This is a genomic window from Hasllibacter halocynthiae (assembly GCF_003003095.1).
Taxonomy (GTDB): domain Bacteria; phylum Pseudomonadota; class Alphaproteobacteria; order Rhodobacterales; family Rhodobacteraceae; genus Hasllibacter; species Hasllibacter halocynthiae.
Genome location: NZ_PVTT01000002.1, coordinates 1 through 54,258, shown reverse-complemented (window position 1 = coordinate 54,258; position 54,258 = coordinate 1). Strand labels below are relative to the sequence as shown.

Here is a 54,258-nt window from a genome sequence, read left to right as displayed (position 1 = left end):
AGCTCGTGGTGTCGGTCCGCTGGATCCGCGCCTTCGCGCGCGAGGGTTCGGGAACGGACGCGCAGGCGCCGCGGCTGCTGGCCCCGCTGGCCGCCCTGCTGCGGCAGAGGACCGGCACGCAGATCGGCGCGTCGTCGGCGCGATCGATCCTCGACTCGGTCGCCACCCGGATCGACGAGGCGCGGGACATCACGCGCTACATCGTGAACTTGCTGATCTTCCTCGGTCTTCTCGGCACGTTCTATGGCCTCGCGACTACCGTTCCCGCGGTCGTGGACACGATCCGCTCGCTCGCCCCGCAGGAGGGGGAGGCCGGGGTCGCGGTGTTCGACCGGCTGATGACCGGACTCGAGGCGCAGCTGGGGGGGATGGGTGTGGCCTTCGCGTCCTCGCTGCTCGGCCTCGCGGGGTCGCTGGTGGTCGGCCTTCTGGAGTTGTTCGCAGGGCACGGGCAGAACCGTTTCTACCGCGAGCTCGAGGAATGGCTCTCCGGGATCACCCGCCTCGGCCTGTCGGGCGAGGGGGAAGGCGACAGCAGCGCCGACGTGATGGCGCCCTTCCTCGACCACATGGCCGAGCAGATGGAGGCGATGCGCGAGATGTTCGTGCATGCCGATGTCGCGCGCTCGATCACGGACGAGCGGATCGGCGCGCTCGTCGGGGCGATGTCCGAGCTGACCGGAAAGCTCTCCGAGGGGGGAGTGGCCGATGCCGCGCTGGAGCGCGTCGCGGATGGGCAGGACGCCATCGTCGCCGCGATCCGCGACGGCGGTGCCGGCGGGCTCGACGCCGAGAGCCGGATGCGCCTTCGCTCCATGGACGTTCAGATGCTGCGCCTCCTGGAGGAGGTCGCGGCAGGCCGCCAGGAGTCGCTGGCTGCGCTGCGGCGCGAGATGCGCGAGCTGCGCGAGGCGCTGGTAACCGTGCAGCGGCCTGTGCCGCAGCGCCGCCTGCGCGCCGGACAGGACTGATCCGTGGCCCTTCGCGCCCGCTCCTCGGGACGCATGCAGACCGGCATCTGGCCCGGCTTCGTCGACGCGATGACGGCGCTTCTTCTCGTGCTGATGTTCGTCCTGTCGATCTTCATGATCGTCCAGTTCGTCCTGCGCGAGACGATCACCGGCCAGGAGGACGAGTTGGGCGCGCTGACCGCGGAGGTCGCCGGCCTCACCGACGCGCTGGGGCTGTCGGAGGCGCGCACCGCGACGCTCGAGGCCGACCTCGGCGCCGCCCGGGACAGGGCGGAAGAGCAGGCCGCGCTCGTCGATGCGCTGACGGCCAGCCTCGAAGAGCGGGAAGCGCGCATCGCGGGCTTCGAGGCGCGGGTGGCGACCCTCGCGGCGGAGCGGGACGATGCGCGCGGCGAAGGCATGCGGCTCGCTGCCGCGTTGGACAGGGCGGAGGGCGCGCGGGATGCCGCGCTCGCCGAAGGGGAGGGGATGGCAGCGCGGATCGCCGACCTGGAAGCCGCCGAGGCCCGCCTGATCGACGAGAGGGAGGCGGCGCGGCTGGCCTTGGCGCAGGCGCGCGAGGAGGTGGACGCCGGCACCGAGGCTGCCCGTCTCGCCGCTGCGCGCCGCGAGGCGCTCGAGGCGCTGATCGCGGACCTGCGATCGGATAACGCCGCACAGGCCGACGAGATCGACGCGGCCACGCTGGCGCTGGAGAGCGCGCGGCAGGATGCGGCTACGTCGCTCGCCACGTTGGAGGCCCAGCTTGCCGAGGCCGAGGATCGGGCCGCGGACACCGAGGGTCGCCTGGCTTCCCTCGCCGCCGCCCTGGCGGATGCGGAGGACAGGCTGGAGGTCGAGGCGGACGGCGCGAGGCGTCGCGCCGCCGCGCTCGAGGACGAGTTGGACGACGCCGAGGCGTCACGGCTGGAGGAGGCGGCTGCGGCAGCCATCCTGCGCGAGAGGCTTTCCGAGACGGAGGAGAGGCTTTCGCAGGAAGAGACCGCCCGCCTTTCCGAAGCCGCGGCGGCCGAGGCGTTGCGCGCGCGGCTGGATGGTCTGGAAGAATCCCTGAGCGAAGCCGAGGCGGCACGGCTCGCCGATGCGGCGGCCGCCCAGGCGCTCCGCGCGCGTCTGGAGGACGCGGACGCCGAGCTGACGGCCATGTCGCTCCAGCTGGAGGAGGCGCGTGCGGAGGCGGAGGAGACGCTGACGCTTCTCGCGGGGGCCCGTGCAGCCGAAGATGCCTTCGATGCCGAGACTGCCGAGCTTCGCGCCCGGCTGGGCGAGGCGCTCTCCGATCGTGCGGCCGCGCGGGCGGCTGAGCGGGAGGCCCTGACGGAGACTGAGCGGCGCGACGTCCTGCTGGCAGCCGCCCGGAACGCCCTCTCCGACCAGACGGCCCTGACGGAGGCCGAGCAGCGCGAGGTCGAGGTGCTGAACCGGCAGGTGGCGGAGCTGCGGTCCCAGATCGGCGTCCTGCAGGGGCTGATCGAGGTCGCCGAGGCCGCCGATGCGGAGGAGGCCGTGCGCATCGAGGCCTTGGGAAGCCGCCTGAACGCGGCCTTGGCGCGGGCTGCGGCCGAGGCCCAGCGCGCGCTGGACGCCGAGGGCGAGCTGGCCACCCTTCGGCAGGCCGAGCTTCAGCGGCTGGAGCGATCGGCCTCGACCTTCTTCGGCGCCCTGCGCGACGTGTTCGAGGACGTCGAGGGCGTGCGCATCGTCGGCGACCGCTTCGTCTTCTCCTCCGAGGTGCTCTTCGAGCCCGGCCGCGCGACCCTCTCGCCCGAGGGGCGGGCGCAACTCAGCGGGGTGTCCCGGCAGCTTCAGGAGGTGGTCGACCGGATACCCGAAGGCATCGACTGGATCATCCGCGTCGATGGGCATACGGACGACGTGCCGTTGACGGGCCGGGGCGCGTTCCGCGACAATTGGGAACTGAGCCAGGCACGAGCCCTCTCCGTGGTGCGCTACATGACGGACGAGCTTGGCGTCCCACCCTGGCGGCTCTCGGCCAACGGCTTCGGCGAGCACCGCCCGCTCGTCCCCGAGGCGACGCCCGAGGCGCGGGCGCAGAACCGCCGGATCGAGCTGAAGTTCACCGAGCGCTGAGGATCACCTCCGGCGGAGGAGGGTCGATGTGGCCTGCGTCTCGATCGTCTGGCCGTCGCGGATCAGCGCGGCCCGCCCTTCGTAACGGCCGGGCGGCCAGCCGCCCTCGGGCGGGCGCAGGCCGGAGGAACGGAAGAACTGGGCTTGATCGCGGTCGAGCATCAGCGTGCTCTCGTGGATCGTGCCGTTCGGGCCGGTTATTGCCATCGCGACCTCGTCCCCGGCGCGCCCGCCATGGAAGGCCGCCCAAAGGTGAAGCTCCCCCGCCGCGGACGGGGCCGGGTCGACGCCGCCGGCGCGGATCGCATCCCAGGACGGCATGGTGCTCGACAGGCCGGCCGCCATCGCGCCCGCCGGATCGTAGGGGACCGGGTCGCGCCAGAGGGGGTGCAGGTCGCCGTCGTCGCAGGTGGCGACGCCGGTCCGGTCGAACGGGTCGACGGGAGCGTCCCCTTCGCGGACGGTGAAGTGGAGGTGCGGGAACTCGGTAAGGCCGGACAGGCCGACCTGCCCGAGAACGTGCCCCGCGCGGATGCGTTGCCCCGACCGGACGGCGACGCTGCCGCGGCGCAGGTGGCAGTATTGGGTCGACCAGCCGCCTCCGTGATCGACGAGAACCCCGTTGCCGCAGTCCCGTCCCGCAAGGTCGGGCGCGGCCTCGTCGCGAAATGAGACGTCGGGCAGCGCGTCGCGCGTGCCCCGAACGATGCCGGGCGCTGCGGCGAGCACGTCGACGCCCCGCTCCATCGCGGCGAGCGTGGGCAGCGCGATGTCGGTTCCCTCGTGCCCGTCGTAGCTCAACGGGCCGCAGAGCAGATCGGCGACGCCCCCGGTCGGATCCCGGTCCACGTAGTTCTGCACGAAACACGTCTCGCCGGGGGTGCAGGCGACGGGGAACGCCAGGGGGATATCGCGGGCAGCTGACGCGAAAGGGGCGGCCGCGAAGGCCGCCCCGATCAGAGCCGTCCGGATCACTCCGCCGTAAGGAGGGGCGGCTTGCCCCCCGAGAGGCGCGACTTCTCGGGTGCGAGATAGTCGAGCTTCAGATCGCCGCCCGAGACGCCGACCTTCACCACGCCACCCTTGGCGAGCTTGCCGAAGAGCAGCTCCTCCGCGAGGGGCTTCTTGATGTGCTCCTGGATCACGCGGCCGAGGGGGCGGGCGCCCATCCGGTCGTCGTAGCCCTTCTCGCCCAGCCACTCGGCGGCCTTGGCACTCAGCTCGATGGTGACGCCGCGGTCGATCAGCTGCGCCTCGAGCTGAAGGACGAACTTCTCGACGACCTGCATGATCACCTCCTTCGGCAGCGGCTGGAAGGCCACCACGGCGTCGAGGCGGTTGCGGAACTCAGGCGTGAAGGTCCGCTCGATCGCCTCGGTATCCTCGCCCGTCCGGCGGTCGCGGCCGAACCCGACGGGCGCGCGGGCCATGTCGGAGGCGCCCGCGTTGGACGTCATGATGAGGATCACGTTGCGGAAGTCGGTCGCCCGTCCGTTGTGGTCGGTCAGCTTGCCGTGGTCCATCACCTGCAGGAGGATGTTGAACACGTCCGGGTGCGCCTTCTCGATCTCATCGAGGAGGAGCACGCAATGCGGGTTCTGGTCCACGCCGTCGGTCAGCATGCCGCCCTGGTCGAAGCCCACGTAGCCCGGAGGCGCGCCGATCAGGCGGGAGACGGCGTGCTTCTCCATGTACTCGGACATGTCGAAGCGCAGGAGCTCGACCCCGAGCGTGTCGGCGAGCTGCTTGGCCACCTCGGTCTTGCCGACGCCCGTGGGCCCGGCGAAGAGGTAGTTTCCGATCGGCTTCTCGGGCTCGCGCAGGCCGGCACGCGCCAGCTTGATCGCCGAGGCCAGCGCCTCGATCGCCTGATCCTGACCGAACACCACCCGCTTGAGCGAGGTCTCGAGGTCCTTCAGGACCTCCGCGTCGTCCTTGGAGACGTTCTTCGGCGGGATGCGGGCGATCTTGGCGACGACGCCCTCGATCTCCTTGGCGCCGATGGTCTTGCGCCGCTTGGACTCGGCCAGGAGGTGCTGGGCGGCGCCGGCTTCGTCGATCACGTCGATCGCCTTGTCCGGCAGCTTGCGGTCGTTGATGTAGCGCGCCGACAGCTCGACGGCCGTCTTGATGGCTTCCGCGGTGTAGCGGATGTCGTGGTGGTCCTCGAAATAGGGCTTGAGGCCCTTGAGGATCTTGATGCTGTCCTCGACCGAAGGCTCGTTCACGTCGATCTTCTGGAAGCGCCGCGACAGGGCACGGTCCTTCTCGAAGTGCTGGCGGAACTCCTTGTAAGTGGTCGAGCCCATGCACCGCAGCTTGCCGCCCGCGAGCGCGGGCTTGAGCAAGTTCGAGGCGTCCATCGCGCCGCCCGAGGTGGCGCCCGCGCCGATCACGGTGTGGATCTCGTCGATGAAGAGGACCGCGTCCGGGTGATCCTCCAGCTCGGAGACGACGGCCTTCAGCCGCTCCTCGAAGTCGCCGCGGTAGCGGGTGCCCGCCAGAAGCGCGCCCATGTCCAGCGAGTAGATCGTCGCGCCGGCGAGGATCTCGGGAACCTCGCCCTGGACGATCTTGCGCGCGAGGCCTTCGGCGATTGCGGTCTTGCCCACGCCGGGATCGCCCACGAGGAGCGGATTGTTCTTGCGGCGCCGGACGAGGATCTGGACGCAGCGCTCGACCTCGTGGTCGCGGCCGATCAGGGGATCGACGTCGCCCTTCGTGGCCTTCGCGTTGAGGTCGACGCAGTACTTCGCCAGCGCGCCCTCGTCCTTGTCGCCCTCCTCCTCGCCGTCCTCGATCTCGTCGTCGGCACCCTGGACAGGGCGCGCCTCGCCGAAGGAGGGGTCCTTGGCGACGCCGTGGGCGATGAAGTTGACCGCGTCGTAGCGGGTCATGTCCTGCTCCTGCAGGAAGTAGGCGGCATTCGACTCCCGCTCGGCGAAGATGGCGACGAGGACGTTGGCGCCCGTCACCTCCTGCCGGCCGGAGGACTGCACGTGGATCGCCGCGCGCTGGATGACGCGCTGGAAAGCGGCCGTCGGCACGGCCTCGGACCCGTCGATGTCGGTCACGAGGGTGCTGAGGTCGTCGTCGATGAACGTAACGAGGGTCTTGCGAAGCTCGTCCAGATCGACGCCGCAGGCCTTCATCACGCGGGCGGCGTCGTCCTCGTCCGTCAGGGCGAGAAGAAGATGCTCGAGGGTGGCGAGCTCGTGACGGCGCTCGTTGGCGAGGGCCAGCGCGGTGTGGATCGCGTGCTCGAGGGTGGTGGAGAATGACGGCACGGGACGTGCTCCTCTCGCTCGGGGTCCGGTCTGCACCGGACCTTGGGCCTCATAGGTTAAAGTTTGGTTGTCCCCGCGCGGCAATCAAGCGGCAAAACGCCCCGACCGGATCACGATCCATGGCGGGCGGTGAAACGCTGGGCGTCGGCGGGGGGCGTCCGGTGCCGAAAGGGGGCGAGCCCCGCCGGACGGTCAGGAGAAATCGTCCCGGCGCCGCCTGATCTCGGCGAACACTGCGACGTCGGGCTGCGACCCCATATCTAGGGAGGACTTCACCGCATCCAAGCCTGCCCGCAGGAACGGGTTGGTCGCCTTCTCGACGCCCAGCGTCTCGTGGCCCATCGGCACGTCGCGCGCGCGCCAGGAATCTATCCGGTCCGCGCGGGCGTCGAGATCGGGGTTCCGGCGCTCGATCGTCCGGGCGAAGCGCAGGTTCGTGTCGAGGTAGTCGTGGCCGTTGTAGACCACCGTGTCGTCCGGCAGCTCCATCAGGGTCGAGAGGCTCTCCCACATCTGCTCGGGCGTGCCTTCGAAGAGGCGTCCGCAGCCTAGCGCCATCAGGCTGTCGGCGCTGAAGAGCGCCTTCGCCTCCGGCACGTGGAAGGCGACGTGCCCGACCGTATGGCCCGGCACGTCGATCACCCGGCATTCGAGGCCGACCATCCTCGCCGCGGTCCCCGGCTCGAGCGCTTCGTCGAGGGGCGGAAGGCGGTGCGCGTCCTGCGCGGCCCCGTAGGTCCTGAAGTCGTGCCGCTCCTTCAGGGCGGGAACGCCGTCGACATGGTCGGGATGGTGATGGGTCAGCCAGACCTCCGAAAGGGTCCAGCCCCGCTCGTCGAGCGCCTCGAGGATCGGCGCGGCCTCCGGCGCGTCGACGAGGGCGACGCGCCCGGTGTCGCCGTTGCGCAGGAGGTATGCGAAGTTGTCCTCGAGGCAGGGGATCGCGACGATCTCGTGGGTCATGACGGGGGCTACCTTCCGGGCTAGTGTGCGACCGGGACAGGGTAGGGCGCACGGGCGCCGGACGGAAGGCATGCATCTCGACGTCACGGAGCTGAGGGCGTTCTACTACCGGACGGGGCTGGGCCGTGCGGCGCAGAGGGCCGTTCGCGACCGGGTCGCGGCGCGCTGGGGCGACGTGAAGGGGATGACCGTCGCGGGATACGGATTCGCGGTCCCCCTGCTGCGCCCTTTCCTGAGGGACGCCCGCCGGGTGCTGGCGCTCATGCCGGCGCCGCAGGGGGTGATGCCCTGGCCGACGGCAGGGCGGAACGTCAGCGCCCTCGTCGAGGAGCATTGGTGGCCGGTCGAGACGGGGCATGTCGACCGCCTCGTCATGATGCACGGGCTCGAGACGTCGGATGCGCCGGGCGCCGTCCTGGAGGAGGCATACCGCGTCCTCGGCCCAGGCGGGCGCCTGATGGTCGTCGTGCCGAACCGCGCCGGCATCTGGTCGCGGCACGAAGGAACCCCGTTCGGCTGGGGAAGGCCGTACACGGTCGGGCAGCTGGAGGCGCAGCTCCGCAGGCACGGGTTCCTGCCGGAGGGGCACTGGGCCACCCTGTTCCAGCCCCCTTCGCAGCGGCGCTTCTGGCGGAAGGTGGGCCCCCTGATGGAGCGAATAGGCGGGCGCGTCAGCAACCGCGTGGCCGGCGGCGTCCTTCTGGTCGAGGCGGCCAAGCAGGTTCCGCGGCCGGCGCGCGGCGGCAGCCCGGAATCGGCCCGCGCCGCCGCCCCGGCGATCGGTGCCGCGCAGCCGGCGGCGCGGGCGTTCTAGGGGCGGCTCCGCGGCTGCCGGTGCGCCGGTGCGCCGCATTCCGCGGCGGCGGCGGTCCGCTTGCCCGCCCGCGATCCGGGTGTTAGGTGCGCCGCAACTCGGACGGGGGCCTTCTCGGGCCCCCGTTCGCGCGCGGGGCGCAGGCCCGCGGCGGCAACATCATCGAGAGGATCAGCGGTGGCAGGCAGCTCCTATTCCGGCGGCATAGCGGAACGCTACGCGACGGCGGTCTTCGAGATAGCCAGGGAGGGGGGCGCCATCGACGCGCTGGCGGCGGACCTCGACAAGCTGCAGGCCGCCCTGAACGAGAGCGAAGACCTCCGGGCGCTGCTGAACTCGCCGATCTACACCCGCGAGGAGCAGGAGAGGGGGATCGGTGCCGTCGCGTCCGCGATCGGGCTGGGCGGGACGCTCTCGAACACGCTGCGCCTGATGGCCACGAAGCGCCGCCTCTTCGCCGCGGGCGAGCTGGTGCGCGCCCTGCGCGCCCGCATCGCCGACGAGCGCGGCGAGGTCACGGCCGAGGTCACGACGGCGAAGTCGCTGACCGCCGCGCAGCGCGGGAAGTTGGCCGAGACCCTGAGTGGCAACCTCGGCCGCGACGTGAACATCGACGAGACGGTGGACCCCGGAATCATCGGCGGCCTCATCGTCCGCGTCGGCTCGAAGATGATCGACACCTCGATCCGTTCGAAGCTGGGCGCGCTGCAGAACACCATGAAAGAGGCCGGATGATGGGTATCCAAGCCGCCGAGATCTCGGCGATCCTGAAGGAGCAGATTCAGAACTTCGGCCAGGAGGCCGAGGTCGCCGAGGTGGGCAGCGTCCTCTCCGTCGGCGACGGCATCGCGCGGGTCCACGGCCTCGACAACGTCCAGGCGGGCGAGATGGTCGAGTTCCCCGGCGGCGTCCGCGGGATGGCGCTGAACCTCGAGGTCGACAACGTCGGCGTGGTGATCTTCGGCTCCGACCGGGACATCAAGGAAGGCGACACGGTCAAGCGCACGAACTCGATCGTGGACGTGCCGGTGGGTCCGGGCCTGCTGGGGCGGGTCGTGGACGGGCTCGGCAACCCGATCGACGGCAAGGGCGACGTCGAGGCGACCGAGCGGCGCGTCGCGGACAGCAAGGCCCCGGGCATCATCCCCCGCAAGTCGGTCCACGAGCCGATGGCGACCGGCCTGAAGGCGATCGACGCCATGATCCCGATCGGCCGCGGCCAGCGCGAGCTGATCATCGGCGACCGCCAGACGGGCAAGACCGCGGTGGCGCTCGACACGATCCTGAACCAGAAGAACTACAACGACCGCGCCGGCGACGGGATGGAGAAGCTCCACTGCTTCTACGTCGCGATCGGCCAGAAGCGCTCGACCGTCGCGCAGCTCGTGAAGCGTCTCGAGGAGACGGGCGCGATCGAGTACACGACCGTGATCGCGGCGACCGCCTCGGACCCCGCGCCGATGCAGTACCTCGCGCCCTATTCGGCGACGGCCATGGCCGAGTACTTCCGCGACAACGGCATGCACGCGCTGATCATCTACGACGACCTCTCCAAGCAGGCCGTCTCCTACCGGCAGATGTCGCTGCTGCTGCGCCGTCCCCCGGGGCGGGAGGCCTATCCGGGCGACGTGTTCTACCTTCACTCCCGCCTCCTGGAGCGGTCGGCCAAGCTTAACGAGGAGAACGGCGCCGGCTCGCTGACCGCGCTGCCCATCATCGAGACGCAGGGCGGCGACGTGTCGGCGTTCATCCCGACCAACGTGATCTCGATCACCGACGGCCAGATCTTCCTGGAGACCGAGTTGTTCTACCAGGGCGTCCGTCCGGCGGTGAACACCGGCCTCTCGGTCTCGCGCGTGGGGTCCGCGGCGCAGACCAGCGCCATGAAGTCCGTCGCCGGTCCCGTGAAGCTGGAGCTCGCGCAGTACCGCGAGATGGCAGCCTTCGCGCAGTTCGGCTCCGACCTCGACGCCTCGACCCAGAAGCTGCTGAACCGCGGCGCACGCCTGACCGAGCTGATGAAGCAGCCCCAGTATTCGCCCCTGACCAACGCCGAGATCGTGTGCGTGATCTATGCCGGGACGAACGGCTTTCTCGACGAGGTGCCGGTCGGCAAGGTCGGCGATTTCGAAGACGGGCTGCTGAAGCACCTGCGCGGCAAGCACTCCGCGCTCCTCGACTGGATCACGGAGGAGGACCCGAAGGTAAAGGGCGAGGCCGAGGAGCGCATCCGCGGCGCGATCGAGGAATACGCCCGCGACTTCGCCGCCTGAGGACGTCATGCCAAGCCTCAAGGACCTCAAGAACCGGATCGAGAGCGTCAAGTCGACGCGCAAGATCACGAAGGCCATGCAGATGGTCGCGGCCGCCAAGCTGCGCCGCGCCCAGGACGCGGCCGAGGCCGCGCGCCCCTATGCCCAGCGTATGGAGGCCGTGGTTGGCCAGCTCGCGCAGGGCGTGGGCGAGAACGGCCCCCGGCTGCTGGTCGGCACTGGCGACGACAAGGTGCACCTTCTCGTCGTCATGACGGCTGAGCGGGGACTGGCGGGGGGCTTCAACTCCTCCATCGCCAAGCTCGCCCGCACGCGCATCGATCAACTGCGCGGGCAGGGGAAGACGGTGAAGGTCGTCACGGTCGGCAAGAAGGGCCGCGAGCAGTTGCGCCGCGACTACCGCGACCTTCTGATCGACCATGTCGATCTCTCGGAGGTGAAGCGGATCGGCTACGAGGACGCCGCCTCGATCGCGAAGGACGTGCTCAACCGCTTCGACGCGGGCGAGTTCGACGTCTGCACGATCTTCTACAACACGTTCGAGAGCGTGATCTCCCAGAAGCCGACGGCGCAGCGGATCATCCCGGCCGAGTTCGAGGGCGCGGACGACGCGCAGGGCGGGGCGATCTACGACTACGAACCCTCGGAGGAGGCGATCCTCGCCGATCTCCTGCCGCGCGCGGTGGCGACGCAGATCTTCGCCGCCCTCCTGGAGAACGCCGCCGGCGAACAGGGCGCGCGCATGTCCGCGATGGATAACGCGACGCGCAATGCCGGCGACATGATCGACAGGCTGACCATCCAGTACAACCGGAGCCGGCAGGCCGCCATCACCACCGAGCTCATCGAAATCATCGCGGGCGCCGAAGCGCTCTAGACGGGGAACAGACATGGCCAACGCAACCGGCAAGATCACGCAGGTCATCGGCGCTGTCGTCGACGTGCAGTTCGACGAACACCTGCCCGAGATCCTCAACGCGCTCGAGACGGACAACAACGGCAAGCGCCTCGTCCTGGAGGTCGCGCAGCACCTGGGCGAAGCGACCGTCCGCGCCATCGCGATGGACTCGACCGAGGGCCTCGTGCGGGGTCAGACCGTGACGGACACGGACGGCCCGATCATGGTTCCCGTCGGCGACGCGACCCTGGGCAGGATCATGAACGTCGTGGGCGAGCCCGTCGACGAGAAGGGCGAGATCGACGCCGAGGAGCGTCGCCCGATCCACGCCCCCGCGCCTACCTTCGCGCAGCAGTCGACCTCCTCGGACATCCTGGTCACGGGGATCAAGGTCATCGACCTGCTGGCGCCTTACTCGAAAGGCGGGAAGATCGGCCTCTTCGGCGGGGCCGGCGTCGGGAAGACCGTGCTGATCCAAGAGCTGATCAACAACATCGCGAAGGTGCACTCGGGCTACTCGGTCTTCGCGGGCGTCGGCGAGCGCACGCGCGAGGGCAACGACCTCTATTACGAGTTCATCGAGTCCGGCGTCATCAACGCCGATGACCTGACCCAGTCCAAGGTGGCCCTGGTTTACGGCCAGATGAACGAGCCGCCGGGCGCCCGCGCGCGCGTCGCCCTCTCGGGCCTGACCATGGCGGAGCAGTTTCGCGACCAGTCCGGCACGGACGTGCTGTTCTTCGTCGACAACATCTTCCGCTTCACGCAGGCGGGCTCGGAGGTGTCGGCGCTCTTGGGTCGCATCCCCTCGGCCGTGGGCTACCAGCCGACGCTGGCCACGGACATGGGCGCCCTGCAGGAGCGGATCACCTCGACCAAGGCGGGCTCGATCACCTCCGTGCAGGCGATCTACGTGCCGGCCGACGACCTCACGGACCCGGCGCCGGCCACGTCCTTCGCCCACCTCGACGCCACGACCGTGCTGTCGCGCGCCATCTCGGAGCTGGGCATCTACCCGGCGGTGGATCCGCTCGATTCGACGAGCCGGATCCTCGATCCCGGCGTCGTCGGGGAAGAGCATTACCAGGTCGCGCGGGACGTGCAGAACATCCTTCAGCGCTACAAGTCGCTGCAGGACATCATCGCGATCCTCGGGATGGACGAGCTGTCGGAGGAGGACAAGCTGACCGTGGCGCGCGCCCGGAAGATCCAGCGCTTCCTCTCGCAGCCCTTCGACGTGGCAGAAGTCTTCACCGGCTCGCCCGGCGTGCAGGTTCCGCTGGAGGACACGATCGCCTCGTTCAAGGCGGTCGTCGCGGGCGAGTACGACCACCTGCCCGAAGGCGCCTTCTACATGGTCGGCGGCATCGAAGAGGTGAAGAACAAGGCCGAGAAGATGGCCGCCGACGCCGCCTGATCTGACATGGGGCGCCCGTCGCGGCGCCCCCGACGAACGGAGGGCCGTGATGGCCGACACGATGCAGTTCGACCTCGTCTCGCCGGAGCGGCGGCTGGCCTCGGCCGAGGTGACGGAGGTCCGCATACCCGGCGCCGACGGTGACATGACGATCATGGCGTCGCACGCGCCGACGATCACCACGCTCCGGCCCGGCCTGCTGACCGTCATCGGGCCCGACGGCGAGACGCAATACGCCGTGACCGGCGGTTTCGCCGAGATCGGCGAGAGCGTCACCGTCCTGGCCGAGCGGGCGCTCCCCCGCTCGGAGTTCACGCAGGAGAGGTTCGACGCGTTCTACGACGAGGCCGAGGAGAGCGCCCGCGCGGCGAAGAACACGCCCGACACGGGGAACGCGCTCGTGGACGATGCGGTGAAGCTTCTCGCCGACATGGAGGCATTGGGAACCCATGTCGGCCTGAGTACGCGCCAGCCGAACCTCTGACCTCTTCCACACGGGGCGGCGGCCCTCGGCCGAACCGGCGCATCCCGCCGCGTCACCGCCGGGCCCGGGCGTTCCGCCGAAGGCGCCGAGCGGTTATCCCGGGGCCATGATGCGGATCGACAGGCACCGCGTAGCCGTCGCCCAAGGTAACGTGAACCTCTTCTCCGACTTCGAGGAGGGTGGCGAGATGTGGACCGGCGACGGCGTTCGCAGCCGCGACGCGGCCGTCGCCTTTGCGCTGCCCTTCTCGGGCCCGCCGGTCGTCCATGTCGGCCTGAGCATGTGGGATGCGGCGCACGACGCCAACATGCGCGTCGAAGTCCAGGCCGAGGACGTGACCGCGACCGGCTTCCGGATCGTAATGCACACCTGGGGCGACACGCGCCTCGCGCGGGCCCGCGCGGCCTGGATCGCGATCGGCGCCGCCCCGAACGAGGACGACTGGGCGCTTTACTAGATCTCGCCTTTGGCGGAGGCCTCCGGGTCCACGTCCCCCTGCCGTTCCAGGTCCGCCAGCGTCCAGGCGCAGCGATCCACGAACCAGAGCTTGAAGGCGATCGTCGCCGCCCCGCCCCCGATCGCGGCGCCGGGGTCGAGTATGGCGACCCCGGTCAGTCAAATCACCGCCGTGACGGCGGAAAGACCCGTCAGCACGGTCATGGTGCGGCGGTGATGCCCCGGCACGGCTGCCGCATGGGCAATCATGGCCTTCTCGCCCAGCACCCCCCGCTGGGGCCATCCGTCCCACGCCTTCGGTTCGGGAAAGGCGCGAGGGTTCCAGACGATCCAAGCCAGGACCACCGCTAGGGGGAGGAGGGTCCACCACGCGAGGGCGGGGCGCAGGAACAGCACCACCGTCAGCAGGGGTAGCGGCGTCAGGATGCGTGTCCAGACCGACCAGGGGTTCGCGTGACGCCGCCAAGTCGCGTCGTCCATCCGCATCGCCCCGGCTCCGCCCCTCAGCGCGGCGTCGAGGATCGGGGGAGGCCCGGGGCCGAGCATCTCACGCCGCCGAGTAGTGCCCCTCGTAGATGGGCCCTAGCGTGTCGGCATCGAAGAGCGATGAGACGGAAGTGCCGTTCCAGATGTTCAGGATCGCCTGGGTGAACATCGGCGCGGTCGGGACCCGGCGGATGCGATCGCAGGCCGCCACGGGTCCCGTGGGCGCGATCGTGTCCGTCACCACGAGCGAGCCCATGACCGAGTCCGCGATCCGTTCCACTGCCGGGCCGGAGAGGACGCCGTGCGTGATGTAGGAATGGACCTCGGTCGCGCCCTGGCCCATCAGCGTCTCGGCCGCCTTGCAGAGCGTTCCGGCCGTGTCGCAGATGTCGTCCACGATGATGGCGATCCTGTCCTTCACCTCGCCGATCACGGTCATCTCCGCGACCTCGCCGGGCTTCTCGCGCCGCTTGTCCACGATCGAGAGCGGCGCGCCGATGCGCTTGGCCAGTTCGCGCGCGCGGGCCACGCCGCCCACGTCGGGCGAGACCACGGTGATCTGGTCCATCCGCCCGGCGAACTGCCGCTCGATGTCCAGGGCGAAGATCGGCGCGGCGTAGAGGTTGTCGACCGGGATGTCGAAGAAGCCCTGTATCTGCGCGGCATGAAGGTCCATCGTCAGCACCCGCTCGATGCCGGCGGTGACCATCATGTTCGCCACGAGCTTGGCGCTGATGGGCGTGCGGGCCTTCGTGCGGCGATCCTGCCGCGCATAGCCGAAATAGGGGATGACGGCCGTGATGCGCCGGGCCGAGGATCGGCGCAGCGCGTCCGAGATGATGAGCAGCTCCATCAGGTTGTCGTTGGCGGGGTTGGAGGTCGACTGGACGACGAACATGTCCTCGCCCCGAACGTTCTCGAAGACCTCGACGAAGATCTCGCCGTCGTTGAAGCGCTCGACCCGCGCATCGCAGAGATCGATCTTCGCGCCTCGGTGCATCGACATCCGCTTGGCGATGGCCTCGGCCAGCGGCCGGTTGGCATTTCCCGAGATCAGCTTGGGTTCCTGCGTGACCGGCATCCGGCATACTCCCCTGGCCGCGAGACCCCGACTCGCGTTGCCTGCGCCGTAGCACGGGGTTAGGCCGTTTCGAAACCGCCGGAGGGACGCATGCCGACGCTCGATTATTATTTCGCCACCGTCAGCCCCTACACCTATCTCGCAGGCACCCGGCTGGAGGAGATCGCCGCGCGGCATGGGCTGCGGATCGTCTACAAGCCGCTCGACGTGGTCGCGCTCTTCGGGCGGACGGGCGGCGTGAAGCCCGCGGATCGCCATGAGAGCCGCAAGGAATACCGCCTGCAGGAGCTGCGCCGCCAGTCGGCGAAGGCGGGCCTGCCGCTGAATCTACGACCGGCGCATTGGCCGACGAACCCCGCCCCGTCCTCCTACGCGATCATCGCGGCGCAGAACGAAGGGGGCGGCGACCTCGGCGGCCTCGTCCATGGCTTCACCCGCGCCTGCTGGGCCGAGGAGCGCGACATCGCGGAGGATGCGGTGATCCGCGATGTGCTTCAGGCCAACGGGTTCGATCCCGCGCTCGCCGGCAGGGGGCTGTTGGCCGGCGCGGATCAGTACGGCCGCAACCTCGAGGATGCCGTCGCCGCCGGTGCGTTCGGCGCGCCCTTCTACATCACCGAGGGCGACGAGCGGTTCTGGGGACAGGACCGCCTCGACGACCTGGCGCTGCATCTGGACGGCAAGCTCTGAGGCGGGTGCTCGTCCACTGCTCCCTCGCCCATGCGGGCGCTTGGGACGGGCTCGTACGTGCGGCGGGCTGGGACGACGTCCTCCGGGTCGAGCTGCCGGGTCACGGGCGGGCGCCCGATTGGGACGGCGGGCCTTATCTCGCGCAGGCGCGGGGGCTGGTCCTGAAGGCGCTTCGGGACGGCCCCGCGCATCTTGTCGGGCACAGCTTCGGCGGGGTCGCCGCGCTGGCCGCCGCGCTGGAACTCCCGGGGGTCGTCTCGCGCCTCTCGCTGATCGAGCCGGTCCTCTTCGCGGCCGCCGCGCCGGAGCAACGCGCCGCGGGGGATGCCGCCTTCGCGCCCTTCGCGGAGGCATGGCGCGCGGGTGACCGGGAGAGTGCGGCGCGGGCCTTTCTGTCGGTCTGGGGCGGCGGGATGCCTTGGGATGCGATGCCCGAGCCGGTCCGACGCTACGCCGTGGACCGCATCCACTTGATCCCGGCCGCCGACGCCGACCTGAACGCGGACCGGGAGGGGCTGATCCCGCGTCTCGGATCGCTCGCGGTGCCGGTGGACCTGATCGGTGGGTCGCGGAGTCCGGCGGTGGCGGGAATCATCCTCGATGAGCTGGCGGAGCGGTTGCCAGACGCGCGGCGGGCGGTGGTGGAGGGGGCCGGGCACATGGCGCCGATAAGCCACTCCCAGGAGGTCGCAGGATTCCTGTAGGGCGGTGCCCACTCCCCGATGGCGGAACGGATCCTGCCCTACAGAAGTCCCAGAAGCCCCTCGATCTCCTCCTCGGTCGTCGTCCACCCGCACACCATCCGGCAAAGCACCGTCTCTTCCGGACGGTCCTCCGAGGGCTCGCCCTCCCAAGGGTAGAATCTCACACCCGCATCCCACAGGCGCAGCACCTCGCCGGCCGGTAGGCGCGGAAAGAGAAGGTTCGCCTCGACCGCATGGGCGATCTCGATCCCCTTGCCCTGCAGGCCGTCGACCAGCGCGGTGGCCATCGCGTTGGCGTGGCGCGCGTTTCGTTCCCAGACATCCAGATAGCCGGCCATCTGCGCCGAAAGGTAGCGATGCTTGGAGAAGAGATGCGCGCCGCGCTTGCGACGAAGCTGGAACTCCCAGTCGTGGGATGGGTCTTGGAAGACGACCGCTTCGACCCCCATCGCGCCGTTCTTCGTCGCGCCGAAGGTCACGGCGTCGAAGTCCCGAACCATTTCGTCCGGGCCGCAGCCCAGCGAGACGAGAGCGTTGGCGAAGCGGGCGCCGTCCATGTGGAGGGGCAGCTTGCCGGCCGCGCCGCGCAGCGCCGCCAGATGGTCCAGCGAATGCACCGTGCCCAGCTCGGTCGCCTGGGTCACCGTCACCGGGCCGCGTTGGGGGCCGTGAACGCCACGCGCCTCCTCCCGCGCGATCGCCGCCGCCAGGTCCCCGGGCGCCATCCGCCCGTCCGGCGAGGGCACCAGCGTCAGCTTCGCGCCGCCGGTGAAGAACTCCGGCGCGTTGCACTCGTCCTTGTGGACGTGCGCGTCTTCCGAGCAGAAGATCGCCGACCAGGGCTTCGCAAGGCAGGCCAGCGCCAGGCTGTTGCCCGCCGTTCCCGTCGCCACCAGCCGCACCGACGCATCCGGCCAGCCGAGCAGTTCCCTCAGCCGCTCGCCCACGGCCTCCATTTCAAGTTCGGCCCCATAGGCGCCCGCGTGACCCTCGTCGGCGGCGCGCAGCGCCTCCCAGACCTTCGGGTGGACCGGGCCCGTGTTGTCGGATGCGAAGTTCACGTCGGCTCCTCCACCAGCATCTCCTCCCAGTCCTCCTCGTCCACCTCGGTCTCCGGAACGGTCCAGCCCTGCGCGGAGACGCCCGCCACGTGCACGGAAGCCGGATCGCCCGTCAGCAGCGGGTGCCAGCCGGGAAGGTCGTTCCCTTCGTGAAGCCGCTTGTAGGCGCAGGTCTCGGGTAGCCAGTAGGCATGCCGTCCGACCGTCCGGGGCGTCAGCACCACGCATTCGGGCACGTGCCGCGTCCGGTTCGGGTAGTCCATGCAGCGGCAGCTGTCCCCGTCGAACAGCCGGCAGGCCACGCGCGTCAGGTGGACCTTCCCGGTGTCGGCATCCTCCAGCTTGTTCAGGCAGCACTTGCCGCAGCCGTCGCAGAGCGCCTCCCACTCCTCCCGCGACAGGTCGCAGAGGCGGTGCCGTTCCCAGAACCGGTCCCTCATGCGAGGCACTTCCGTGCCTCGGCGACGTCCTCGCGCATCCGGGCGAGGAAGGCCTCCTGGGTGGGGAAGACCCCTTCCGGGCGGATGAAGCGGGCGAGCCCGACCGACAGGGTCTCGCCGTAGAGGTCGCCGTCGAAGTCCAGGATGAACGTCTCCAGGTTCGGCGTCCCGCCACCGTACTGGGGCCGCACGCCCAGCGAGGCGGCGCCGTCGTAGCGGCCGGCATGGGGTCCCGACAGCACGTCGGCGCGGACGGCATAGACCCCGAAGCGCGGCCTGTGCAGCCCTCCGAGCGAAAGGTTCGCTGTCGGAAAGCCCAAGGTGCGGCCCCGCTTCTCGCCGTGCTCGACCGGGCCGACGATGCGGTGCAGATGGCCGAGCATCCGCGCCGCCTCCTCCGGGCGGCCCTCGCTCAGCGCCGCGCGGATCGCGGTCGAGGACACCTCCGCCCCCTGGAGGTCGACGACGGGCAGCGCCGTGGTCCCGATACCCCGGGCCCCGCATAGCGCCGCCAGCGCCTCGGCATCCCCCTCGCGATCCTTGCCGAATCGGAAGTCCGCGCCCGTCACGACGTGCGACAGCCCGAGGCCTCGATGGATCACCTCGTCGACGAACCCCTCCGCGCCCAGCGCGGCGAGCCGATCGTCGAACGGCACCTCGAACACGACGTCCACGCCGAGCTGGGCGAGGCGCTCGGCCCGGGCGGCGGGGGACATCAGCCGGAACGGTCCGCTCTGGGGGGCGAAATGCTCGCGCGGGTGCGGCTCGAAGGTGAGCACCGCGAGCGGGGCGCCGCGCCGTTCGGCCTCGACGCGGGCAGCTTCGATGACCGCGCGATGGCCGAGATGCACGCCGTCGAAATTGCCCATGGCCGCCACGCAGCCGGCCGGTGCCTCGCCGCGGTCGCGGCCCCTGATGACGAGCGTCTCCATCGCCGCGCGGGCTAGCGGCGGGCGGGGCGGGGGGCAAGCGGGGCACGAGGGTGCCGGGACGGCCGCATGCCGGTGGACCTGCCCTCAGCGAAGGCGGCCCATGACGTAATCTGGCGTGACGCCTTCCGCTTCGAGGTAGCCGAGCAGGCGCCGCTCGTCGGGGCCGCCGGTCGGTCCGGTTCCGGTGTCCCGCGCGGCGAGGCCGCCGGCCAGGAAGAGGCTGTCCAACCCTTCGCCCTGCGCGCCGAGAATGTCGGTTCCCACCCCGTCGCCGATGCAAAGGATCTCCTCGTCCGGGATGTCCGCGATTCGGGCCAGCCGCCGCCGGGCGAGGTCGTAGATCGGCGGGTGCGGCTTGCCGAAGTAGAGGCTCTCGCCGCCCATCTCGGTGTAGAGGGCGGCCAGCGCCCCCGCGCACCATTCGCGCCGCTCGCCCCGGTCGACGACGATGTCGGGGTTCGCGCAGAGCAGCTTGAGGCCCCGCTGCTTGGCGGCGAGGAATTGCGGCCGGTAGACGGCGGGGTCGGCGAATGGATCCTCGGGCCCGAGGGCGACGATGCCCTCCGCCTGGTCGAGGGGCACCCGCTCGATGGGAAGGGGATCCGCGACGATGGCGGGCGCCTCGAAGAAGTCGAAATCGCCGAACTCGCCGATGGACCAGACCTTCCGGCCCACCATCCCTCGGAACATGGCCGCCCGCGCGCTGTCGCCGGAGGTGGCGATCGCGTCCCAGCAGTCCTCCGGCACGCCGAGCTGCTCGAGCTGCGCCATCACGCCCGTGCGCGGACGGGGCGAGTTGGTGAGGAGCACGACGATGCCACCCGCATCCGCGAAGGCGCGAAGGGCCGCCACCGCCTCGGGGAAGGCGCGCACGCCATCATGGACGCAGCCCCAGAGATCCACGAACGCGGCGCGGTAGCTCGGGGCGATCTCGGCGAGGGAGGAGATGATCCGGGTCATGCCCCGCGACCTACCTTGCCCCCCAACGGGGGCAAGGCCGTCATCCGAGGAAACGGTCGACCTCGTCGGCGGGGGGCGCATGACGCAGCGCCGTGATCCGCCCCTCCCCGAGGAGCGGCGCCGCGGCGTCGAGGAGCGTGCGCTGCACAAGACGCATCGGCGTCGAACCCAGCGAGACCCGAGCGACGCCGAGCGCTGCGTAATGTGCCAGGTCGCTTCCCAAGGCATCGCCGGCCGCGAGGACGTTGACCGGCGGGCCGATCGCCACGATGCGCCGGATCGCGTCGTCGTCCGGCAGCGCGGGCGCGTAGAGGCAGTCCGCCCCGGCCCCCGCGAAGGCCGTCAGCCGTCGCACCGCCTCGGCCACGTCGTAGGCGCCGTGCATCACCCCGTCGGCGCGGGCCGTCAGGTGCAGCCCCTGGGCCCGGCAAGCCGCGGCGGCGGCCCCGACCCGGGCAACGGCTTCCTCGAGCGGATAGGGCGCGGCATCGCGGCGATGATCCTCGACGCTGATCCCGGCGGCCCCTGTCGCCGCGGCGCGTGCGACGATCCCGACGAAATCCTCCGGCACCCTCGCGAACCCGTCCTCGAAGTCGATGGCCAGCGGCACGTCCACCGCCCCCGCAAGCGCCGCGGCTTGTCCCAGCGCCTCGTCCAAGGTCACGGCCCCGTCGGTCCGCCCGAGGGTGAAGGCATGGGCCACCGACGAGGTGGCGACGGCCTTGGCCCCCAGGCCTTCGAACAGTCGGGCGGTACCGCGGTCCCAGGCGTTGGCGAGAACGAAGGAGTCACCGGGGACATGAAGGTCGCGAAGATTCATGGCGAGCCTCCAGAGGATGGATCGCTGCCCCCTGAAATGCGCCGGCCCGTCCAGGCGACCCGGAACCGGCGTGATGCTACGCCTTCAGCGCCGGGATGATCTGCTTTTTGCGGCTCATGACCCCCGGCAGCACGACGACGTCGCCCTCCGCCTTCGCGCCGAAGCTCTTCTCGGCGACCCCGCGGGAGAGGTCGGAGGACAGGAGGAGATGTGCCTCCTCCCGCAGGATGTCGACGACGAAGAGCAGCACCTCGTTCAGGCCGTCCTCGACGGCGACCTTCGGCATCGCGTCGAGGAGGGCGTCCTTCCGCCCGAGGATCTGCTCGGGGGAGGTCGTCTCGAGCACGGAGACGCGGAACCGCAGAGAGCCGACCTCGACCTCCTTGGAGTCCATGCGGATAAGCTCGGCCTCCGAGAAGGCCGAGACGTCGGACTTCGCGGCGAACATCTCGGCCGCATAGTCGGGGATCGAGACGCCGAGACCTTCCGCCAGCCTCTCGGCCAAGTCGCGGTCGCGGGGTGTGGTGGTCGGCGAGCGGAACTCGAGCGTGTCGGACAGGATCGCGGAGAGGGCCGCGCCGCGCACGCCTTCGGGGGCGGACATCACGCGCTCGTCGCCCATCATCTCGGCCATGACGGTGACGGTGCAGGCCAGCGGCCGGATGGTGACGTCGATGGGCCCCGCGGTCTCGATGCCGCCGACGAGGCGGTGATGGTCGATGATCCCGATCACATCGGCATCCGCGAGGTCGGGCAACTCGGCGGGGTTGTTCGTGTCCACGACCACCACGTCGCCCGTCGCCGCCTCGATCACCTCGGGCCTCTCCAGCGACCAGCGGTCCAGGACGAAGAGGGCTTCGGTGTTTGGCTCGCCGAGGAGGGCAGGGCGCGCCTCGCGGCCGGATCCGTTCAGATGCCAGGCCCAGAGGATGGGTGCGGCGGTGGAGTCGGTGTCGGGGGACTTGTGACCGAATACTCGGATCATGGGGGCCTCTCGCGGATCGGATATGCCGGGGCCTTAGCGCCGCCCGATCGAGGTGTCACCTGGTCGGGAATCCCTGCGCCTCGCGGCTCTGCCGCCTGAGCCAGTCGACCTGCGCCTGCCGCACGATGCCCTGCGAAGGCATGGTCTCGTAGCTGACGCCGGCCTCGGTTGCGACAGTGCGGATCTGAAACGCCTCCGCGCCTTCGGCGTCTCCGTCCATGAAGATCATCACGCTCGGATCACGGCCGGTCAACTCGGCGGCGAACAAGGCCTGATGGATGCTGTCGAACGAACTCCGCCCTTCGATCCCGAACTCCCAGATCTCGTCCTCGGTCAAGCAGTCGGCGACGACGAAGTGGCGGATGCCTTCAACGTCGTAGTACAACCGTACCTGATCCTCGCCTCCGAGGATGACGGTGCACACGAACGCGCCCATCTGGAGCTCTTCCCACATCTCCTGCAACATGGACAGGATCTATGGTGCATGGCGAGGATTCCTAGCCGCAGCACGGAAGAATTAAGATCTGGTTAACGCCATGCCATCCACCGTCGAATTATCCGCCCCTCGGACCTGTTGACGCCCGCGCGCCGCTCTCCTAACTCGCCAGCGTTGGCACTCTCCTCTGGTGAGTGCCAGAGGTAGACAACAGGTAGAGGAGCCGATCATGGCCTTCACTCCGCTGCACGACCGCGTGCTCGTCAAGCGCGTCGAGTCCGACGAGAAGACCAAGGGCGGTCTGATCATCCCCGACACCGCCAAGGAGAAGCCCGCCGAGGGCGAGGTGGTCTCCGTCGGGGAAGGCGCGCGCAAGGATTCCGGCGAGCTGATCGCCCCCGCCGTCAAGGCCGGCGACAAGGTGCTGTTTGGCAAGTGGTCCGGCACCGAGGTCACCCTCGACGGCGAGGAGATGCTGATCATGAAGGAGAGCGACATCATGGGGATCATCGCCTGAAGGCGATCTGCCGCTAGTCGCTTCCTTCGGAACGAAATACCCAGTTAGGAGAAGAACATGGCCAAGGACGTCAAGTTCGACACCGATGCCCGCAGCCGGATGCTGCGCGGCGTGAACATCCTCGCCGACGCGGTGAAGGTCACGCTCGGCCCCAAGGGCCGCAACGTCGTCCTCGAGAAGTCGTTCGGCGCCCCGCGGATCACCAAGGACGGCGTCTCCGTCGCCAAGGAGATCGAGCTGGAGGACAAGTTCGAGAACATGGGCGCGCAGATGGTCAAGGAAGTGGCCCAGCGCACCAATGACGAGGCGGGCGACGGCACCACGACCGCGACCGTGCTGGCCCAGGCCATCGTCAAGGAGGGCATGAAGTCGGTCGCCGCCGGCATGAATCCGATGGACCTCAAGCGCGGCATCGACCTAGCCACGCAGCGCGTCGTCCAGTTCATCAAGGACAGCGCCCGCGAGGTTGGCGACAGCGCCGAGGTCGCGCAGGTCGGCACCATCTCCGCGAACGGCGAGACCGAGATCGGCCGGCAGATCGCCGACGCAATGCAGAAGGTCGGCAACGACGGCGTCATCACCGTCGAGGAGAACAAGGGCCTCGAGACCGAGACCGAAGTGGTCGAGGGCATGCAGTTCGACCGCGGCTACCTCTCGCCCTACTTCGTGACCAACCCCGACAAGATGACCGCCGAGCTCGAGGACGCCGTCATCCTGCTGCACGAGAAGAAGCTCTCCTCGCTGCAGCCGATGGTTCCGCTGCTCGAGTCGGTGATCCAGTCCCAGAAGCCGCTGATCATCGTGGCCGAGGACGTCGAGGGCGAGGCGCTCGCCACGCTCGTGGTCAACAAGCTGCGCGGCGGCCTGAAGATCGCGGCCGTGAAGGCGCCGGGCTTCGGCGATCGCCGCAAGGCCATGCTGCAGGACATCGCGATCCTGACCGGCGGGCAGGTCATCTCCGAGGATCTCGGCATGAAGCTCGAGAACGTGACCATGGACATGCTGGGCACCGCCAAGCGCGTCTCGATCACGAAGGACGAGACCACGATCGTGGACGGCGCCGGCGAGAAGGCCGAGATCGAGGCCCGCGTCTCGCAGATCCGCCAGCAGATCGAGGAGACCACCTCCGACTACGACCGCGAGAAGCTGCAGGAGCGGGTCGCCAAGCTGGCCGGCGGCGTCGCCGTCATCCGCGTCGGCGGCATGACCGAGGTCGAGGTGAAGGAGCGCAAGGACCGCGTCGACGACGCGCTGAACGCCACGCGCGCGGCCGTGCAGGAAGGCATCGTCGTCGGTGGCGGCGTGTCCCTCGTCCAGGGTGCGAAGGCGCTCGACGGGCTGGAGGGCGAGAACTCGGACCAGGCGGCCGGCATCGCGATCGTCCGCCGGGCGCTCGAGTCGCCGCTCCGCCAGATCGCCGAGAACTCCGGCGTCGACGGCTCGGTCGTCGCGGGCAAGATCCGCGAATCCTCGGACACCGCGTTCGGCTTCAACGCCCAGACGGAGGAGTACGGCGACCTGTTCTCCTTCGGGGTGATCGATCCGGCCAAGGTGGTCCGCACCGCGCTGGAGGACGCTGCGTCGGTGGCCGGCCTCCTGATCACCACCGAGGCGATGGTGGCCGAGAAGCCGAAGAAGGAAGAGGCCGGCGCCGGTGGCGGCATGCCCGACATGGGCGGCATGGGCGGCATGATGTAGGTCGGCCCATTCCGACCCGTGGAAGGGGCGCCTCAGGGCGCCCCTTTTCGTTCATGAGCAATCTTTTGCAGACAATCGATCTTTCTGCGGTCCTTTGGTGATTTCACGGAAACAGTTCCTCCCCCCTTCGGCGTTGTTCCGACGCACACGCCTAAGACAACGGAGGTTCATCATGACCGACACCGCCATGCATTCCGGGCAGCCCACCGACAAGAACGAGACGGGCAACCTCATCTCCTCGTCCAAGGTCGAGGGTACTGCGGTCTACGGCGCCGGCGACGACAAGGTCGGTAGCATCGACCACCTGATGATCGACAAGATGTCCGGCCGCGTCGCCTACGCCGTCATGGATTTCGGCGGCTTCCTCGGGATGGGGAAGGATCACTACCCCGTGCCGTGGTCCAAGCTGACCTACGATACCTCGCTCGACGGCTACCGCACCGACATCACCGAGGAGCAGCTGAAGGGCGCGCCCGAGCGGACCCAGAACTGGGCCAGCGACCGCGATTGGGAGGATCGGACCCACACCTACTACGGCGTAGCCGCCTACTACGTCTAGGACCGACCGCGGCTTTCATTCCTCGCAAACGGGAATGAAGGCCCACCTGCCAAGTCCGCTTGATGCGGACTTGGCAGGAAGCGCGGTTCGGCACTCATCATGCAACTCGTCTGGTCATGCCAACGCTCTTGGCTTGACGATTGTGAACGGGTAGCCTGCCCAACCCACGGAAGCCGCAGTTCATTCGTCGATCTCGTGGTATGTTGCCTCGATCAGTCGTTGCGTCAGCGAAGCAGTGGCTCCAGTGGATCGTAGCCTATCCCTCGTGCCCAGGCAGCGGCCGGAAGGGAAGCGGGACGCAGCCTCTTGGCCGTCGTCATGTCCTCGGCCTCGGGGCGGCTGATCCAAAGGCGGCGGGTGACGACCCCTTCGGGATCGACATGAGCGGGATCGATATGGACCGGGTCCGTCCGCTCTACGACCAGCGTACAGCGGAAGAACATTTCGACTTGGTGAAACGGACGATCCGGGTCGTGGAACTCGTTGACGAGGCAGGGCGGCCCGACGCGAATCTCCAAGCCGGTCTCCTCCCGCACCTCGCGAACGAGATTGTCGGGCAGGGATTGGTGCATCTCCGCGCCGCCGCCCGGCGCGCAGAAGAGATCGTGACGTCCTGGCCACGCGTTGACGACGAGGAGGCGACCACCGTGCACGAGCACGGCGCGCACTGCGAGACGGATCGGCATATGCGGCGGGGTAGGGACTTCCGCCGCGGCGTCAACCTTATGTCCGCCGTGCTCCGTCCTATGTTCGGATGATGCGAATCCTCGTTCTCTTCATCGTCCTCGCGCCCCTGCCGGTCTTTGCGGATTGCGCAGTGCTGTTGCACGGCCTTGCGCGGGGGCCATCGTCCCTACTCGTCCTCGAGGAGGCGCTGGAGGGGCAGGGCTACACCGTCGTCAACGACGGCTACCCCTCCACCGAGGAGAGCCTGCCCGACCTCATCGCCCGCATTCCGCAGGCGGTGTCGCGCTGCCCGGATGAGAGCACCGTCCATTTCGTCACCCATTCCATGGGCGGCATCCTGCTGCGCCTATGGGTCACGGAGGGCGGCGTGCCTGAGAGGATGGGGCGCACGGTGATGATGGCGCCGCCGAACCATGGCTCCGAGCTCGTCGATGCCTTGGGCGAGCTGCCGCCGTTCGAATGGGTCAACGGGCCGGCAGGCATGGCACTGGGCACGGACGGCCTGCCCGAAGCGCTGCCCGCCGCGAACTTCCCCGTGGGGGTGATCGCGGGGAACCGCTCGCTCAATCCGGTCTACTCGGCGGTGATCGAAGGGGCCGACGACGGCAAGGTCAGCGTCGCCTCCACGCGTCTCGAGGGGATGGCCGACCACATCGTGCTGCCGACGACGCACACGTTCATGATGAACAACCCGCTCGTCATCGCGGAAGTGATCGCCTTCCTGCGTGAGGGCCGGTTCGACCACGACCTGCGGATGACGGACGTGCTCGCGGACGGGCTCTGACCTTTGCGGGTCGGCCCCGTTCCGAACGGGAGGGGTCAGGCGCGGTTCGTCACGCGGTTCACATGGCCCATCTTGCGGCCCGGCCGGGGTTCCGCCTTGCCATAGAGGTGCAGCTGAACGCCCGGCTCGTTCGCGAGAGCCTCCGCCCTCAGCACTTCGTCGCCGAGGAGGTTCTCCATGACGACATCCGCATGACGCCTGCCGTCGCCGAGGGGCCAGCCCGCGACCGCCCTCACGTGCTGCTCGAACTGGTCCACCGCGCATCCCGCTTGCGTCCAGTGCCCCGAATTGTGCACGCGCGGGGCGATCTCGTTCACGATGAGGCCCGCGCCGGGTGTGACGAAGAACTCGACGCCCAGGACACCGACATAGTCGAGCGCATCGAGCATGCGGGCTGCCAGCAGCACCGCGTCCTGGCGCACCGATGCGGGGACGGGGGCCGGAACGGTCGTCGTGCGCAGGATCCCGTCTTCGTGGACGTTGAGGCCCGGGTCGAACGCCGCCGTCGCGCCATCCGCCCCACGCGCCGCGATCACGCTGATCTCGGACGAGAAGTCGATCCGGGCTTCCAGAATTGCGGGTGCGCCGGACATCTTCGCGAGCGCGGGACCGGCATCCGCCGGCGCGTTCACGGCGACCTGCCCCTTGCCGTCGTAACCAAGCCGCCGCGTCTTCAGGATCGCCGGGGTGCCGACCGCCGCCATCCCTGCCTCGAGCGACGCTGCGTCCCCGACCGGCGCGAAGGGCGCGGTGGCGAGGCCGATCTCGTTCAGGAACGTCTTCTCCGACAGACGGTCGGCGCTGACGTCGATGGCGCGCCGCGACGGGCGCAACGCATGGACCTCCTCCACGACGTCGAGGGCCCTGGGGGGGACGTTCTCCCATTCGTAGGTGATCGCGTCGCAGGCACGGGCGAAACGGCGCAGCGCATCGGCGTCGTCCCATCGCGCCGGATCGTGGAAGGCCACGTCGCCCGCCGGTGCCCGCGGGTCCGGGTCGTAGATGCGGACGCGCAGCCCCAGCCGCGCCGCCGCGAGCGCGAGCATTCGGCCCAGCTGGCCGCCGCCGAGGATGCCGATCGTCGAGCCGGAAGGAAGCATCACGCCGGCGTCTCGGGGATCGAGGCGGTCAGCGCCGCCCGCCAGGCGGCGAGCCGCTCGGCCAGCCGCTCGTCCGCGAGGGCGAGGATCTGGGCCGCCATCAGGCCGGCATTGGCCGCGCCCCCGATGGCCATCGTCGCGACGGGGTATCCCCGCGGCATCTGAACGATGGAGTGGAGCGAATCGACCCCTCCCAGCGCCTTGGTCTGAACGGGCACGCCGACCACCGGAAGCATGGTCTTCGAGGCCACCATGCCCGGCAGGTGGGCGGCCCCGCCGGCGCCCGCGACGATGACCCGGATGCCTCGCGCGGCGGCCTCGGATGGATAGGACCACAACCGATCGGGCGTGCGATGCGCCGAGACGACGCGCGCCTCGTGCGAAACCTCCAGCTCGTCCAGCACCTCGGCCGCGGCCTTCATGGTTGGCCAGTCCGAGGTGCTGCCCATGATGATCCCGACCTGCGGCATGGCGACGGCGGTAGCGCGTGGGGCGCAGACGCGCAATCAGGCGATGATGTCGGGGGTCAGCCGGTCATCCATGGCGGCGATCCGGTCCTTCAACGCCAGCTTGCGCTTCTTCAGGCGCCGCACCGCGAGCGGATCGCTCCCCCGTTCCTCAAGCGCCTCGATGGCGGTGGAGAGGTCGGCGTGCTCCTCCCGCAGGCGTGCCAGGCTCGCGCGCAGGACCTCCTCCTCGTTCATGACGGGGCCGGGGGGCTCGGCATGCGCGGGGCGGATCAAGGCCGGAACGACCTTTCCAAGCGGCACGTCTTCATCGGTCATGGTCGCAAGGATAGACCCATCCGCCGTCCTTGCACCAGCTTGCGGCGACATGCGGGCGCACCCATATTCGTTCCAGGCCGACGGCTGCCGCAGAGCGGGGCCGACGGAAGGGTCGCTTTGGTTGCAAAGGACGCCAAGATGAACAGAACCAGCCTCGCAGGTCATCCTGCGCTCCTCGGGTTCGACCGCCTCGAGGCGCTGCTCGAGCGGGCGGCGAAGTCCGCGGACGGATATCCGCCCTTCAACATTGAGAGGCGTTCCGAGAACGTCTATCGCATCACTCTCGCCGTTGCCGGGTTCGCCGAAGGCGACCTCTCCGTCACGGTCGAGGACCGGCAACTGGTCCTGCGGGGCCGGCGTCGCGCCGACGGGGAGGCGCGCGAGTTCCTCCACAAGGGGATCGGGACGAGGCAGTTCCAGCGGTCCTTCGTCCTCGCGGACGGGATCGAGGTGAGTGGCGCGATGCTCGAGAACGGGCTTCTCCACGTCGATTTGGAACGTGCGGTTCCCGAGACCGTTGTAACAGCAATTCCCATAGCGACGGGACGCAACGCACCGAAGAAGGAGGGGGCGTGATGGACAAGACCTCGGAGAGCGCTCCTGCCATGAGCGAGATCGTCTACGTGAAGCCCGTGGCGGTCGCTGACCTGCCGCGCGACGTTCGCGAAGCGGCGGAAGGCGCGACGGAACTCTATGCCGTGCACACTGCGGAAGGCGAGCGCCTCGCGCTCGTGCGCGATCGGCAGTTGGCTTTCGTGTTGGCCCGGCAGAACGATCTGGCACCCGTCAGCGTGCATTGACCGCTTCCTGGCGTTCCTCTGCCGGACGTTCGTTCCGGCAGGGGGAAGCACCGAAGCATGACCTCGGCCGCCCCCGCCTATGCGGCACGATCCCTGTTCGACCTCATCGCAATGCTCACCGTGGTCACGATCTCCTGCGGGACGGTCGGCTTCATGAGGATGGGGACGTCTCCATAGCGCTCCCGCAGGGCGGCGAGATCCGCGCGTCCCGTATGGAACACGAAAGGGATGCCGCGGCGATCCAGAACGTCCGCGAGCGGGAAGACGGGCACGCCGGAAAGGTCCACGTCCAGGAGGGCCGCGTCGATCTCCTGCGGGTCGTATCTCATGGCTTGCTCGAGCCTGTGGAACGGGCCCTCGATCTCGGCGCCCTCGTCCTCGAGCGTGAGCGACAGGTCGAGTGCGAGAAGCGCCTCGTCCTCCACTATCATTATACGTTTGCCGTCGAGCATCACGCGTCTCTCCTCCCCGCTATGCCTGCATCAGACGGTTAGAGAAGGACGAGCCGCACCTGGGGGGGTTGTACGGCCGCGCCACGTCGCCTTGGATCCCCAGTCGGGGATTGCAGCGAAAACCGCCAGGTACGGAAAAGGGTTCCTGACGCAACGACGGCTTCGCGCTGATGTGACGTCGCGGACACCGCATCCGTGTGCGGCACCCCCCGTGCAGCCCCTCAGGCCGCGATGAGCCCCATCGATTCCAGCTTCAGAAGCACCTGCTGCGCGCAGAAGTCGACATCCGTCCCTTCCGTCTCGAGCCGCAGCTCCGGGCTCTCGGGCGCGTCGTAGGGGTCCGAGATGCCCGTGAACTCCTTGATCTTGCCCTCTCGCGCCAATCTGTAGAGGCCCTTGCGATCGCGCCGCTCGCACTCCTCCAGCGAGGTGGCGACATGGACCTCGACGAAGGCGCCGAAGCCTTCGATCTCCTCGCGGACGGTGCGGCGCGTGGCGGCGTAGGGCGCGATGGGCGCGCAGATCGCGATCCCGCCGTTCTTCGTGATCTCGCTGGCCACGTAGCCGATCCGGCGGATGTTAAGGTCGCGATGCTCCTTCGAGAAGCCCAGTTCGGACGACAGGTTCTTTCGCACGATGTCCCCGTCGAGGAGCGTGACCGGACGGCCCCCCATCTCCATCAGCTTGACCATAAGCGCGTTGGCGATGGTCGACTTGCCCGACCCGGAGAAGCCCGTGAAGAAGACCGTGAACCCCTGCTGGGCCCGCGGAGGCCGCGAGCGGCGCAACTCCTCGACCACGGCGGGAAAGGAGAACCAGTCCGGAATCTCCAGCCCCTCCGCAAGGCGCCGCCGCAGCTCGGTGCCCGAGATGTTGAGGACGGTCGCGCCTTCCCCGACCTCGTCGGCGGGCTGGTACTCGGCCCGCTCCTGCACGAAGACCATGTGCCGGAAGTCGACCATCTCCACCCCGATCTCCCCCTCGTGCTTCCGGAAGAGTTCCTGCGCGTCATAGGGGCCGTAGAAGTCCTCGCCCGCGCTGTTCTTGCCCGGGCCGGCATGATCGCGCCCGACGATGAAGTGGGTGCAGCCGTGGTTCTTCCGGATCAGCCCGTGCCAGACCGCCTCGCGCGGGCCGGCCATCCGCATCGCGAGGTTCAGGAGCGACATGGTGGTGGTGGCGGACGGGTACTGGTCCAGCACCGCCTCGTAGCAGCGCACGCGGGTGAAGTGGTCGATGTCGCCCGGCTTGGTCATGCCGACGACCGGATGGATCAAGAGGTTGGCCTGCGCCTCCTTGGCGGCCCGGAACGTCAGCTCCTGATGGGCGCGGTGCAAGGGGTTGCGGGTCTGGAAGGCGACGATGCGGCGCCAGCCGAGTTTGCGGAAGTAGGCGCGCAGCTCGTTCGGGGTGTCGCGGCGGGCGCGGAAGTCGTAGTGGACCGGGGGCTGCAGGCCGGTGATGCGGCCGCCCACGTAGACCGGGCCCGCGTGGTTGTGCAGGTAGTTCACCGCCGGATGGGCCAAGTCGTCGGCGCCGAACACGCGCTCCGCCTCGCGCGCCTTGTCCGGCGTCCAGACGTCGCCGACGGAGAGGATCGCCAGGATCACCCCTTCGGGATCGCGCAGGGCGACGTCCTGGTCGGGCTTCAGCCCCTCGGCGAAGGCTTCCGAGACATCCAGCGTGATCGGCATGGGCCAGAGGGTGCCGTCCTCCAGCCGCATCTCATCGACCACGCGGTCGTAGTCGGCGCGGTCGAGGAAGCCCGTCAGCGGCGCGAAGCCGCCGTTCATCAGAAGCTCCAGGTCGCAGAGCTGGCGCGGCGTCAGATCCCAGGAGACAAGGTCCCCCGCCTCCCGCTTCAGCTTCCGGGCGCTGTCCCAGGAGACGTAGAGTTCGGGTATCGGGACGAGGTTCGGGGTCATCGGCGGCCTGCGCGGGGGGAGGGTCGCGCGGGCGGATGGACCTTCATCCCGATGAAGTCCAGCAGCGCCCGGAGCAAGGCCGGGTTGCCGTGGCCGGGATGCGGCGGCGGGAGGAAGGCTACTCCGCCGCCGGCACCTCCGCGCCGTAGCCTAGAGGCTCGGACATGTCCTTCTCCGGCCCTTGATCCAACCCTTGTCCGGCAAGCCAGCGCTCGGCCTCGAGGGCGGCCATGCAGCCCATGCCGGCGGACGTGACCGCCTGCCGGTAGATATGGTCCGTCAGGTCGCCCGCCGCGAAGACCCCCGGGATCGAGGTCGCAGTCGAGTCGGGCTCCGTCATCACGTAGCCACCCATGTGCGTCTCGAGCTGGTCCGCCACGAGTTGCGAGGCCGGGGCGTGGCCGATGGCGACGAAGACGCCCGCGCAATCGACCGTGCGCGTCTCGCCCGTCTCGCGGTGAGCGAGCCGCACCGCCGTCACGCCCCTGGGGTCGGACTCGCCCAGGACCTCGTCCAGCTGGTGGTCCCAGATCACCTCGACCTTGGGGTTCCGGAACAGGCGCTCCTGCAGGATCTTCTCGGCGCGCAGCTCGTCCCGGCGATGGACCAGCGTGACCTTGGACGCGAAGTTGGTGAGGAAGAGCGCTTCTTCCACGGCCGTGTTGCCGCCGCCGATCACCACGACGTCCTTGCCGCGGTAGAAGAACCCGTCGCAGGTCGCGCAGGCCGACACGCCGAAGCCCTTGAACGCCTCCTCCGACGGCAGGCCTAGCCACTTGGCCTGCGCGCCCGTCGCCAGCACCACGGCGTCGGCGGTGACGGTGTCGCCCCCGTCGAGCTTGGCGACCTTCGGCTGCGCCTTCAGGTCGACCTCGTTCACGTGGTCCGAGACCACGTCCGCGCCCATGTCGCGGGCGTGGGCCTCCATCTTCACCATCAGCTCGGGGCCCATGATGGAAGCCTCGCCGGGCCAGTTCTCCACGTCCGTCGTGATGGTCAGCTGGCCGCCCGGCTGGACGCCCTGGATCAGCAGCGGCTCCAGCATCGCGCGGGCGCCGTAGACGGCCGCGGTGTACCCCGCGGGGCCCGACCCCACGATGAGCAGCTTGACGTGGCGGGAATCGTTCATGGCGGCCTCCGGCGGTTCGGCCCTCCAGATAACGGCGAGGCGCACCGGTTTGAACCCGTGCGTCCGCTTGCCATTAGCCATGTGCTCGGGACATGTCGTTGCGCGGGCGAGGCCTCGCGGGACATGGAAGGGGGGACATGGCCGGCGCCAAGCTCGATCCGATCGACCGCCGCATCCTCTCCGAGCTTCAGGACGACGGCCGGATGACCAACGTCGAGCTGGCCCGGCGGGTCGGCATCTCCGCGCCGCCCTGCCTGCGCCGCGTGCGCGCCTTGGAGGACGCGGGCTAACTTCGCGGCTACCACGCGGAGATCGACGCGCGTCGCTTGGGCTTTGAGGTTCTGGTCTTCGTCATGGTCGGTCTTGAGAAGCAGGCCGAGGCGGATCTAGCGGCCTTCGAGGAACGCTGCCGTGGCTGGCCGCTCGTCCGCGAATGTCACATGCTGATCGGCAAGGCCGACTTTCTCCTGAAATGCGCGGCGCCGGACCTCTCCACGTTTCAGCGGTTCCTCACGGCGTCCCTCACGGCGGCGCCCGCCGTGGTCTCGGTCAAGACTTCGCTCGTGATCCGCACGGTGAAGGACGAACCCGGCATCAGCTTCGACGTCTACGAGGAGCGGCTGAAGCGCGAGGCGTGAACGACGGCGTCCCCGGGGCCTCGCCCAGTCGCTCGGTGGCGTTCCGCCCGGTCCGCCGCGGCCCCCGTGGAAGGCACGGGCCGGGCGGACCGGACGGCATCGCGCCCGGAAAGGATATCCTGCGATTCGGCCCCGTCCGCCACACGCACGGCCTGCCGGCGCGCCCTGCGGCGGGCGCTGTGACCCGAAGGCCGACATCGCCGCCGAGACACCGGCGCCGCACGGGGGGCGACGACGTCCGCGCGGCGCTAGAGGCGGATCGCGGAGACGAGCCGGCCGTAATCGGCCTCCCGAAGGTGAACCGATCGCCGGTAGGAGAAGAACCGTTCCGGATCGGCATAGGTGGAATGGCCGGTCCATTCCGCCCTTCCGACGCCGGCCGCCCGCAGCCGGCCCAGGATGTACCCGGGCAGATCGAAGAGCAGCCGCGTGCCGGCACCGCTTCTGAAGCGGGTGGCGTTCGCTGGGTCCTCCGCGATGAACCGGGCGGCGAACTCCGGGCCGACCTCGTAGTCGTCCGGGCCGATCGTCGGGCCGAGGATCGCGGTGATCCCCGCGCGCCCCGCGCCCAACCTCGTCATCGCCTCCACCGTCGCCTCGAGCACCCCCCCGAGGGCGCCGCCCCATCCCGCATGCGCGGCCCCGACGACCCCGTCGCCTGCCAGGAGGACCGGCCCGCAATCGGCCGTGAGGATGCCGAGGGCTACGCCCGGCACGTCCGTCACCATCGCGTCGGCCTTCGGGCGCGCGGTCGTCGGCTCGCGGACCACCTCGACATCCGGCGAATGGTGCTGGTGCAGCGAGATGAGCGCCTCTGGCGTCACGTCCATCGCCTCCGCCACCCGGGCGCGGTTCATGTCCACGGCCTCTATCTGGTCGGAGGACCCGCGCCCGCAGTTCAGGCCCTCGAACACCCCGGAGGACACGCCGCCCCGGCGCGTGAAGAACCCGTGCCGCAGCGGCGCGAGGGCATCGTGGGTGATGATCTCGAGCGTCACGCGCCCCTTTCCTCCATCCGTGCGAGTCCCGGCACCGCATCGACGCCGCCCCACCAGGCCATCGCCTTGAAGAGGGTTCCCATCTCTTCCGGATGGGTCAAGCGGCGATGCGCGGCGGCCAGCGCGTCGGCGCGGGCAGGCGCCGATGCGGCCAGTGCGCGGGCCCGATCCGTCGCGCCCAGCCTTTCGAGAAGGACGCCCTGGGTCGTCAGCAGCGATGCGGAAGGGGCATGCGCGGCACGATGCAGCGCCTCGAAATCTACATGGGCGGTAAGGTCGGCGGTCCCGGGCGCGTCCAGCGGGTCCGCCGGCGCGTGCGCGCGAAGGGCTTGGAGCGTGTCCCCTTGCGAGCGCCAGTCGCCGTAGTCCACCACGAGGGCCGTGCCGCCATGCCTCCGGAGGCGCCGCCCGATCTCGGCCATCACCGGATCGGCGGCCGGGCGCCACTCCACGAGGTCGCCTTCGGCCGTGTCGTCGAGCCTGCGGTCGAGCTCCGGCACCGGAGCCGGCGCGGCGAGGCCGAAGGCGAGCGTGCCGTCCCTCAGCCCGACGACCTTCTCGCGCCAGAGCCCCCCGGCGCGGACGAGCTGGCGGACGGGAAGGGCGTCGAAGAACTCGTTCGCCACGAGCAGGAGCGGTCCCTCGGGCACCTCCTCCAGCGCGTCGTGGAAGGCGGCCCCGGACACCGCGCGCGCCTGCAGGGCGCGAAGGGGCGCGCTCCGCTCGATCAGGTGGACCGAGACGGCATCCTCGAAGCCCGGCACGTTCCGGGCCGCGCGCAGCGCGTCGGCCATCAACGTGCCGCGCCCCGGCCCCAGCTCGACCAGCCGTGCGGCGGGGCGGTCCATGTCCAGCCACACCTGCGCCAGCGCGAGGCCGATCACCTCGCCGAAGATCTGGGAGACCTCCGGCGCGGTGATGAAGTCCCCCGCCGCGCCGAGCGGGTCCCGGGTGGCGTAGTAGCCCCCCCGGGGGTCCCACAGCACCTCGGCCATGAAACGGTCCAGCCGCAGGGGGCCGTCCGCGCGGATCGCGGCGGCGAGGCGGCCCTCCAAGCTCACGCGGCGGGGGCGGGGTGGCGGCGCGAGACAGCGATCAGCGCGAGGCCCGCGGCGATCATCGGCAGCGACAGGATCTGCCCCATGGTCAGGCCCCAGCCCCCGAGGTCGAGCGCCCAACCGAGCGGGTTGCCCGGTGCGGCGAACTGCGCGTCGGGCTGGCGCACCAGCTCGACGAGGAAACGGGCGAGGCCGTACCCGAGGAAGAACACCCCCGCGATCAGCCCCGGCCGCCGCAGCAGGCCCGATCGCGCCATCCACCAGAGCACCGCGAAGAGCAGCAGCCCCTCGAGCGCGGCCTCGTAGAGCTGCGAGGGATGACGCGCGCAGGGCACCCCTTCGGGCTGGCCGCAGCTCTGCGCGGCGAGGCCGGGGAAGATCACCCCCCAAGGCGCGTCGGTCGGACGGCCCCAGAGCTCAGCGTTGACGAAGTTGGCGAGGCGGCCCAGCAGGAGGCCGGGCGTCGCCGCGACCGCCCCGAGGTCGGCCATCGACAGAAGGGGCATTCCGACCCGCCGGGCATAGAGGAAGGCCGCGAGGGCCACGCCGATCAGCCCGCCGTGGAAGGACATGCCCCCATCCCAGACCCGCAGCACCTGCAGAGGGTCCGCGAGCAGGATCTCCGGCGCGTAGAAGAGGACGTAGCCCAGGCGCCCGCCCGCCACGACGCCGACGACGATCCACGTGACGAAGGGCTCGACCTCCTCCGGGCGCATCGGCGCCCGTCCGCCGGGCCAGAGCGCTTCCCGGCGCAAGAGCGACACCATGATCCGCCAGGCGACGAGGATCCCGGCGATGTAGGCGAGGGCGTACCAGCGCAGCGCGACGGTGACGGGGCCGAGTTCGAACGGCGGGAAGACGTTGGGCGAGATCCAGTCCGGGAAGGGGATCGCGAGGGGCAAGGGGCGGGCCTTCCGGTTGCGGGGCAGGGCGGGGCGACCCATATAGGCCCAGCGCGGCGATCGGAAGCCGCCCCAGTTCAGGAGGCGCCCCCATGCAGTCCCGTTCGAAGGTGTTCGACGATCTCGGTCAGTTGATGACCAACGCGATGGGCGTCGCCCAGGGCGCCCGCGACGAGGCCGAGAATGCCATGAAGGGCTTCATGGACCGCTGGCTCGCCGATCGCGACTTCGTCACCCGCGAGGAGTTCGACGCCGTGCAGGAGATGGCCGTCCGCGCCCGGGCCGAGAACGAGGCGCTGAAGGCCCGTCTGGACGCTCTAGAGGCGAAGACCGCCTGAGCCGCCGGATGCGCGGGGGCTAGGTGGCGCCCGCCAGAGGGATGTCCCGCCGCCGGCTGGGGCTTGTGGATCGTTTCCGCCTTTACACATGGCATAGGCCGCCCCACGATATGTCGGGAGGAACGGGCCCCGTGGCCCTACCCCTCGACAGGCATCACCCGGCATTCGTGGGCCGTGCCCCGGTGCCGCAGGCAGGAGGCGCCGCCATGTTCCTTCAGGAAAGCTGGCCCGAGCCCGGGGAGACCCACCCGATCGACCTCGCCGAGACGATTGCGGCGGCGATGGACTGGGAGTTCGAGCGCATCGACGGCGAGCAGCTCGCCCTCGCGGTGGAAGGCGATTGGCGCACTTATGCCGTGACCCTCGCCTGGTGCCCGTCGGACGACACGCTCCGCCTCGCGCTGACCTACGAGATGGAGGAGCTGGCCGAGGGCCGCGCCGCCGTACTCCGCGATCTCCTGAACCGGATCAACGACCGCGTCTGGACCGGCGCCTTCACCCACTGGGAGGAGCAGGGGCTGATGGTCTGGCGCTACGGCCTCGCCCTCGACGGGGCCGAAGGCGCGACGCCACAGCAGATCGACCGGATGGTGCGCGCGGCGCGGGGCGCGGCGGACCGGTTCTACCCCGCGGTGCAGCTCGCCGCCTACGGCGAGACGGACGCCCCCGAGGCGCTGCAGGTCGCCATCGCAGAAGGCTTCGGCCGGGCCTGAGGCCGCACGCATGCCGCGCTTCGGGCTGGCCTTCGGGCGGCGCACGCGGCATCCCTCGCGCCATGGACGTGATGGACGACATCGCCCGCCGGGGGCTCCTGCTCCTCGGTTGCGGCAAGATGGGGTCGGCGATGCTCGCCGGATGGCTGGCGCGGGGGGTGGATCCCGGCATGGTCTCGGTCATCGATCCCGCCCCTTCGGATTGGCTGCGGGGCACGCGCGTGCGCCTCGGCGCGCCCGAGGCGCCGCCCGCCGTGGCAGTGATCGCCGTGAAGCCGCAGATGATGGACGATGCGCTGCCCGCGCTGGATGCGGGCGACACGCTCTTCGTCTCGGTCGCGGCGGGGGTGCCCGTCGCCCGCTTCGAGGCGGCGCTGGGGGCGGGGGCCCGCGTGGTGCGCGCCATGCCCAACACGCCTGCCGCGATCGGACGGGGGATAACCGCCATCGTCGCCAACGCCGCCGCTGGGGCGGACGGGCTGGACGCCGCCGAGGCCCTCCTCTCGGCCGTGGGCGAGGTCGTTCGGCTGGAGGACGAGGACCAGATCGACGCGGTCACCGCCGTCTCGGGCTCAGGCCCCGCTTATGCTTTCCACCTGATCGAGGCGATGACCGACGCCGGCGTGGCCGAGGGCCTCCCCGAGCCGCTGTCCCGCCGCCTCGCCACTGCGACGGTCGCCGGGGCGGGCGCGCTCGCGATGGAGGCGGGGGAGGACGCCGCGGCGCTTCGCCGGAACGTCACCTCGCCCGGCGGCACCACCCAAGCCGCGCTGGAGGTGCTGATGGACCCCGCGCGCGGCTTCCCCCACCTGGTGCCGGAGGCCGTTGCCGCCGCCGCCCGCCGCAGCCGGGAGCTTCGCGGATGACCATAGACCACGCCGACTTCGAGAAGGTCGAGATCCGCATGGGCGAGATCGTCCGCGCCGAGCCCTTCCCCGAGGCCCGCAAGCCCGCGATCAGGCTCTGGGTCGATTTCGGGGACGGGATCGGGGTGAAGAAGTCCTCCGCCGGGATCGCGGCGCACTACGACCCCGAAGGGCTGGTGGGCAAGCGTGTGCTCGCCGTGACGAACTTCCCACCCCGCCAGATCGGCCCTGTCCGGTCCGAGGTGCTGGTCCTCGGCTTGCCGGACGAGGCGGGCGAGATCGTCCTAGTCTCGCCCGACGGCCTGCCGGTCCCGCTGGGGGCGCGGCTGTGCTGAGGGTCCTCGCCACGCGCGAATTCCCGCCCGGCTGCATGCGGGATGCCGCCGCGGCGTTCGACCTGACGGTCCGCGACGAAGCCCTGACCCCCGCTGCGGCCCGCGAGGCGCTTGAGGGGTTCGACGCCGTATGGACCACCATCGGCGACGACTGGTCCGCCCGCGCCTTCGACGGCGCGCCCCATCGCTGTCGCCTGCTCGCCAATTTCGGCGTCGGCTGGAACCATATCGACGGCGAAGCCGCGCGCGCCGCCGGCGTCATGGTCACGAACACGCCGGACGCCACGACCGAGCCCACGGCCGACGTCGCGCTGCTCCTGATGCTGATGACGGCGCGCAAGGCCGGCGCGGGCGAACGACTGGTCCGTGCCGGCGAGTGGACGGGCTGGGGCCCGGGGGCCGCGAGCATGGGGATGCATCTGGGCGGCCGGACCCTCGGGATCGTGGGGCTCGGACGCATCGGCAAGGCGCTGGCGCGGCGGGCCCGTGCCATCGGGATGGACGTCATCCACTTCAACCGCTCGCGCACGGGCGAGGCGGGGCAGGTCGAGCTCTCCGAGTTGATGGCGCGTGCCGACGTCGTCGCATGCTGCGTGCCGGGCGCGCCTTCCACGCATCATCTGATCGGCGCGGCCGAGCTCGCGGCAATGCGTCCCGACGCGATCCTCGTGAACGTCTCGCGCGGGGACGTGGTGGACGAGGGGGCCCTCATCGCCGCGCTCGAGGCCGGGCGCATCGGGGGCGCCGGCCTCGACGTCTACGAGAACGAGCCCGAGATCCCCGCCGCCCTGATGCGCGAGGACACCGTCCTCCTGCCCCATATCGGGACCGCCGCCCCCGAGGTGCGCGAGGCGATGGGGGGCATGGCCGTGGCCAACCTCCTGGCGCTGGCCAAGGGGCGTGAGCTGCCGGACCGGGTCGCCTAGCCGCTCGTCGCGGCGCGGCGGATCAGAGGAACCCCGGCTCCTCCATTGCCTCGCGCCAATGGCGGCGGCAGAGCGAGAGGTAGCTCTCGTTCCCGCCGACCTGCACCTGGTCGCCATCCGTGACGACGTTCCCCGCCCCGTCGAGCCGCGCCACCATGGTCGCCTTGCGCCCGCAATGGCAGATCGTCCGCACCTCGCGCAGGTCGTCCGCCAGCGCCAGCAGCGCCGCCGAGCCTGGAAACAGTTCCCCCCGGAAGTCCACCCGCAGCCCGTAGGCCATGACCGGCACGCCGAGGTCGTCCGCCACCCGCGCCAGCTGCCAGACCTGCGCGCCGGCGAGGAACTGCGCCTCGTCCACGAAGACGCAGGCCGGACGGGGGACCAGGGCCTCGACGTGGCGGAACAGGTCGTCCGCCGTCCCGAAGGTCCCCGCCTCGCGGGCCAGGCCGATCCGGCTGCCGATCCGCCCCTTGCCCGCGCGGGTGTCGAGGCGCGCGGTGAGGAGGTGCACCGCCATCCCCCGCTCCTCGTAGTTGTGGGCGGCCTGGAGCAGCAGGGTCGACTTGCCGGCGTTCATCGTCGAGTAGTGGAAGTAGAGCTTGGCCAACGGCTCAGACCCGCTCGACCACCACCGATCCGACCGAGTAGCCCGCCCCGAAGGAGCAGATCACCCCCTTCTCGCCGGGGGCGATATCGTCCCTGTGCTTGGAGAAGGCGATGATCGAGCCCGCCGAGGAGGTGTTGGCGTAGTCCTGCAGGACGTTGGGCTGCTCGCCGGGTTCGGGCGTGCGGCCCAGGACCTTGCGGCCGACATAGTCGTTCATCGCCTTGTTGGCCTGGTGCAGCCAGAGGCGCCTCAGCTCATCCGGGGCGACGCCAACCGCCTGAAGATGCTCGAGGATGTGGGCCGAGACCATCGGGACCACCTCCTTGAACACCTTCCGGCCCTCCTGCATGAACTGCATGTCGCGGCGGTCCTCCATCTGGTCGTGGGTGCGGCGGAGGAAGCCGTCGTTGTTGCGGATGTTGTTCGAGAACCGGGTGGCCAGCTTGGTGCCCAGGACCTTGAAGGTGCCGGGCTTCTCCTCGGCCTCCAGGACGAGGGCGGTGGCGACGTCGCCGAAGATGAAATGGCAGTCGCGGTCGCGCCACTCGAGATGGGCCGAGCAGATTTCCGGGTTCACGATCAACGCCTTGTGGATCGAGCCCGCGCGGATCATGTCGGCGGCGGACTGGATGGCGAAGGTGGCGGACGAGCAGGCGACGTTCAGATCGTAGGCAAAGCCGCCCGCGCCGATAAGGTCCTGAATCTCGACGGCTATCGCGGGGTAGGCGCGTTCGTGGTTGCTGGCGGCGCAGAGGGTGGCGTCGATCTCGCCCGCCTCGATCCCGGCCTCGGCGAGCGCGGATTCCGCTGCCGAAACAGCCATCTCCGCCATGAGGGAGGGGGCGTCGTCCGGGCGGGGCGGGATCTTCGGGACCATGCGCGCAGGGTCGAGGACGCCTTCCTTGTCGATGACGTGCCGGGCCTCGATCCCCGAGGCCTGGGCGATGAAGTCGGCCGAGGAAGGGGCGAGGGCGTCCACGGTCCCGGCCTCGATCGCGGCGGCGTTCCCGGCGTTGAAGCGGTCCACGTAGGCGTTGAAGCTCGCCACCAGCTCGTCGTTGGTGATGCGCTCGGGCGGGGTCCAGAGGCCCGCCCCGGTGATGAATACGTCCGGCATCCGCAACGCCTAGGCCCTTGAGGGGATGGACGCAAACCCGCGGAACCGGGGGAGCGCGCGGTGCGGTAGGATTCCAGCAACCCCCGTCTGGCATCGTGTGGGCGAGGGGGATTCGGAATGCGACGACGAAGCGGTCACATCGGGGGTTTGGCAGGGGCATACGGGGCTGGGGCTGCGTGGGGACGGGAGGGGTGCGTCTTCAGTTGCCTTGCGTTCTTCATCAATGCGGCGATCCGCACCATTACTGATCGTCCGAAGCGACCCCCTTCTCGCTAGATGCTACATCAGCGACTTCACCCTATCTGCGCCGTCAGGGGGAGGTGCCAAATGGTGATCGACGCCAAGGGGAACGCCCTTCTCTTCAGCGACCAACCGGACATAGCCGCGCATCCAGTTCTCACGAAACTTATACCAGCCTTGCTTATTGCCAACAAGGATATGGCCGTGAGCTTCCTGCTTCAGGCGGTTCATCCTCTGATAGAATTGCTGTTGCGACAAGACTTTACGCGAGCGCTCCTTCAATCTCCGCCTCTCGGCAATCTCCTTATACGACTTCTCATATATCTCAGCGGTAGGTCGGGGCTCCAGAACCTTACTGTCAGCAACTGCCCATAAGACCTCTTCGTAGTCGTCGCTCTTCTTCAAAACAGCCAACTCGTAAGACTGCTTGACAGAGCCGAGCGCTTCCGAAATTGCTCCGCGAAGACCTATATCGAAATGCGTGAGTGTGGGGGCGCTATACTCACCTTCATCATCAAACATGCTTCTAAGGACGTGCTCACCGATCAAGTGCGTGTAGTAGGCAAACCCGTCACTAATCTTTGCAACCCGAACTAGCTCTTCCCATCCGAACTGGACCCCAAGTTGCCTACTCGCATGATTCAGGATCTGGAAAAGAGCACTTGGCTCCAAAGGATCAACCGAGACTGGCGCCATATATCTATCGCTACTTAGATGAACCCCTATCAATTCATCGAGAGAGCTTGCGATACCGCAGAAAATGAATTTGACGTTGACGCTTTGGTCTGAGACCTGCTTGATAATATCAGCAAACTTCTTCTTGGTCCCAAGATCGTCAATCTGATCGAACTCATCAAATATTATGACGGGTTCGCGGGAATGCATTTGCGCTACGTACTTCAAATATGTAACAGCATCATTGATGCTTTCTACGGGCGGAATTACTCCTTTCTCGAAGCCCTTCGCAGCTTCGGCCGTGATTCCGTGGCTCCACCCAATCCTTTTTTCGACACGAGCTTTCTGAATAATATCGCTAGGCGGCAAGCAGGCACGAACGCAGTCTGCGATGATCTTTTCAAAGGGCGTAGTAGAGTCGCAAGCAATAAGAATCGGATCGGCATCGACGCTCTGATGTTTCACAGCAGCCGACTGGGCTAAAGATGTCTTCCCAACGCCACGTTCGCCGTAGATGAAGACGTGCTTACCCGGAGAGTTGAAAGCCCACTCAATTTTGCGGAGCAACTTGTCGCGTCCACGCAGATGCGCTGGATCGGAAATTGCCCGCGCAGGGCTGAAGCTCTCTCGCAGAACAGCCTTAAGCCGTTCTTCGTCCACATTTTTGATCGCCATGTTGACAGTTTGTTCATGTAGAGGCGAAGTTCAACCCTGCAACGCCCGCACCCTCAGCGCCCCTTCCGCCTTCGCGGCGATGGCCTGGGCGCCGGCGTGGCTGGCCGCGAGGGTCGTGAAGTAGGGGATGCGCTGGGTGAGGGCGGCGGCTCGGATGGCGCGGGAGTCCTCGACGGCCTGGGCGCCCTCGGTGGTGTTCATCACGAGGTCCACGCCGCCGTCCTTCAGGACGTCGACGATGGTGCGCCCGCCCTCGTAGGCCTTGCTCACGCGGGTCGATTCGACCCCGTGGCCCGCGAGGAAGCCCGCCGTGCCGGAGGTGGCGAGGATGGTGAAGCCCTGGGCCCGCAGGAGGCGCGCGGTCTCGGCCAGGACGTCGGTCTTGTCCGCCTCCTTGATCGAGAGGAACGCCGTGCCGGAGGTGGGCAGGTCGACGCCCGCGCCCATCTGGGCCTTGAGGAAGGCGACCGGGAAGCTCTCGTCCCGGCCCATCACCTCGCCTGTGGAGCGCATCTCGGGGCCGAGGAGGGTGTCGACGCCGGGGAAGCGGGCGAAGGGCAGGACGGCTTCCTTCACGGCGAAGCCGCGGGGGGTGGGGGAGAGGTCGAAATCCGACAGCGCCTCGCCGGCCATGACGCGGGCGGCGATGGCGGCGAGGGGGACCCCGGTGGCCTTGGCGACGAAGGGCACGGTGCGCGAGGCGCGGGGGTTCACCTCGATGAGGTAGACCCGGCCGTCCTTCACGGCGAACTGGACGTTCATCAGGCCGCGAACGTGGAGGGCGCGGGCCAGCGCCTCGGTCTGGCGACGCATCTCGGCGATGAGGTCCTCGCCCAAACTGTGGGGGGGCAGGACGCAGGCGCTGTCGCCGGAGTGGACGCCCGCCTCCTCGATGTGCTGCATGATGCCGGCGACGTGGACGTCCGTCCCGTCGGAGACCGCGTCGACGTCCACCTCGGTCGCGCCGGCGAGGTAGCGGTCGAGGAGGACCGGGCTGCCGGGCGAGACGACGACCGCCTCGCGGATGTAGCGGTCGAGCTGCTCGGGGCCCCGGACGATCTCCATCGCGCGGCCGCCGAGGACGTAGGAGGGGCGGATCACGAGGGGGAAGCCGATGCGTTCGGCGGCCTCGCGCGCCTCGTCCGCGCTGTGGGCGATGGCGTTCTCGGGCTGGAGGAGGCCGAGATCCCGGACGAGGCGCTGGAACCGCTCGCGGTCCTCGGCGAGGTCGATCGCGTCGGGCGCGGTGCCGAGGATGGGGATGCCCTCCTCCTCCAGCGCGTCGGCGAGCTTGAGGGGGGTCTGGCCGCCGAGCTGGACGATCACGCCGTGCAGCGTGCCGGCCTGCCGCTCGACGCGCAGAACCTCGAGAACGTGCTCGAGGGTCAGGGGCTCGAAGTAGAGGCGGTCGGACGTGTCGTAGTCGGTCGAGACCGTCTCGGGGTTGCAGTTGACCATCACGGTCTCGTAGCCGGCCTCGCCGAGCGCGTAGCAGGCGTGGACGCAGCAGTAGTCGAACTCGATCCCCTGGCCGATGCGGTTTGGCCCGCCGCCGAGGATGACGACCTTCCTGCGGTCCGAGGGCCGGGCCTCGTCCTCCGCCTCGCCCATCGCGGGGACCTCGTATGAGGAGTACATGTAGGGGGTCTGGGCCTCGAACTCGGCGGCGCAGGTGTCGATGCGCTTGAACTGGGCGTGCACCCCGAGATTGCGGCGCGCGCGGCGGACCTGCCCCTCGTCCCGCCCCGTGAGGGCGGCGAGGCGGGCGTCGGCGAAGCCGAGCGACTTGAGGCGGCGCAGCCCGGCCTCGTCCGTGGGCAGGCCCCGGCGGCGGACGTCCTCCTCCGCGTCGACGATCTCGCGGAAGCGGGCGAGGAACCAGGGATCGAAGGCGGTGGCCTCGCCGATGTCCGCGTCCGTCAGGCCCATGCGCATGGCTTGGGCGATGACGCGCACCCGGTCGGGGGTCTGGCGCGCGAGGGCGGCGACGGCGGCGCGCGCGTTCTCGGCCACGCGGGCGGCCTGCGCCTCGGGCCCGGCCGAGGCGGGGAGGGGGTCCTGGACGCCCTCGATCGCGATCTCGTCGAAGCCCGAGAGGCCGGTCTCGAGCGAGGCGAGGGCCTTCTGGAAGCTCTCGTGGAAGGTGCGGCCGATGGCCATCGCCTCGCCCACGGACTTCATCGCGGTGGTCAGGGTCGGCTCGGCGCCTGGGAACTTCTCGAAGGCGAAGCGGGGGATCTTCGTGACGACGTAGTCGATCGAGGGCTCGAAGGAGGCGGGCGTCACGCCCGTGATGTCGTTGTCGAGCTCGTCGAGCGTGTAGCCCACGGCGAGCTTGGCGGCGATCTTGGCGATGGGAAAGCCCGTGGCCTTGGACGCCAGCGCCGAGGAGCGCGAGACGCGGGGGTTCATCTCGATCACCACCATGCGGCCGTCCGCGGGGTTCACCGCCCACTGCACGTTGGAGCCGCCCGTCTCGACCCCGATCTCGCGCAGGACGGCGATGGATGCGGTCCGCATCCGCTGGTATTCCTTGTCCGTCAGCGTGAGCGCGGGGGCGACGGTGATGCTGTCCCCGGTGTGGACGCCCATCGGGTCCACGTTCTCGATCGAGCAGACGATGATGGCGTTGTCTTTGCTGTCGCGGACCACCTCCATCTCGTACTCCTTCCAGCCGAGGAGGGACTCGTCGATGAGGATCTGGCCGACGGGCGAGGCCTCCATCCCCGTGCGGCAGAGGTGGAGGTAGTCCTCGCGGTTGTAGGCGACGCCGCCGCCCGTGCCGCCCAGGGTGAAGGCGGGGCGGATGATGGCCGGCAGGCCGACATACTCGATGGCTTCGAGGGCGGCCCTCATCCCCGCCTCGACGTCGCGGCCGGCGGCGCCCTTGGGGGCCTCGACGATGGTGGCCTTCGGGTTCTCGAGCCCGATGCGGGTCATCGCCTCGCGGAAGAGGGCGCGGTCCTCGGCCATCTCGATGGCCTCGCGCCGGGCGCCGATCATCCGGGTCCCGAAGGCGTCGAGGACGCGGGTGGCGACGTCGACCCCAAGCTCGTCCGCGACGGCCTGCGCCCGGTCCCCGAAGGCGTCCCGGAGGGTCATCGCCTCGACCGCGAGCGCGGTGTTGAGGCCGGTCTGCCCGCCCATGGTCGGCAGGAGGGCGTCGGGCCGCTCCACGCGGATGACCTCGGCCACCACCTCGGGGGTGATGGGCTCGATGTAGGTGGCGTCGGCGAGGCCCGGATCGGTCATGATCGTCGCGGGGTTCGAGTTCACGAGGACGACGCGGTAGCCTTCCTCGCGCAGGGCCTTGCAGGCCTGGGCGCCGGAATAGTCGAACTCGCAGGCCTGGCCGATCACGATGGGCCCGGCGCCGATGATGAGGATCGTGCTCAGGTCATCGCGCTTCGGCATTCCATCGTCCCCCGCTGGCCAAACGCGCGCGCTTTGCGGGACGGGCGGCGGGCGGTCAAGCGGGCAGGAGGGGCGGGGCGCCGGCCGCGGGCGCCCCGGAAGGCGGGGGCCGCCCGGGCGGGCCTACTCGGCCGCGGCGCGGCTACCGGCGCTGGCGCCGGCCCGCGCGGGCGAGGGCGCGGCGGCTGCGTCCCCGTAGAGGTAGTCGCGCGTGATCGGCACCGCGTCCTTGCGGTGCGCGAGCTGGAGCTGGAAGACCGCGAGGCGGTGATGCCTGAAGCTCATCTCGCACGCCGCGAGGTAGAAGCGCCACATCCGCACGAAGCGCGCGTCGTAGAGCGCCTCGGCCTCCGCGGCGTGGGCGTCGAACCGTTCGAGCCAGTGGCGCAGCGTCTCGGCGTAGTGGAGGCGCCAGATTTCGAGGTCGCAGGGCACGAGGCGCTGCCGCTGGACCGGGGCGAGCATCTCCGTGAGGGCGGGCACGTAGCCGCCGGGGAAGATCCACTTGGCGATGAACGGGCTGGTGATGCCGGGCGTGTCCGTGCGCCCGATGGTGTGGATCAGGGCGACGCCGCCGGGGTCCAGCAGCTCGCCCACCTTGGCGAAGTAGGCGCGGTAGGCGGGCAGGCCGACATGCTCGAACATGCCGACGGAGACGATGCGGTCGAAGCGGCCCGTCACCGCGCGGAAGTCCTGCAGGCGGATGTCGATCCGGCCCGACAGGCCCGCCGCCTCGACCCGCGCGCGGGCATGGGCGTGCTGCTCCTCCGAGAGGGTGATGCCGGTGACCCGCGCGCCATGGTCCCGCGCGAGGGTCAGCGCGAGGCCGCCCCAGCCGCAGCCGATGTCGAGGACGCGCATCCCCGGCTCGATCAGCAGCTTTCGGGCGATATGGGCCTTCTTGGCCGCCTGCGCCTCGTCCAGGGTCATGTCCGGGCGGGCGAAGTAGGCGCAGGAATACTGCCGGTCCTCGTCCAGGAAGAGCTCGTAGAGCGCGCCGGAGAGGTCGTAGTGATGGGCGACGTTGCGGCGCGCGCGCCCCGGCGGGTTCAGCTGCTGCGCACGGCGGCGCGCCATGGCGGCGCCGCGCCAGACGCGGAAGGCGGGCACGTCGTCGCCCATCTCGCCGGCGCGCACGGCGATGGCGAGGAAGTCGCGCAGGCACCCCCGCTCGACCGTGAGGGCGCCGTCCATGTATGCCTCGCCCAGGGCGAGGTCGGCGTTCCGCACGAGGCGCCGGGGCAGGGCGGGGTCGTGGAACGCGATGGCGACGGCGGGCTCGCCCGCGCCAGGGGGGCCGTAGCGGCGCACCGCGCCGTCCGGGAACCTGACCTCCAGCGCGTCCGTCTTCAGGGCCCTGCGAAGCATCGCGTCGAGCAGTCCTTTCCACATGGCCTCAGCCTCCATGCCTTGCGTCCCTGCATTCATGATGATGGCGGGTGGCGGCGGCTTGTCCAGCCGCGCGGCCCCTGCCGGCTTGACTTCGGTGGCGGCCCGCGCTCTCACCCACGCGCCGCCGCGGGGGCCCCCCGGGTTGCCCCCCGGGCACGGGGCCGCGCGGCCCTTTTCTTTCGACCGGCGCCGAGGCGCCGTCACGACGCCGGCGCCCCTGCGCCGCTGGGAGCCTTGCCGATGAACGCCTACCGCACCCACACCTGCGCCGACCTCTCGGCCGAGAACGTCGGCGAGGAGGTCCGCCTCTCGGGCTGGGTGCACAGGGTGCGCGACCATGGCGGCGTCCTCTTCGTCGACCTGCGGGACCATTACGGGTTCACCCAGCTCATCGCCGACACGGACAGCCCGGCCTTCCCCGAGCTGGAGAAGGTTCGCGCGGAATGGTGCATCCGCGTCGACGGCCGGGTGAAGCGGCGCGACCCCGAGCTGGTGAACCCCAGGCTGCCCACGGGCGAGATCGAGGTCTTCGTCACGGGGATCGAGGTCCTCGGCAAGGCCGGCGAGCTGCCCCTGCCCGTCTTCGGCGAGCCCGACTACCCCGAGGAGACGCGGCTGAAGTACCGCTTCCTCGACCTGCGCCGCGAGACGCTGCACGCGAACATGATGCTGCGCAGCGCGGTCGTGAAGGACCTGCGCCAGCGGATGTGGGATGGCGGCTTCACCGAGTTCCAGACGCCGATCATCACGGCCTCCTCTCCCGAGGGGGCGCGCGACTTCCTCGTGCCCAGCCGCCTGCATCCGGGCCGGTTCTACGCGCTGCCCCAGGCGCCGCAGCTCTTCAAGCAGCTCATCATGGTGTCGGGCTTCGACCGCTACTTCCAGATCGCGCCCTGCTTCCGGGACGAGGACCCGCGCGCCGACCGCTCGCCCACGGATTTCTACCAGCTCGACATGGAGATGTCCTTCGTGGAGCAGGAGGACGTGTTCGCGGCGATCGGCCCGGTGATCGAGGGCTGCTTCGAGGCGTTCGGCGAAGGCAAGCGCGTCGATCCCTGCGCCGACTGGCCCCGCATTCCCTATGCCGAGGCGCTGCGGAAGTACGGGACCGACAAGCCCGACCTTCGCAACCCGATCGAGATGCAGGACGTCAGCGAGCATTTCCGCGGCTCGGGCTTCGCGATCTTCGCCTCCCTCCTGGAGAAGGAGGGGACGGAGATCCGGGCCATCCCGGCGCCGGACGGCGGCTCGCGCAAGTTCTGCGACCGGATGAACAAGTTCGCCCAGGAGCAGGGCCTGCCGGGGATGGGCTACATCTTCTGGCGGGAGAAGGGATCCTTCGCTCGCTACGAGCCCCTGTATCAAATGCTTACTGCGCCAGAAGAAGGTCCGCCGTTCGATGTAGGGAAGTTCCGAGAGGAGTTAGAAGCGGAGGAGTTCGAACGTGCTAAGGAAGTAAGTGAGAAGGTCGCCGAGTATCTTCGCGGAGGAAGAGCTTCGGAAGCCAAGCTTCTTATTGAGGGGCAGTTCGGTTCCCACGAGGCCGCCGGTCCCCTCGCCAAGAACATCGGCCCCGAGCGGACCGAGGCGATCCGGCAGCAACTCGGCCTCGGCGTCGGCGATGCGGCCTTCTTCCTCGGCGGCCGCGCGGCGGAGTTCGAGGGGGTGGCGGGCCGGGCCCGCACCGTGATCGGCGAGGAGCTGAACCTCACCGACCAGGGCCGCTTCGCCTTCGCCTGGATCGTCGACTTCCCCATGTACGAGCGCGACGAGGAGGGGGGGATCGACTTCTCGCACAACCCGTTCTCGATGCCGCAGGGGGGCCTCGGGGCGCTGGAGGGCGACCCCTTGGAGGTGCTGGGCTGGCAGTACGACCTGGCCTGCAACGGCTACGAGCTGATCTCGGGCGCGATCCGGAACCACCGGCTGGACGTGATGTACAAGGTCTTCGAGGTCGCGGGCTACGGCCCGGACGAGGTCCGGACGCGCTTCGGCGGCATGGTCGAGGCGTTCAAGTACGGCGCCCCCCCGCATGGCGGCTGCGCGGCCGGCATCGACCGCATGGTGATGCTGCTGGCCGACGAGCCGAACATCCGCGAGGTCATCATGTTCCCCATGAACCAGCAGGCCCAGGACCCGATGATGGGCGCCCCTTCCGAGCCCACGGGCGAGCAGCTGAGGGAGCTGGGGCTGAGGGTGGTGAAGCGGGAGTCGTGAGTGACCGACGAGCTTCCATTCGAGGGCGACGAGCCCGAAGAGGAAGTCTTCGACGTCTCTTCGGGAAAGTTCGCTGATCCTCCGGAGGTCGTCGGGCTATTCGTTCCGGCGGACATTCTTGAGAAGTTCGAATGCTACTCGTACCGGAATGCCGCTGGCCTGCTCGCGAACCGATTCCCCGACGAGGCCGAGGAGGTCTGGTCCGCTCTTCGGGCTTTCGACATCACGGAGGCGATGATCCGCACGCCGGGCGGCAACAAGAGCACCATCGCCAAACATGTGGATGGTATCATGCCGCCGGATTGGACCGAAACGCGGCTAAGTGGCGATCTGACGATCAACTTGTGGCATGCGAAGAAGAAGGACGAACTTCTGCGCAGCTACGTCCGCAAGGGGTACCTCGACGGGCATAGGATCGACTTCGTCAAGGGTCAGATTGCATTCGACTTGGAGTGGAATAGCAAGGATCAGACGTTCGATCGAGATCTCTATGCCTTCTCCTCGTTCTACGCCGCAGGCGCCATATCGATCGGCCTGATGCTGACGCGAGGCAATGAATTGGACACCGACTACTTCCGACGCCTGGGCAAGGTCCTGACCAAGAAGGGCACGGAAGGTTCAGAACCAGTCTACAAGAAGTTCGGCGCGTCGACGACTTGGATGGGAAAGCTGCTCTACCGTCTGGACGCGGATCGTAACGGTGGATGTCCCGTCTTGGCGTTCGGCATCACGAAGCAATGCATCCGACCTGAATAGTCCTACTCCGCCGCGATGGCCGAGTTGTAGGCGTAGGTCTTCCAGTCCGGCTTGTAGTCCGCGTCGGCCTGGTTGCCCCAGACTGCCCAGTCGCTCGAGCGGTTGGGTACATCGCCGCGACCGAACAGCTCGAGGAACGGGCCCCAGGAGCAGCCCTCTATGACGTCGTACTGCTCGTCCGGCTTGCGCGAGTGCTCGCGCTTGCGGGTGCGGATCACGTTCACCTGCCGGCGGCCGGGGGCGAGGGTGCGGACGTTCTTGCCGCGGGTGCCGAAGAGCAGCACCTCGGTCACGTTGCGGAAGTAGAAGCCGACCCCCCGCCCGTCCGGCCCGCCGTCCTTCCTGACCTTCTCCCAGACGATGTTGGACTTGTACTCGAACCCCCATGCCGCGAGGACCTTCAGCCCCTCGGGGAGGAGGGCGTTGGGGACCCAGAGGTAGCAGTGGGCGCGTTCCTCGAGGTGGTCCGCGACGGGAAGGGCGCAGATCTCGGCGAGGGTGAGGGTCGGGTAGCGGGCGAGGCGCTTGTGCTCGGGCGCGACCTTGCCGGTGCGGTTGGTGAACCGCCAGGGCGGATCGGCGAGGACGCAGCCGAAGCGGCGGCCGTCGAGGAACCGCGCGAGGTCCTGGGAAGGGTCGGCTGACATGCCTGACATCTAGATCCCCGCGCCGCGGTTGGCCATCGAAAACGGCCCGCAGGTCGTCGGGCCGGGCCGGTTCGGGCCGGGCCGGAAACGGGAACGTGGCGGGAACGGGCGATGCCCCGGCGACGCGCCGGCCGGTCGCCCCCTCACGCCGCCGCGATGCGGTCCTGCACGATGCCGGCGAGACGGGCGAGGCGTTCGGGGAGGGGGTCGCCGGCGGCGAGCGTGGCCGCCGCGCCCTCGAGCGCGCTGTCCCCGTTCTCCCGTGCGACGGAGGCGAGGAACTGCGAGAGGTAGGCGATCGGGATGGTCCCCTCGTCAGGCCCGCCGAGAAGGTCGGCGGCATGCGCGAGGTCGTCCGCGAGGGCCGCGGGGTCCGGCCCCACCTCGTCCAGCGGCAGGGCGCGGGGGCCGGGGGGCTGCGCCTCGGGGGGGAGGTGGGCGAGGATCCCCTCCTGGAAGACGGCGAGCGAGTTGACGGGCTTGGCCATGAAGCCGTCGGCGCCGGCCTCCATCGCGGCCTCCATCGCGCCGGGATCGCCGGAGGTGCCGACGACGACCTCGATCCGGGGCTCGGCCCGGGCGAGGCGGGCGATCAGGGCCGCGCCGGAGCCGTCGGGAAGGCCGATGTCCACGATGGCGACCGAGGGGCGCCAGACGCGCAGGTGCCGCTCGGCTTGGGCGAGGTCGCCCGCGCGGCGCATCCGGGCGCCCGAGCGCACGCCGAGAAGGCGCATCGCCTCGCAGGCGGTCAGGCTGTCCTCGACGAGAAGGACGGTGCGGCCGAGGAGCGGCCGGTCGGCGGGGGGGCGGGGAATCGCGTAGGTGTCCATGAGGGGTCCTCCTCGGGACAGGATGGAGGCGATTCGTTAAGGCCCGGTTTACGGAGCCGCCGGGCGGGGCCATATCGCGGGGCATGATCGGACGCCTGAACCACGTGGCCATCGCCGTGCCCGACCTCGAGGCCGCCGCCGAGAGCTATCGCGGCGCGCTGGGCGCCCGCGTCGGCCCCCCGCGGGACGAGCCCGCGCACGGCGTCACCGTGGTCTTCGTCGAGCTGCCCAACACCAAGGTCGAACTGCTGCACCCCCTGGGCGCGGACAGCCCCGTCGCCGGCTTCCTCGAGCGGAACCCCGCGGGCGGCGTCCACCATGTCTGCTACGAGGTCCCCGACGTCGCGGAGGCCGCCCGCAAGCTGGAGGCCGAGGGGATGCGCGTCCTCGGGCCGCCCGAGGTGGGCGCGCACGGGCGGCCGGTGATCTTCCTTCATCCGAAGGACATGCAGGGAACGCTGACCGAGCTGGAGGAGGCCTGACATGGGCATCACGAGCGCGCTCGTCCTTCTCGCGGTGATCTGGTTCATGACGCTCTTCGTCGTGCTGGTGATCGGCCTCGAGACGCAGGGCGACCGGGGGATGAAGATCCGCGGCACCAGCGCCGGCAGCCCGGAGGACCCGCGGATGGGCCGGCGCTTCCTTCGGACGACGATCTGGGCGGTGGCGATCTGGGTGCCGGCCTGCGCCCTGATCCTGTCGGGGTGGGTCGGGGTCGAGGACTTCGACCTCTTCAGCCGCTTCGGCCTCGCCGGGGAGCCCTGGCCCGGGGACTAGCGGGCGGGGGACTAGACGGGCTGGGGACTAGGCGGGCGGGGCGGCACGGGCATCGGCCTGCGAGGGCCGGACCCGGTGGAAGAGATGCGTGAACGCGGCCGCGCCCAGGATCGGCACGGCGAGGTTCACCAGCGGGACCGTGAGCGGGACCGCCATCAGCGCGCCCAGGGCCCAGATCTGGGGAAGGTGGCGCCGGCGCAGGCGCGCGGCCTCGCCCGGGGGCACGTGCCGTAGGGCGGTCAGCTGGAAGTACTCGCGGCCGAGGAGGAATCCGTTCAGGGCGTAGAAGATCGCCGGCGCGAGCGGCGCGAGGAGGAGGTAGGCCAGGAGCGCCAGGGCGTTCGCGGCGACGAGGATGCCGAGAAAGCCCAGGCTCTCGCCGATCTGCTGGACGACGGGCTGGTGCCGGGGGGAACCGGCGCGGGGGTAGTGGCGTGCCTCGACCGCGTCGGCGACCCGGTCGAGGAAGAGGCCGGTGAAGACGGACGCCACAGGCACCATGAGGAAGACGGAGGCGACGAGCAGGGCCACGACGCCGAGGCCCGCCCCCGCCTCGTCCAGCCAGGCGACCTCGCCGATCAGCGGCAGGGACGCATCGTCCGGCAGGAGCCAGCGCAGGAGCGCGAAGCCCCCCGCATAGGACCCGAGGAAGAGCCCGAGGGTCAGCCCCAGCCCGAGGAGGAAGACCCGCACGAAGCGCGGGTCCGAGAGCTGGGCGAGCGCCCTGAGCGCGTCGGCGAGGATCACGGGCGGGCCGCCCGCCGGCGGCTCAGCGCCATTCGACCTTGGCGGCGAGGTCGGGGCGCGGCCGCTCGGGCGGGGCGGACCGGGCGGTGCCGATGTGGACGATGCCGGCGACCCGCTCGCCGGGGGCGAGGCCCAGGTGGCGCGCCATGAGGTCGCGGTCGTGCGCCGGCCATCCCGAGAGCCAGTTGGCGCCCCATCCCGCCGCGAGCGCGGCGTTGAGGAGCGACAGGCACACGCAGCCCGCCGAGTAGGTCTGCTCGACCAGGGGGATCGCGTCGCTCTCGACCGGGCTCTCGATCACGGCGACGGCCAGGGGCGAGGTCTCGTAGACGCTGGCCGCCTTGTCGGCCTCGGCCTCGGGCAGGCCGCGCGCGGCGGCGGCCTCGCGGACGGGCGCGGCGAGGGCCCGCAGGGCGGGGGCGGAGAGGACGACGAGGCGCCAGGGCTCGAGCTTGCCGTGGTCGGGCACGCGCAGCGCGGCCTCGAGGAGGGGCAGGAGGGCGTCCCGGTCCGGCGCCGGCTCGCCGAGGAGCTTGGCGGGGCGCGAGCGGCGGGTGGCGAGGAACTGGGAGGCGGTCTCGGTCATGGGGTCACCTTCAGGGCGGGGAGGCGGTTCACGTCTTTGTAGAGGAGGTATCGGAAGGGTTCTGGTCCTCCTGCGTAGCAGGCTTGCGGGCAGAAGGCGCGCAGGCGGAGGAAGTCCCC

Annotated in this window: 57 protein-coding genes and 2 pseudogenes (1 of these 59 only partly in view); 27 read left to right on the top strand and 32 right to left on the bottom strand. The window is 69.7% G+C overall.

Going from position 1 to position 54,258, the window contains the following annotated elements:
* Together BCF33_RS07210 and BCF33_RS07205 are read left to right on the top strand one after the other, a co-directional pair.
* Positions 1 to 971 carry the 3' portion of a biopolymer transporter ExbB gene (locus BCF33_RS07210; protein WP_106160302.1) on the top strand. The gene continues 208 nt to the left of window position 1, outside the view, so 971 of the gene's 1,179 nt are visible here — the last part of the coding sequence; its start codon lies beyond the left edge, outside the window; the stop codon is at positions 969 to 971.
* Positions 972 to 974: 3 nt separating this feature from the next.
* The gene (locus BCF33_RS07205) at positions 975 to 3,062 is read left to right on the top strand and encodes a peptidoglycan -binding protein (protein ID WP_106160301.1); all 2,088 of its coding nucleotides are present in this window, start codon (positions 975 to 977) and stop codon (positions 3,060 to 3,062) included.
* Between the two features lie 3 nt (positions 3,063 to 3,065).
* Here the strand turns inward: BCF33_RS07205 and BCF33_RS07200 are convergent, their stop codons facing one another.
* The 3 genes from BCF33_RS07200 to gloB all read right to left on the bottom strand — a co-directional run bounded on the left by BCF33_RS07200 (position 3,066) and on the right by gloB (position 7,312).
* Positions 3,066 to 4,037, bottom strand: a complete 972-nt coding sequence (locus BCF33_RS07200) for a M23 family metallopeptidase (RefSeq protein ID WP_245883767.1) — start codon at positions 4,035 to 4,037, stop codon at positions 3,066 to 3,068.
* Positions 4,034 to 6,349, bottom strand: a complete 2,316-nt coding sequence (gene clpA, locus BCF33_RS07195) for an ATP-dependent Clp protease ATP-binding subunit ClpA (RefSeq protein ID WP_106160300.1) — start codon at positions 6,347 to 6,349, stop codon at positions 4,034 to 4,036. The genes BCF33_RS07200 and clpA overlap by 4 nt, the downstream gene beginning before the upstream one ends.
* A gap of 192 nt (positions 6,350 to 6,541) precedes the next feature.
* Positions 6,542 to 7,312, bottom strand: a complete 771-nt coding sequence (gene gloB / locus BCF33_RS07190; protein WP_106160299.1) for a hydroxyacylglutathione hydrolase — start codon at positions 7,310 to 7,312, stop codon at positions 6,542 to 6,544.
* Between the two features lie 70 nt (positions 7,313 to 7,382).
* Between gloB and BCF33_RS07185 the strand changes: the two genes are divergently transcribed.
* From BCF33_RS07185 to BCF33_RS07155, 7 genes are all read left to right on the top strand, one after another.
* A complete protein-coding gene (locus BCF33_RS07185) occupies positions 7,383 to 8,126 on the top strand; it encodes a class I SAM-dependent methyltransferase (RefSeq protein WP_106160298.1) in 744 nt (247 codons plus the stop codon).
* Positions 8,127 to 8,303: 177 nt separating this feature from the next.
* On the top strand, positions 8,304 to 8,861 hold the full coding sequence (locus BCF33_RS07180) for a F0F1 ATP synthase subunit delta (RefSeq protein WP_106160297.1): 558 nt from the start codon (positions 8,304 to 8,306) through the stop codon (positions 8,859 to 8,861).
* Entirely contained in the window at positions 8,861 to 10,399 is a 1,539-nt protein-coding gene (gene atpA, locus BCF33_RS07175; RefSeq protein WP_106160296.1) for a F0F1 ATP synthase subunit alpha, read from the top strand. The genes BCF33_RS07180 and atpA overlap by 1 nt, the downstream gene beginning before the upstream one ends.
* 7 nt (positions 10,400 to 10,406) lie before the next feature.
* A complete protein-coding gene (locus BCF33_RS07170) occupies positions 10,407 to 11,276 on the top strand; it encodes a F0F1 ATP synthase subunit gamma (protein ID WP_106160295.1) in 870 nt (289 codons plus the stop codon).
* A 13-nt stretch (positions 11,277 to 11,289) separates the two neighbouring features.
* Entirely contained in the window at positions 11,290 to 12,714 is a 1,425-nt protein-coding gene (gene atpD / locus BCF33_RS07165) for a F0F1 ATP synthase subunit beta (protein ID WP_106160294.1), read from the top strand.
* Between the two features lie 49 nt (positions 12,715 to 12,763).
* Positions 12,764 to 13,198: a F0F1 ATP synthase subunit epsilon gene (locus tag BCF33_RS07160; protein ID WP_106160293.1), complete on the top strand. Its 435-nt coding sequence runs from the start codon at positions 12,764 to 12,766 to the stop codon at positions 13,196 to 13,198.
* 106 nt (positions 13,199 to 13,304) lie between these two features.
* Entirely contained in the window at positions 13,305 to 13,655 is a 351-nt protein-coding gene (locus BCF33_RS07155; protein WP_106160292.1) for an H-type lectin domain-containing protein, read from the top strand.
* Positions 13,656 to 13,813: 158 nt separating this feature from the next.
* Here the strand turns inward: BCF33_RS07155 and BCF33_RS07150 are convergent, their stop codons facing one another.
* Positions 13,814 to 14,200 carry a DUF6653 family protein gene (locus tag BCF33_RS07150; protein WP_106160291.1) on the bottom strand — a complete coding sequence of 129 codons (387 nt, stop codon included), beginning with the start codon at positions 14,198 to 14,200 and terminating at the stop codon, positions 13,814 to 13,816.
* Position 14,201: 1 nt separating this feature from the next.
* Positions 14,202 to 15,221, bottom strand: coding sequence for a ribose-phosphate pyrophosphokinase (locus BCF33_RS07145; RefSeq protein WP_106160290.1), 1,020 nt, complete (start codon positions 15,219 to 15,221; stop codon positions 14,202 to 14,204).
* 90 nt (positions 15,222 to 15,311) lie between these two features.
* Here BCF33_RS07145 and BCF33_RS07140 point away from each other — a divergent pair, with 90 nt between their 5' ends.
* Both BCF33_RS07140 and BCF33_RS07135 read left to right on the top strand, forming a co-directional pair.
* Positions 15,312 to 15,911: a 2-hydroxychromene-2-carboxylate isomerase gene (locus tag BCF33_RS07140; RefSeq protein ID WP_106160289.1), complete on the top strand. Its 600-nt coding sequence runs from the start codon at positions 15,312 to 15,314 to the stop codon at positions 15,909 to 15,911.
* A 5-nt stretch (positions 15,912 to 15,916) separates the two neighbouring features.
* Entirely contained in the window at positions 15,917 to 16,615 is a 699-nt protein-coding gene (locus tag BCF33_RS07135; protein ID WP_158259372.1) for an alpha/beta fold hydrolase, read from the top strand.
* A gap of 38 nt (positions 16,616 to 16,653) precedes the next feature.
* On the opposite strand, the gene BCF33_RS07130 is transcribed toward BCF33_RS07135, so the two are convergent.
* The 7 genes from BCF33_RS07130 to BCF33_RS07100 form a co-directional block, all read right to left on the bottom strand.
* Entirely contained in the window at positions 16,654 to 17,676 is a 1,023-nt protein-coding gene (locus tag BCF33_RS07130) for a threonine aldolase family protein (RefSeq protein WP_106160288.1), read from the bottom strand.
* A complete protein-coding gene (locus BCF33_RS07125; protein WP_106160287.1) occupies positions 17,673 to 18,116 on the bottom strand; it encodes a YcgN family cysteine cluster protein in 444 nt (147 codons plus the stop codon). The genes BCF33_RS07130 and BCF33_RS07125 overlap by 4 nt, the downstream gene beginning before the upstream one ends.
* Positions 18,113 to 19,048, bottom strand: coding sequence for a bifunctional riboflavin kinase/FAD synthetase (locus tag BCF33_RS07120; protein ID WP_106160286.1), 936 nt, complete (start codon positions 19,046 to 19,048; stop codon positions 18,113 to 18,115). The genes BCF33_RS07125 and BCF33_RS07120 overlap by 4 nt, the downstream gene beginning before the upstream one ends.
* Before the next feature lie 84 nt (positions 19,049 to 19,132).
* Positions 19,133 to 20,008 carry a TIGR01459 family HAD-type hydrolase gene (locus BCF33_RS07115; protein ID WP_106160285.1) on the bottom strand — a complete coding sequence of 292 codons (876 nt, stop codon included), beginning with the start codon at positions 20,006 to 20,008 and terminating at the stop codon, positions 19,133 to 19,135.
* 40 nt (positions 20,009 to 20,048) lie between these two features.
* Entirely contained in the window at positions 20,049 to 20,828 is a 780-nt protein-coding gene (locus BCF33_RS07110) for an isocitrate lyase/phosphoenolpyruvate mutase family protein (protein ID WP_106160284.1), read from the bottom strand.
* Between the two features lie 76 nt (positions 20,829 to 20,904).
* Positions 20,905 to 21,813, bottom strand: a complete 909-nt coding sequence (locus tag BCF33_RS07105; protein WP_106160283.1) for a manganese-dependent inorganic pyrophosphatase — start codon at positions 21,811 to 21,813, stop codon at positions 20,905 to 20,907.
* Positions 21,814 to 21,868: 55 nt separating this feature from the next.
* Positions 21,869 to 22,267 carry a hypothetical protein gene (locus tag BCF33_RS07100; RefSeq protein WP_146132795.1) on the bottom strand — a complete coding sequence of 133 codons (399 nt, stop codon included), beginning with the start codon at positions 22,265 to 22,267 and terminating at the stop codon, positions 21,869 to 21,871.
* Positions 22,268 to 22,478: 211 nt separating this feature from the next.
* Between BCF33_RS07100 and BCF33_RS07095 the strand changes: the two genes are divergently transcribed.
* The 3 genes from BCF33_RS07095 (at position 22,479) to BCF33_RS07085 (ending at position 25,023) form a co-directional block, all read left to right on the top strand.
* The gene (locus tag BCF33_RS07095; protein ID WP_106160281.1) at positions 22,479 to 22,766 is read left to right on the top strand and encodes a co-chaperone GroES; all 288 of its coding nucleotides are present in this window, start codon (positions 22,479 to 22,481) and stop codon (positions 22,764 to 22,766) included.
* A 57-nt stretch (positions 22,767 to 22,823) separates the two neighbouring features.
* On the top strand, positions 22,824 to 24,464 hold the full coding sequence (gene groL, locus BCF33_RS07090; protein ID WP_106160280.1) for a chaperonin GroEL: 1,641 nt from the start codon (positions 22,824 to 22,826) through the stop codon (positions 24,462 to 24,464).
* Between the two features lie 172 nt (positions 24,465 to 24,636).
* Positions 24,637 to 25,023, top strand: a complete 387-nt coding sequence (locus tag BCF33_RS07085) for a PRC-barrel domain-containing protein (protein ID WP_245883766.1) — start codon at positions 24,637 to 24,639, stop codon at positions 25,021 to 25,023.
* Positions 25,024 to 25,247: 224 nt separating this feature from the next.
* Here the strand turns inward: BCF33_RS07085 and BCF33_RS07080 are convergent, their stop codons facing one another.
* On the bottom strand, positions 25,248 to 25,709 hold the full coding sequence (locus BCF33_RS07080) for an NUDIX domain-containing protein (protein WP_106160279.1): 462 nt from the start codon (positions 25,707 to 25,709) through the stop codon (positions 25,248 to 25,250).
* A 68-nt stretch (positions 25,710 to 25,777) separates the two neighbouring features.
* Here BCF33_RS07080 and BCF33_RS07075 point away from each other — a divergent pair, with 68 nt between their 5' ends.
* A complete protein-coding gene (locus BCF33_RS07075; RefSeq protein ID WP_106160278.1) occupies positions 25,778 to 26,494 on the top strand; it encodes a lipase family protein in 717 nt (238 codons plus the stop codon).
* A gap of 35 nt (positions 26,495 to 26,529) precedes the next feature.
* On the opposite strand, the gene BCF33_RS07070 is transcribed toward BCF33_RS07075, so the two are convergent.
* The 3 genes from BCF33_RS07070 to BCF33_RS07060 are packed head-to-tail and all read right to left on the bottom strand — an operon-like array spanning position 26,530 to position 28,298.
* Positions 26,530 to 27,594, bottom strand: coding sequence for a 5-(carboxyamino)imidazole ribonucleotide synthase (locus BCF33_RS07070; protein WP_106160277.1), 1,065 nt, complete (start codon positions 27,592 to 27,594; stop codon positions 26,530 to 26,532).
* Positions 27,594 to 28,064, bottom strand: coding sequence for a 5-(carboxyamino)imidazole ribonucleotide mutase (purE, locus tag BCF33_RS07065; protein ID WP_106161432.1), 471 nt, complete (start codon positions 28,062 to 28,064; stop codon positions 27,594 to 27,596). The genes BCF33_RS07070 and purE overlap by 1 nt, the downstream gene beginning before the upstream one ends.
* A gap of 36 nt (positions 28,065 to 28,100) precedes the next feature.
* Positions 28,101 to 28,298 (bottom strand): YdcH family protein, encoded by a 198-nt coding sequence (locus BCF33_RS07060; protein ID WP_106161430.1) that lies wholly within the window; start codon positions 28,296 to 28,298, stop codon positions 28,101 to 28,103.
* A gap of 219 nt (positions 28,299 to 28,517) precedes the next feature.
* On the opposite strand from BCF33_RS07060, the gene BCF33_RS07055 reads away from it, so the two are divergent.
* Together BCF33_RS07055 and BCF33_RS07050 are read left to right on the top strand one after the other, a co-directional pair.
* Positions 28,518 to 28,955, top strand: a complete 438-nt coding sequence (locus tag BCF33_RS07055) for an Hsp20 family protein (protein ID WP_106160276.1) — start codon at positions 28,518 to 28,520, stop codon at positions 28,953 to 28,955.
* Entirely contained in the window at positions 28,955 to 29,179 is a 225-nt protein-coding gene (locus BCF33_RS07050; RefSeq protein ID WP_106160275.1) for a DUF1150 family protein, read from the top strand. The genes BCF33_RS07055 and BCF33_RS07050 overlap by 1 nt, the downstream gene beginning before the upstream one ends.
* A 77-nt stretch (positions 29,180 to 29,256) precedes the next feature.
* Here BCF33_RS07050 and BCF33_RS07045 read toward each other — a convergent pair whose 3' ends face one another.
* The 3 genes from BCF33_RS07045 to trxB form a co-directional block, all read right to left on the bottom strand.
* On the bottom strand, positions 29,257 to 29,631 hold the full coding sequence (locus BCF33_RS07045) for a response regulator (RefSeq protein WP_106160274.1): 375 nt from the start codon (positions 29,629 to 29,631) through the stop codon (positions 29,257 to 29,259).
* A gap of 221 nt (positions 29,632 to 29,852) precedes the next feature.
* The gene (locus tag BCF33_RS07040; protein ID WP_106160273.1) at positions 29,853 to 31,556 is read right to left on the bottom strand and encodes a bifunctional sulfate adenylyltransferase/adenylylsulfate kinase; all 1,704 of its coding nucleotides are present in this window, start codon (positions 31,554 to 31,556) and stop codon (positions 29,853 to 29,855) included.
* Between the two features lie 118 nt (positions 31,557 to 31,674).
* Entirely contained in the window at positions 31,675 to 32,685 is a 1,011-nt protein-coding gene (trxB, locus tag BCF33_RS07035; RefSeq protein WP_106160272.1) for a thioredoxin-disulfide reductase, read from the bottom strand.
* Positions 32,686 to 32,822: 137 nt separating this feature from the next.
* On the opposite strand from trxB, the pseudogene BCF33_RS07030 reads away from it, so the two are divergent.
* A pseudogene (locus BCF33_RS07030) lies at positions 32,823 to 33,323 on the top strand (Lrp/AsnC family transcriptional regulator).
* 248 nt (positions 33,324 to 33,571) lie between these two features.
* Here the strand turns inward: BCF33_RS07030 and pgeF are convergent.
* From pgeF to lgt, 3 genes are read right to left on the bottom strand one after another with little or no spacing between them, the layout of a single operon-like run.
* On the bottom strand, positions 33,572 to 34,321 hold the full coding sequence (gene pgeF, locus BCF33_RS07025; RefSeq protein ID WP_106160271.1) for a peptidoglycan editing factor PgeF: 750 nt from the start codon (positions 34,319 to 34,321) through the stop codon (positions 33,572 to 33,574).
* On the bottom strand, positions 34,318 to 35,382 hold the full coding sequence (locus BCF33_RS07020; RefSeq protein WP_106160270.1) for a class I SAM-dependent methyltransferase: 1,065 nt from the start codon (positions 35,380 to 35,382) through the stop codon (positions 34,318 to 34,320). Before BCF33_RS07020 ends, pgeF begins: the two co-directional genes overlap by 4 nt.
* On the bottom strand, positions 35,379 to 36,323 hold the full coding sequence (gene lgt, locus BCF33_RS07015; protein WP_245883765.1) for a prolipoprotein diacylglyceryl transferase: 945 nt from the start codon (positions 36,321 to 36,323) through the stop codon (positions 35,379 to 35,381). The genes BCF33_RS07020 and lgt overlap by 4 nt, the downstream gene beginning before the upstream one ends.
* Positions 36,324 to 36,373: 50 nt before the next feature.
* Here lgt and BCF33_RS07010 point away from each other — a divergent pair, with 50 nt between their 5' ends.
* The 5 genes from BCF33_RS07010 (at position 36,374) to BCF33_RS06990 (ending at position 39,459) form a co-directional block, all read left to right on the top strand.
* Positions 36,374 to 36,619, top strand: coding sequence for an accessory factor UbiK family protein (locus BCF33_RS07010; protein WP_106160268.1), 246 nt, complete (start codon positions 36,374 to 36,376; stop codon positions 36,617 to 36,619).
* A gap of 206 nt (positions 36,620 to 36,825) precedes the next feature.
* Positions 36,826 to 37,332 carry a type III secretion system chaperone family protein gene (locus BCF33_RS07005; protein WP_106160267.1) on the top strand — a complete coding sequence of 169 codons (507 nt, stop codon included), beginning with the start codon at positions 36,826 to 36,828 and terminating at the stop codon, positions 37,330 to 37,332.
* Positions 37,333 to 37,394: 62 nt separating this feature from the next.
* The gene (proC, locus tag BCF33_RS07000; RefSeq protein ID WP_106160266.1) at positions 37,395 to 38,198 is read left to right on the top strand and encodes a pyrroline-5-carboxylate reductase; all 804 of its coding nucleotides are present in this window, start codon (positions 37,395 to 37,397) and stop codon (positions 38,196 to 38,198) included.
* Positions 38,195 to 38,533 carry a tRNA-binding protein gene (locus BCF33_RS06995; protein ID WP_106160265.1) on the top strand — a complete coding sequence of 113 codons (339 nt, stop codon included), beginning with the start codon at positions 38,195 to 38,197 and terminating at the stop codon, positions 38,531 to 38,533. Before proC ends, BCF33_RS06995 begins: the two co-directional genes overlap by 4 nt.
* Positions 38,530 to 39,459, top strand: a complete 930-nt coding sequence (locus tag BCF33_RS06990) for a 2-hydroxyacid dehydrogenase (RefSeq protein WP_106161428.1) — start codon at positions 38,530 to 38,532, stop codon at positions 39,457 to 39,459. The genes BCF33_RS06995 and BCF33_RS06990 overlap by 4 nt, the downstream gene beginning before the upstream one ends.
* A 22-nt stretch (positions 39,460 to 39,481) precedes the next feature.
* Here BCF33_RS06990 and BCF33_RS06985 read toward each other — a convergent pair whose 3' ends face one another.
* The 5 genes from BCF33_RS06985 to BCF33_RS06965 form a co-directional block, all read right to left on the bottom strand.
* Positions 39,482 to 40,066 (bottom strand): thymidine kinase, encoded by a 585-nt coding sequence (locus BCF33_RS06985; protein WP_106160264.1) that lies wholly within the window; start codon positions 40,064 to 40,066, stop codon positions 39,482 to 39,484.
* Positions 40,067 to 40,070: 4 nt separating this feature from the next.
* A complete protein-coding gene (locus BCF33_RS06980; RefSeq protein ID WP_106160263.1) occupies positions 40,071 to 41,183 on the bottom strand; it encodes a beta-ketoacyl-ACP synthase III in 1,113 nt (370 codons plus the stop codon).
* Positions 41,184 to 41,462: 279 nt separating this feature from the next.
* Positions 41,463 to 42,773 carry an ATP-binding protein gene (locus BCF33_RS06975; RefSeq protein WP_106160262.1) on the bottom strand — a complete coding sequence of 437 codons (1,311 nt, stop codon included), beginning with the start codon at positions 42,771 to 42,773 and terminating at the stop codon, positions 41,463 to 41,465.
* Positions 42,774 to 42,803: 30 nt separating this feature from the next.
* Positions 42,804 to 46,187, bottom strand: a complete 3,384-nt coding sequence (gene carB, locus BCF33_RS06970) for a carbamoyl-phosphate synthase large subunit (RefSeq protein ID WP_106160261.1) — start codon at positions 46,185 to 46,187, stop codon at positions 42,804 to 42,806.
* A 123-nt stretch (positions 46,188 to 46,310) separates the two neighbouring features.
* Complete coding sequence (locus BCF33_RS06965; protein WP_106161426.1) at positions 46,311 to 47,579, bottom strand: SAM-dependent methyltransferase; 1,269 nt, start codon at positions 47,577 to 47,579, stop codon at positions 46,311 to 46,313.
* A 240-nt stretch (positions 47,580 to 47,819) separates the two neighbouring features.
* On the opposite strand from BCF33_RS06965, the gene aspS reads away from it, so the two are divergent.
* Both aspS and BCF33_RS06955 read left to right on the top strand, forming a co-directional pair.
* Positions 47,820 to 49,796, top strand: a complete 1,977-nt coding sequence (aspS, locus tag BCF33_RS06960; protein ID WP_106160260.1) for an aspartate--tRNA ligase — start codon at positions 47,820 to 47,822, stop codon at positions 49,794 to 49,796.
* Positions 49,797 to 50,552, top strand: coding sequence for a BglII/BstYI family type II restriction endonuclease (locus BCF33_RS06955; RefSeq protein WP_106160259.1), 756 nt, complete (start codon positions 49,797 to 49,799; stop codon positions 50,550 to 50,552). It begins immediately after the preceding gene.
* 2 nt (positions 50,553 to 50,554) lie between these two features.
* On the opposite strand, the gene BCF33_RS06950 is transcribed toward BCF33_RS06955, so the two are convergent.
* Positions 50,555 to 51,199: an MT-A70 family methyltransferase gene (locus BCF33_RS06950; RefSeq protein ID WP_106160258.1), complete on the bottom strand. Its 645-nt coding sequence runs from the start codon at positions 51,197 to 51,199 to the stop codon at positions 50,555 to 50,557.
* Between the two features lie 143 nt (positions 51,200 to 51,342).
* Positions 51,343 to 52,029, bottom strand: coding sequence for a response regulator (locus BCF33_RS06945; protein ID WP_106160257.1), 687 nt, complete (start codon positions 52,027 to 52,029; stop codon positions 51,343 to 51,345).
* A gap of 83 nt (positions 52,030 to 52,112) precedes the next feature.
* Here BCF33_RS06945 and mce point away from each other — a divergent pair, with 83 nt between their 5' ends.
* Together mce and BCF33_RS06935 are read left to right on the top strand one after the other, a co-directional pair.
* Positions 52,113 to 52,511, top strand: a complete 399-nt coding sequence (gene mce / locus BCF33_RS06940) for a methylmalonyl-CoA epimerase (RefSeq protein ID WP_106160256.1) — start codon at positions 52,113 to 52,115, stop codon at positions 52,509 to 52,511.
* Between the two features lies 1 nt (position 52,512).
* Positions 52,513 to 52,806, top strand: coding sequence for a DUF1467 family protein (locus BCF33_RS06935; RefSeq protein ID WP_106160255.1), 294 nt, complete (start codon positions 52,513 to 52,515; stop codon positions 52,804 to 52,806).
* A 27-nt stretch (positions 52,807 to 52,833) separates the two neighbouring features.
* Here BCF33_RS06935 and BCF33_RS06930 read toward each other — a convergent pair whose 3' ends face one another.
* The 3 genes and pseudogenes from BCF33_RS06930 to BCF33_RS14345 form a co-directional block, all read right to left on the bottom strand.
* Positions 52,834 to 53,553: an EI24 domain-containing protein gene (locus tag BCF33_RS06930; protein ID WP_106160254.1), complete on the bottom strand. Its 720-nt coding sequence runs from the start codon at positions 53,551 to 53,553 to the stop codon at positions 52,834 to 52,836.
* 22 nt (positions 53,554 to 53,575) lie between these two features.
* A complete protein-coding gene (locus tag BCF33_RS06925; RefSeq protein ID WP_106160253.1) occupies positions 53,576 to 54,139 on the bottom strand; it encodes a nitroreductase family protein in 564 nt (187 codons plus the stop codon).
* Positions 54,136 to 54,258 (bottom strand): annotated as a pseudogene (locus tag BCF33_RS14345) ((S)-ureidoglycine aminohydrolase); the annotation flags it as partial. The pseudogene BCF33_RS14345 and the gene BCF33_RS06925, both read right to left, overlap by 4 nt.

Excerpts from the sequence above, each read along its gene's own strand:
- gloB (WP_106160299.1), bottom strand. The coding sequence starts at position 7,312 with ATGACCCACGAGATCGTCGCGATCCCCTGCCTCGAGGACAACTTCGCA.
- BCF33_RS07185 (WP_106160298.1), top strand. The coding sequence starts at position 7,383 with ATGCATCTCGACGTCACGGAGCTGAGGGCGTTCTACTACCGGACGGGG.
- atpA (WP_106160296.1), top strand. The coding sequence starts at position 8,861 with ATGGGTATCCAAGCCGCCGAGATCTCGGCGATCCTGAAGGAGCAGATT.
- BCF33_RS07170 (WP_106160295.1), top strand. The coding sequence starts at position 10,407 with ATGCCAAGCCTCAAGGACCTCAAGAACCGGATCGAGAGCGTCAAGTCG.
- atpD (WP_106160294.1), top strand. The coding sequence starts at position 11,290 with ATGGCCAACGCAACCGGCAAGATCACGCAGGTCATCGGCGCTGTCGTC.
- BCF33_RS07160 (WP_106160293.1), top strand. The coding sequence starts at position 12,764 with ATGGCCGACACGATGCAGTTCGACCTCGTCTCGCCGGAGCGGCGGCTG.
- BCF33_RS07155 (WP_106160292.1), top strand. The coding sequence starts at position 13,305 with ATGATGCGGATCGACAGGCACCGCGTAGCCGTCGCCCAAGGTAACGTG.
- BCF33_RS07150 (WP_106160291.1), bottom strand. The coding sequence starts at position 14,200 with ATGCTCGGCCCCGGGCCTCCCCCGATCCTCGACGCCGCGCTGAGGGGC.
- BCF33_RS07145 (WP_106160290.1), bottom strand. The coding sequence starts at position 15,221 with ATGCCGGTCACGCAGGAACCCAAGCTGATCTCGGGAAATGCCAACCGG.
- BCF33_RS07140 (WP_106160289.1), top strand. The coding sequence starts at position 15,312 with ATGCCGACGCTCGATTATTATTTCGCCACCGTCAGCCCCTACACCTAT.
- BCF33_RS07125 (WP_106160287.1), bottom strand. The coding sequence starts at position 18,116 with ATGAGGGACCGGTTCTGGGAACGGCACCGCCTCTGCGACCTGTCGCGG.
- BCF33_RS07120 (WP_106160286.1), bottom strand. The coding sequence starts at position 19,048 with ATGGAGACGCTCGTCATCAGGGGCCGCGACCGCGGCGAGGCACCGGCC.
- BCF33_RS07115 (WP_106160285.1), bottom strand. The coding sequence starts at position 20,008 with ATGACCCGGATCATCTCCTCCCTCGCCGAGATCGCCCCGAGCTACCGC.
- BCF33_RS07110 (WP_106160284.1), bottom strand. The coding sequence starts at position 20,828 with ATGAATCTTCGCGACCTTCATGTCCCCGGTGACTCCTTCGTTCTCGCC.
- BCF33_RS07105 (WP_106160283.1), bottom strand. The coding sequence starts at position 21,813 with ATGATCCGAGTATTCGGTCACAAGTCCCCCGACACCGACTCCACCGCC.
- BCF33_RS07100 (WP_146132795.1), bottom strand. The coding sequence starts at position 22,267 with ATGTGGGAAGAGCTCCAGATGGGCGCGTTCGTGTGCACCGTCATCCTC.
- BCF33_RS07095 (WP_106160281.1), top strand. The coding sequence starts at position 22,479 with ATGGCCTTCACTCCGCTGCACGACCGCGTGCTCGTCAAGCGCGTCGAG.
- groL (WP_106160280.1), top strand. The coding sequence starts at position 22,824 with ATGGCCAAGGACGTCAAGTTCGACACCGATGCCCGCAGCCGGATGCTG.
- BCF33_RS07085 (WP_245883766.1), top strand. The coding sequence starts at position 24,637 with ATGACCGACACCGCCATGCATTCCGGGCAGCCCACCGACAAGAACGAG.
- BCF33_RS07080 (WP_106160279.1), bottom strand. The coding sequence starts at position 25,709 with ATGCCGATCCGTCTCGCAGTGCGCGCCGTGCTCGTGCACGGTGGTCGC.
- BCF33_RS07075 (WP_106160278.1), top strand. The coding sequence starts at position 25,778 with ATGATGCGAATCCTCGTTCTCTTCATCGTCCTCGCGCCCCTGCCGGTC.
- BCF33_RS07070 (WP_106160277.1), bottom strand. The coding sequence starts at position 27,594 with ATGCTTCCTTCCGGCTCGACGATCGGCATCCTCGGCGGCGGCCAGCTG.
- purE (WP_106161432.1), bottom strand. The coding sequence starts at position 28,064 with ATGCCGCAGGTCGGGATCATCATGGGCAGCACCTCGGACTGGCCAACC.
- BCF33_RS07060 (WP_106161430.1), bottom strand. The coding sequence starts at position 28,298 with ATGAACGAGGAGGAGGTCCTGCGCGCGAGCCTGGCACGCCTGCGGGAG.
- BCF33_RS07055 (WP_106160276.1), top strand. The coding sequence starts at position 28,518 with ATGAACAGAACCAGCCTCGCAGGTCATCCTGCGCTCCTCGGGTTCGAC.
- BCF33_RS07050 (WP_106160275.1), top strand. The coding sequence starts at position 28,955 with ATGGACAAGACCTCGGAGAGCGCTCCTGCCATGAGCGAGATCGTCTAC.
- BCF33_RS07045 (WP_106160274.1), bottom strand. The coding sequence starts at position 29,631 with ATGCTCGACGGCAAACGTATAATGATAGTGGAGGACGAGGCGCTTCTC.
- BCF33_RS07040 (WP_106160273.1), bottom strand. The coding sequence starts at position 31,556 with ATGACCCCGAACCTCGTCCCGATACCCGAACTCTACGTCTCCTGGGAC.
- trxB (WP_106160272.1), bottom strand. The coding sequence starts at position 32,685 with ATGAACGATTCCCGCCACGTCAAGCTGCTCATCGTGGGGTCGGGCCCC.
- lgt (WP_245883765.1), bottom strand. The coding sequence starts at position 36,323 with ATGGGTCGCCCCGCCCTGCCCCGCAACCGGAAGGCCCGCCCCTTGCCC.
- BCF33_RS07010 (WP_106160268.1), top strand. The coding sequence starts at position 36,374 with ATGCAGTCCCGTTCGAAGGTGTTCGACGATCTCGGTCAGTTGATGACC.
- BCF33_RS07005 (WP_106160267.1), top strand. The coding sequence starts at position 36,826 with ATGTTCCTTCAGGAAAGCTGGCCCGAGCCCGGGGAGACCCACCCGATC.
- proC (WP_106160266.1), top strand. The coding sequence starts at position 37,395 with ATGGACGTGATGGACGACATCGCCCGCCGGGGGCTCCTGCTCCTCGGT.
- BCF33_RS06995 (WP_106160265.1), top strand. The coding sequence starts at position 38,195 with ATGACCATAGACCACGCCGACTTCGAGAAGGTCGAGATCCGCATGGGC.
- BCF33_RS06980 (WP_106160263.1), bottom strand. The coding sequence starts at position 41,183 with ATGCCGGACGTATTCATCACCGGGGCGGGCCTCTGGACCCCGCCCGAG.
- BCF33_RS06975 (WP_106160262.1), bottom strand. The coding sequence starts at position 42,773 with ATGGCGATCAAAAATGTGGACGAAGAACGGCTTAAGGCTGTTCTGCGA.
- carB (WP_106160261.1), bottom strand. The coding sequence starts at position 46,187 with ATGCCGAAGCGCGATGACCTGAGCACGATCCTCATCATCGGCGCCGGG.
- BCF33_RS06965 (WP_106161426.1), bottom strand. The coding sequence starts at position 47,579 with ATGTGGAAAGGACTGCTCGACGCGATGCTTCGCAGGGCCCTGAAGACG.
- aspS (WP_106160260.1), top strand. The coding sequence starts at position 47,820 with ATGAACGCCTACCGCACCCACACCTGCGCCGACCTCTCGGCCGAGAAC.
- BCF33_RS06950 (WP_106160258.1), bottom strand. The coding sequence starts at position 51,199 with ATGTCAGCCGACCCTTCCCAGGACCTCGCGCGGTTCCTCGACGGCCGC.
- BCF33_RS06945 (WP_106160257.1), bottom strand. The coding sequence starts at position 52,029 with ATGGACACCTACGCGATTCCCCGCCCCCCCGCCGACCGGCCGCTCCTC.
- mce (WP_106160256.1), top strand. The coding sequence starts at position 52,113 with ATGATCGGACGCCTGAACCACGTGGCCATCGCCGTGCCCGACCTCGAG.
- BCF33_RS06935 (WP_106160255.1), top strand. The coding sequence starts at position 52,513 with ATGGGCATCACGAGCGCGCTCGTCCTTCTCGCGGTGATCTGGTTCATG.
- BCF33_RS06925 (WP_106160253.1), bottom strand. The coding sequence starts at position 54,139 with ATGACCGAGACCGCCTCCCAGTTCCTCGCCACCCGCCGCTCGCGCCCC.